Origin of the sequence: Pseudomonas sp. 9.2(2024) (assembly GCF_039695385.1) — a bacterium.
Taxonomy (GTDB): domain Bacteria; phylum Pseudomonadota; class Gammaproteobacteria; order Pseudomonadales; family Pseudomonadaceae; genus Aquipseudomonas; species Aquipseudomonas paraglycinae.
Genome location: NZ_CP155585.1, coordinates 3,668,081 through 3,725,751, shown reverse-complemented (window position 1 = coordinate 3,725,751; position 57,671 = coordinate 3,668,081). Strand labels below are relative to the sequence as shown.

General features: G+C 62.7%; 46 protein-coding genes and 1 pseudogene (2 of these 47 running past the window's edge). 25 read left to right on the top strand and 22 right to left on the bottom strand.

The features are described 5' to 3' along the window. Window positions 1–11,202, top strand: the 3' portion of a protein-coding gene (locus ABFB52_RS16575; protein WP_129973945.1) for a filamentous haemagglutinin family protein. The gene continues 1,311 nt to the left of window position 1, outside the view; only the last 11,202 of its 12,513 coding nucleotides appear in the window; its start codon lies off the left edge, out of view; it ends in the stop codon at window positions 11,200–11,202. Window positions 11,203–11,250: 48 nt separating this feature from the next. Here ABFB52_RS16575 and ABFB52_RS16570 read toward each other — a convergent pair whose 3' ends face one another. From ABFB52_RS16570 to ABFB52_RS16560, 3 genes are all read right to left on the bottom strand, one after another. Continuing rightward, window positions 11,251–11,592 carry a type II toxin-antitoxin system RelE/ParE family toxin gene (locus tag ABFB52_RS16570; protein ID WP_129973961.1) on the bottom strand — a complete coding sequence of 114 codons (342 nt, stop codon included), beginning with the start codon at window positions 11,590–11,592 and terminating at the stop codon, window positions 11,251–11,253. Continuing rightward, window positions 11,525–11,719 carry a stability determinant gene (locus ABFB52_RS16565; protein ID WP_129973944.1) on the bottom strand — a complete coding sequence of 65 codons (195 nt, stop codon included), beginning with the start codon at window positions 11,717–11,719 and terminating at the stop codon, window positions 11,525–11,527. Before ABFB52_RS16565 ends, ABFB52_RS16570 begins: the two co-directional genes overlap by 68 nt. A 254-nt stretch (window positions 11,720–11,973) precedes the next feature. Continuing rightward, entirely contained in the window at window positions 11,974–12,921 is a 948-nt protein-coding gene (locus ABFB52_RS16560) for a transporter (RefSeq protein ID WP_129973943.1), read from the bottom strand. A 211-nt stretch (window positions 12,922–13,132) separates the two neighbouring features. Between ABFB52_RS16560 and ABFB52_RS16555 the strand changes: the two genes are divergently transcribed. The 7 genes from ABFB52_RS16555 to ABFB52_RS16525 all read left to right on the top strand — a co-directional run bounded on the left by ABFB52_RS16555 (window position 13,133) and on the right by ABFB52_RS16525 (window position 20,664). Continuing rightward, complete coding sequence (locus ABFB52_RS16555; protein WP_085745444.1) at window positions 13,133–14,170, top strand: AraC family transcriptional regulator; 1,038 nt, start codon at window positions 13,133–13,135, stop codon at window positions 14,168–14,170. A 268-nt stretch (window positions 14,171–14,438) separates the two neighbouring features. Further along, window positions 14,439–15,326 (top strand): Dyp-type peroxidase, encoded by an 888-nt coding sequence (locus tag ABFB52_RS16550; protein WP_129973942.1) that lies wholly within the window; start codon window positions 14,439–14,441, stop codon window positions 15,324–15,326. A 9-nt stretch (window positions 15,327–15,335) separates the two neighbouring features. Further along, the gene (locus tag ABFB52_RS16545) at window positions 15,336–16,304 is read left to right on the top strand and encodes a Gfo/Idh/MocA family oxidoreductase (protein WP_085745446.1); all 969 of its coding nucleotides are present in this window, start codon (window positions 15,336–15,338) and stop codon (window positions 16,302–16,304) included. A gap of 95 nt (window positions 16,305–16,399) precedes the next feature. Next, a complete protein-coding gene (locus ABFB52_RS16540) occupies window positions 16,400–17,146 on the top strand; it encodes a GntR family transcriptional regulator (RefSeq protein WP_129973941.1) in 747 nt (248 codons plus the stop codon). 2 nt (window positions 17,147–17,148) lie between these two features. Next, entirely contained in the window at window positions 17,149–18,879 is a 1,731-nt protein-coding gene (locus ABFB52_RS16535; RefSeq protein WP_129973940.1) for a fumarate reductase/succinate dehydrogenase flavoprotein subunit, read from the top strand. Between the two features lie 25 nt (window positions 18,880–18,904). Next, the gene (locus ABFB52_RS16530) at window positions 18,905–19,150 is read left to right on the top strand and encodes a ferredoxin family protein (protein WP_007959413.1); all 246 of its coding nucleotides are present in this window, start codon (window positions 18,905–18,907) and stop codon (window positions 19,148–19,150) included. Between the two features lie 110 nt (window positions 19,151–19,260). Next, window positions 19,261–20,664, top strand: coding sequence for an ABC transporter substrate-binding protein (locus ABFB52_RS16525; protein WP_129973939.1), 1,404 nt, complete (start codon window positions 19,261–19,263; stop codon window positions 20,662–20,664). A 7-nt stretch (window positions 20,665–20,671) separates the two neighbouring features. On the opposite strand, the gene ABFB52_RS16520 is transcribed toward ABFB52_RS16525, so the two are convergent. Further along, complete coding sequence (locus tag ABFB52_RS16520) at window positions 20,672–20,917, bottom strand: hypothetical protein (protein WP_134022420.1); 246 nt, start codon at window positions 20,915–20,917, stop codon at window positions 20,672–20,674. 18 nt (window positions 20,918–20,935) lie between these two features. On the opposite strand from ABFB52_RS16520, the gene ABFB52_RS16515 reads away from it, so the two are divergent. The 4 genes and pseudogenes from ABFB52_RS16515 to ABFB52_RS16500 form a co-directional block, all read left to right on the top strand. Further along, window positions 20,936–21,718, top strand: coding sequence for an ABC transporter permease (locus ABFB52_RS16515; RefSeq protein WP_129974323.1), 783 nt, complete (start codon window positions 20,936–20,938; stop codon window positions 21,716–21,718). Further along, complete coding sequence (locus tag ABFB52_RS16510; protein WP_085745450.1) at window positions 21,718–22,566, top strand: ABC transporter ATP-binding protein; 849 nt, start codon at window positions 21,718–21,720, stop codon at window positions 22,564–22,566. The genes ABFB52_RS16515 and ABFB52_RS16510 overlap by 1 nt, the downstream gene beginning before the upstream one ends. Further along, window positions 22,563–23,525: a HEAT repeat domain-containing protein gene (locus ABFB52_RS16505; protein WP_129974324.1), complete on the top strand. Its 963-nt coding sequence runs from the start codon at window positions 22,563–22,565 to the stop codon at window positions 23,523–23,525. Before ABFB52_RS16510 ends, ABFB52_RS16505 begins: the two co-directional genes overlap by 4 nt. Continuing rightward, a pseudogene (locus ABFB52_RS16500) lies at window positions 23,522–23,785 on the top strand (DUF971 domain-containing protein); the annotation flags it as partial. The gene ABFB52_RS16505 and the pseudogene ABFB52_RS16500, both read left to right, overlap by 4 nt. 13 nt (window positions 23,786–23,798) lie before the next feature. Here ABFB52_RS16500 and ABFB52_RS16495 read toward each other — a convergent pair. From ABFB52_RS16495 to ABFB52_RS16485, 3 genes are all read right to left on the bottom strand, one after another. Next, window positions 23,799–25,457 (bottom strand): phosphoethanolamine--lipid A transferase, encoded by a 1,659-nt coding sequence (locus ABFB52_RS16495; protein WP_129974325.1) that lies wholly within the window; start codon window positions 25,455–25,457, stop codon window positions 23,799–23,801. 163 nt (window positions 25,458–25,620) lie between these two features. After that, window positions 25,621–26,358 carry a TorF family putative porin gene (locus ABFB52_RS16490; RefSeq protein WP_129974326.1) on the bottom strand — a complete coding sequence of 246 codons (738 nt, stop codon included), beginning with the start codon at window positions 26,356–26,358 and terminating at the stop codon, window positions 25,621–25,623. 102 nt (window positions 26,359–26,460) lie between these two features. Next, window positions 26,461–28,215: an amidohydrolase gene (locus ABFB52_RS16485; RefSeq protein ID WP_129974327.1), complete on the bottom strand. Its 1,755-nt coding sequence runs from the start codon at window positions 28,213–28,215 to the stop codon at window positions 26,461–26,463. A 103-nt stretch (window positions 28,216–28,318) separates the two neighbouring features. Between ABFB52_RS16485 and ABFB52_RS16480 the strand changes: the two genes are divergently transcribed. From ABFB52_RS16480 to ABFB52_RS16445, 8 genes are all read left to right on the top strand, one after another. Next, on the top strand, window positions 28,319–29,236 hold the full coding sequence (locus ABFB52_RS16480) for a LysR family transcriptional regulator (protein ID WP_102687594.1): 918 nt from the start codon (window positions 28,319–28,321) through the stop codon (window positions 29,234–29,236). Window positions 29,237–29,274: 38 nt separating this feature from the next. Next, window positions 29,275–29,892, top strand: a complete 618-nt coding sequence (gene lexA / locus ABFB52_RS16475) for a transcriptional repressor LexA (RefSeq protein WP_039768874.1) — start codon at window positions 29,275–29,277, stop codon at window positions 29,890–29,892. Continuing rightward, window positions 29,892–30,509, top strand: a complete 618-nt coding sequence (gene imuA / locus ABFB52_RS16470; RefSeq protein WP_007959433.1) for a translesion DNA synthesis-associated protein ImuA — start codon at window positions 29,892–29,894, stop codon at window positions 30,507–30,509. Before lexA ends, imuA begins: the two co-directional genes overlap by 1 nt. Window positions 30,510–30,516: 7 nt before the next feature. After that, window positions 30,517–31,932: a DNA polymerase Y family protein gene (locus ABFB52_RS16465; RefSeq protein WP_346836084.1), complete on the top strand. Its 1,416-nt coding sequence runs from the start codon at window positions 30,517–30,519 to the stop codon at window positions 31,930–31,932. Beyond that, a complete protein-coding gene (locus tag ABFB52_RS16460) occupies window positions 31,908–35,006 on the top strand; it encodes an error-prone DNA polymerase (RefSeq protein ID WP_218569165.1) in 3,099 nt (1,032 codons plus the stop codon). Before ABFB52_RS16465 ends, ABFB52_RS16460 begins: the two co-directional genes overlap by 25 nt. A gap of 217 nt (window positions 35,007–35,223) precedes the next feature. Then, entirely contained in the window at window positions 35,224–35,910 is a 687-nt protein-coding gene (locus tag ABFB52_RS16455; RefSeq protein WP_165369554.1) for a CsgG/HfaB family protein, read from the top strand. Between the two features lie 29 nt (window positions 35,911–35,939). Beyond that, the gene (locus ABFB52_RS16450) at window positions 35,940–36,302 is read left to right on the top strand and encodes a DUF4810 domain-containing protein (protein ID WP_129973530.1); all 363 of its coding nucleotides are present in this window, start codon (window positions 35,940–35,942) and stop codon (window positions 36,300–36,302) included. Beyond that, window positions 36,299–36,958 carry a DUF799 domain-containing protein gene (locus ABFB52_RS16445; protein ID WP_085745459.1) on the top strand — a complete coding sequence of 220 codons (660 nt, stop codon included), beginning with the start codon at window positions 36,299–36,301 and terminating at the stop codon, window positions 36,956–36,958. Before ABFB52_RS16450 ends, ABFB52_RS16445 begins: the two co-directional genes overlap by 4 nt. Window positions 36,959–37,107: 149 nt before the next feature. On the opposite strand, the gene ABFB52_RS16440 is transcribed toward ABFB52_RS16445, so the two are convergent. From ABFB52_RS16440 to ABFB52_RS16410, 7 genes are all read right to left on the bottom strand, one after another. Next, window positions 37,108–37,767: a flavin reductase family protein gene (locus tag ABFB52_RS16440; RefSeq protein ID WP_085745460.1), complete on the bottom strand. Its 660-nt coding sequence runs from the start codon at window positions 37,765–37,767 to the stop codon at window positions 37,108–37,110. An 11-nt stretch (window positions 37,768–37,778) separates the two neighbouring features. Next, a complete protein-coding gene (locus ABFB52_RS16435) occupies window positions 37,779–39,266 on the bottom strand; it encodes an amidohydrolase family protein (RefSeq protein ID WP_129973529.1) in 1,488 nt (495 codons plus the stop codon). Continuing rightward, window positions 39,263–40,459: an amidohydrolase family protein gene (locus ABFB52_RS16430; protein ID WP_129973528.1), complete on the bottom strand. Its 1,197-nt coding sequence runs from the start codon at window positions 40,457–40,459 to the stop codon at window positions 39,263–39,265. Before ABFB52_RS16430 ends, ABFB52_RS16435 begins: the two co-directional genes overlap by 4 nt. Before the next feature lie 258 nt (window positions 40,460–40,717). Continuing rightward, window positions 40,718–41,770, bottom strand: coding sequence for an extracellular solute-binding protein (locus tag ABFB52_RS16425; protein WP_007959451.1), 1,053 nt, complete (start codon window positions 41,768–41,770; stop codon window positions 40,718–40,720). An 18-nt stretch (window positions 41,771–41,788) separates the two neighbouring features. Beyond that, window positions 41,789–42,577 carry an ABC transporter permease gene (locus ABFB52_RS16420; protein WP_007959453.1) on the bottom strand — a complete coding sequence of 263 codons (789 nt, stop codon included), beginning with the start codon at window positions 42,575–42,577 and terminating at the stop codon, window positions 41,789–41,791. Next, complete coding sequence (locus tag ABFB52_RS16415; RefSeq protein ID WP_129973527.1) at window positions 42,574–43,491, bottom strand: ABC transporter permease; 918 nt, start codon at window positions 43,489–43,491, stop codon at window positions 42,574–42,576. The genes ABFB52_RS16420 and ABFB52_RS16415 overlap by 4 nt, the downstream gene beginning before the upstream one ends. A 1-nt stretch (window position 43,492) precedes the next feature. Further along, window positions 43,493–44,578, bottom strand: coding sequence for an ABC transporter ATP-binding protein (locus ABFB52_RS16410; protein ID WP_129973526.1), 1,086 nt, complete (start codon window positions 44,576–44,578; stop codon window positions 43,493–43,495). Window positions 44,579–44,718: 140 nt separating this feature from the next. On the opposite strand from ABFB52_RS16410, the gene ABFB52_RS16405 reads away from it, so the two are divergent. The 3 genes from ABFB52_RS16405 (at window position 44,719) to ABFB52_RS16395 (ending at window position 50,314) form a co-directional block, all read left to right on the top strand. Further along, window positions 44,719–45,408: a GntR family transcriptional regulator gene (locus tag ABFB52_RS16405; RefSeq protein WP_102687600.1), complete on the top strand. Its 690-nt coding sequence runs from the start codon at window positions 44,719–44,721 to the stop codon at window positions 45,406–45,408. Between the two features lie 132 nt (window positions 45,409–45,540). Next, window positions 45,541–47,652, top strand: coding sequence for an ATP-binding protein (locus ABFB52_RS16400; RefSeq protein ID WP_129973525.1), 2,112 nt, complete (start codon window positions 45,541–45,543; stop codon window positions 47,650–47,652). Between the two features lie 28 nt (window positions 47,653–47,680). After that, complete coding sequence (locus ABFB52_RS16395) at window positions 47,681–50,314, top strand: excinuclease ABC subunit UvrA (protein ID WP_129973524.1); 2,634 nt, start codon at window positions 47,681–47,683, stop codon at window positions 50,312–50,314. 51 nt (window positions 50,315–50,365) lie between these two features. Here ABFB52_RS16395 and ABFB52_RS16390 read toward each other — a convergent pair whose 3' ends face one another. From ABFB52_RS16390 to ABFB52_RS16360, 7 genes are all read right to left on the bottom strand, one after another. Then, complete coding sequence (locus ABFB52_RS16390) at window positions 50,366–52,309, bottom strand: response regulator (RefSeq protein ID WP_129973523.1); 1,944 nt, start codon at window positions 52,307–52,309, stop codon at window positions 50,366–50,368. Beyond that, the gene (locus ABFB52_RS16385) at window positions 52,299–53,174 is read right to left on the bottom strand and encodes an ATP-binding protein (RefSeq protein WP_085745470.1); all 876 of its coding nucleotides are present in this window, start codon (window positions 53,172–53,174) and stop codon (window positions 52,299–52,301) included. Before ABFB52_RS16385 ends, ABFB52_RS16390 begins: the two co-directional genes overlap by 11 nt. After that, window positions 53,167–54,177: an ATP-binding protein gene (locus ABFB52_RS16380; protein ID WP_085745850.1), complete on the bottom strand. Its 1,011-nt coding sequence runs from the start codon at window positions 54,175–54,177 to the stop codon at window positions 53,167–53,169. The genes ABFB52_RS16385 and ABFB52_RS16380 overlap by 8 nt, the downstream gene beginning before the upstream one ends. Beyond that, window positions 54,174–54,578 (bottom strand): anti-sigma regulatory factor, encoded by a 405-nt coding sequence (locus ABFB52_RS16375; protein ID WP_085603201.1) that lies wholly within the window; start codon window positions 54,576–54,578, stop codon window positions 54,174–54,176. The genes ABFB52_RS16380 and ABFB52_RS16375 overlap by 4 nt, the downstream gene beginning before the upstream one ends. Further along, the gene (locus ABFB52_RS16370; RefSeq protein WP_011334518.1) at window positions 54,575–54,937 is read right to left on the bottom strand and encodes an STAS domain-containing protein; all 363 of its coding nucleotides are present in this window, start codon (window positions 54,935–54,937) and stop codon (window positions 54,575–54,577) included. Before ABFB52_RS16370 ends, ABFB52_RS16375 begins: the two co-directional genes overlap by 4 nt. 3 nt (window positions 54,938–54,940) lie before the next feature. Further along, on the bottom strand, window positions 54,941–55,792 hold the full coding sequence (locus ABFB52_RS16365; protein WP_085745471.1) for an STAS domain-containing protein: 852 nt from the start codon (window positions 55,790–55,792) through the stop codon (window positions 54,941–54,943). Window positions 55,793–56,032: 240 nt separating this feature from the next. Beyond that, on the bottom strand, window positions 56,033–56,554 hold the full coding sequence (locus tag ABFB52_RS16360) for a DUF4142 domain-containing protein (RefSeq protein ID WP_129973522.1): 522 nt from the start codon (window positions 56,552–56,554) through the stop codon (window positions 56,033–56,035). 205 nt (window positions 56,555–56,759) lie between these two features. Between ABFB52_RS16360 and ABFB52_RS16355 the strand changes: the two genes are divergently transcribed. Next, complete coding sequence (locus ABFB52_RS16355; protein ID WP_007959466.1) at window positions 56,760–57,002, top strand: DUF465 domain-containing protein; 243 nt, start codon at window positions 56,760–56,762, stop codon at window positions 57,000–57,002. Window positions 57,003–57,111: 109 nt separating this feature from the next. Continuing rightward, the gene (locus tag ABFB52_RS16350) at window positions 57,112–57,282 is read left to right on the top strand and encodes a hypothetical protein (protein ID WP_007959467.1); all 171 of its coding nucleotides are present in this window, start codon (window positions 57,112–57,114) and stop codon (window positions 57,280–57,282) included. A gap of 15 nt (window positions 57,283–57,297) precedes the next feature. Here the strand turns inward: ABFB52_RS16350 and ABFB52_RS16345 are convergent, their stop codons facing one another. Further along, a protein-coding gene (locus ABFB52_RS16345; protein WP_129973521.1) for an SMP-30/gluconolactonase/LRE family protein crosses the window boundary here: on the bottom strand, window positions 57,298–57,671 show its end. 703 nt of this gene lie beyond the right edge of the window; only the last 374 of its 1,077 coding nucleotides appear in the window; the start codon falls outside the window, past its right edge; the stop codon is at window positions 57,298–57,300.

Genomic DNA, 57,671 nt, shown 5'->3' with positions numbered 1-57,671 from the left:
GCGCTGACCGGCGTTACACCGAACAACCGGATTCGCAGCGATCAGTCGCGCATTGATATCCAGAGCGGCGGCAGCGTCGAGTTCCAGAACGGTTCGATCACCCTGGCCACGGGCGGCCAGGTTGCAGTGGCGGCGCAGCGTCGCAGTCTGGTGCGTGACGGCGCATTGATCGATGTCTCCGGTGCCATCGGCGTGAAAGTCGCGATGGAATCCAACAGCATCAAGATCAACGTCCAGGGCAACGAGCAGCGCGATGCTTCGGTCAATCGCGACAAGGGTGCGCTCAACAGCAATGACATCTGGGTCGATGTGCGCGAACTGGTTTACGTCCCGGCCGGCACCAACGGCTACGCCACGGATCGCTGGTACACCGCTGGTGGTCTGCTGGAGGTCGGCGGTTACCTCGGCACCCAGGGCCACAGCATCGGCGAGTGGATGGCTCAGGGCGGCATGGTCAGTTTTGCCGGCAATGACGTGGTGACCGAGAAGGGCTCGCTGATCAACCTGTCCGGCGGCACGCTGGATGTACAAAGCGGCGAGATTCGCCAGAGCTGGCTGCGCGGGGCCGACGGGCGCCTGTATGAGGTCTCAAAGGCACCGGGCGATCTGCTCTACACCGGGCTGTACAAAGGCTTTGAAGACAGCAGTGAACGCTGGGGTCAGACGAGTTATTACTACAACCCGTTGATTGCACCGTCCAGTCGTCAGGAGTCGGGTTACACCGTGGGTCGTGATGCCGGGCAACTGGTGATCGGCACCCGCAACGCTGTGCTCGAAGGGCAAATGCTTGGCGAGGTTTATCAGGGCGAGCGCCAGATCCAGGCACCGCGTGCCGTACTCGATGGCTATGCGCAGAGTCAGACGGCGCTGGCGCGGCGCGGGCAGTTGATTGTCGGCAGTTATGACCCGGCGTACGTGGCGGCTTCCGGTGGTTTGCTCTACGGCCTTAACCCTTTGCTCGAACAGGCGCAGATCGGCGGTGAGCGCCCGGTCGCCGGCAATGATCGGGATCTGACCGGCGCCGTATCCGATGCGCGCAACGGCAAGCTGTTCCTCGATGCCGGGCAACTCAGTGACTGGCAACTGGGCACGCTGAAAGTGGCGGCCAAGGAACGGATCAACGTCCAAGGTGCCGTCACCGTCGACAATGGCGGCGACATCACTCTTTACGGGCCGGACGTGCAGGTCAACGCAAACCTGACCGCGCGTGGCGGCAGCCTGCATCTGGGCAATGTGCTCAATCAGCTCAACACCGATCGCCTTACCGACACCCGACTCGTCGCGCCGACCGGCAAGGCTACCCGCGTGAGCGTGGCTGAAGGGGCACAACTGGACACTCGCGGTCTGTGGAGCAACCTGCGCACCAACCCGGACGATACCGCCAGCCTGGCGTATCTCGATGGTGGCGTGGTGTCGATCCGCAGCAGCGGCGACATCGAGGTCGGTGCCGGCAGCCTGCTGGACGTGTCTTCCGGCGGGGCGATTCTGGCCAATGGCAAGACCCTCGGAGGCAAGGGCGGTGACGTGACGCTGGAGGCCGGCGCCTTGACCGCGTCGGGTGACAGTCATCTGACTCTGGACGGCCAGCTGCGGGGTTACGGTGTGTCTGGCGGCGGCCGTTTGTTTCTGCAGACCGGCGATGTGCTGATCGGCCAGACCGACAAGCCGCAGGCCGATTCCGTGTTGCAGCTGACGCCGACGCTGTTTGAAAAAGGCTTCTCGACCTACAACCTGATTGGCCTGAACCGGATGGAAGTGACGGATAACACCGTCATTGATGTGTCGATGCCGGTCTATCGCTTCAGCGAGGCGGCCGCCAATCAGGTCAGCGGTGCCGCGCCGCAGCGGGCACTGGAGCTGTGGACGCCGCCGCTCTATCAGGAAAATCCGACCAAGGCCCAACTGACGCAGCGTGCCGGTGCCAGCCTGACGCTGCAGGCCGGTAGCAGCGAAGTCAGGTTGCTCGATCCTGCGCACACGACCCTGAGCCTCGGCCAGGGCTCGCGCATCAGCGTCGACCCCGGGCAGAGCATCAACTTGCGCGGCGCGGGACAGATCACCCTCAATGGCGAACTGAATGCCTGGGGTGGCACCCTCGACATTCGCCAGCAACAGTTCGGTTTGAACGACGTCGCCGACAACTCACAACTGGCTGACAACGCAGCGCACAACCGCTCGATCTGGATCGGCGAACACGCGGTGCTGGATGTGGCTGGCCGCGCGGCCACGGCGGTGGATGCGCTGGGTCGTACTTACGGGCTGGTGGGCAAGGGCGGCACGATCATCGTCGGCGGTGAAATCGATGCGAAAAAAACCACGGCAACGTCGGCCGACGCCTATGTGATCGTGCGTGAGGGCGCACGACTGGACGCGTCCGGTGCTCAAGCCACGCTGGATATCGCCGGGCAGGGCCCAACGCCGATAGCCACCGATGGTGGACGAATCAGCCTCAGCTCCTATAACGGACTGTTCATCGATGGCAGCCTGCGTGCAGTCGCCGGTGGTGCGGGCGCAGCCGGCGGGCGTCTGGACATTGCACTGGAAACGCCGCTCTACGACCTCAACCTCGCCGCCAATGAAGTGCGTACCGCCAGGGAAATCATCCTTGGACAGGACGCAGGCAAGTCCCTGCTGCCGCAGGATCTGCAACCCGGTGCCGCTGCTTCAGCCTTGCAATACGGTCGTGCCCGCCTGGGCGCCAATCAGTTGATGGCCGGCGGTTTCGACAACCTCAGCCTGCTGAGCAATGGTTTGCTGTCGTTCGACGGCGATGTCGATCTGCACAGCCGCCAGAGCCTGAGCCTGTATGCCGGCGCGTTGGCGTTGGCCGACGGCGCCAGAGAGACTGCGCGGATCAATCTGTCAGCGCCGTATCTGCGGTTGTCGGGGACCGGCAAATACTTCGACGCGCCGGGTTATCTGCGCCCGCGAGTCATGAACACTCCGACGACCCATGTGGCACCCGCCACGTTCAACGCCACGGCGGACCTGCTGGATCTGGGCAACAGCCTGTCGTTCGGCACGGCGGGGAAGATTGCGTCACTCAACGGTGCGGCAATCGAGGTCAGTCGGCGCGGCTTTGATCAGGTGACCTTGCACAGCCGGGGGGATCTGCGCTTTCTGGCTCCGACCGGGTACACCACTAAAACGGAGTTGTGGACGCCTGGGGACCTGAACCTGCAGGCCGCGCAAATCTATCCGGCCAGTGATGTCACTGCCGAGGTGCGGGTCGGTTATCAGAGCGTGCACCCGGGCGCCGACCCGGCGCGCACCTTGCGCATCACCCGCGCCGGGAGCGCCCCAGCCGCCGTGCCTTACTCGGTGTTTGGCGACCTGACGCTGGCTGCCGGGCACATCGAGCAGGGCGGCGTTATTCGTGCGCCGCTGGGCATGATCCGCCTGGGCGACGAGACCGTGGTCAACACCCATGACCTGCATTTGTTGCCGGGCAGTGTGACGTCGGTCAGCGCGGACGGACTGGTCATGCCCTATGGCGGCACCACCGACGGCATCGACTATCGATACGCTGGCAAATCGGTTGTGCTCAAGGGGATTACCGCAGAAACCGCCGGTGTAACGCTGACCTCGCGGTACGTCGATGTGCAGCAGGGAGCATTGATCGATTTGTCTGGCGGCGGCGACCTGCGAGGGGCCGGGTTTGTGTCCGGGCGGGGCGGCTCTACCGATGCACGCTTCAATCCGCTGGTGCGCAATGCCACCGACGGTTCGTTCAGCTTGCCAGGCCTGGCCAGCAATCCGGTGTACGCCATCGTGCCCGGCAATCAGAGCACCTACGCGCCGATGCTCGCCGAAGCGGGAGCGGTTGATCCGCGCATCGGCCAGCAAATCACCCTCGGCGCCGGCGTGCCGGGGCTGGCGGCAGGCACCTATACGCTGCTGCCCTCGACGTTCGCCTTGTTACCGGGGGCGTTCCGGGTCGAGGTCAACGGCCAGGCCGCAGCGGGTGTCACGCCTGGCGCGTTGCCTTTGCGCAATGGTTCATGGACCAGCTCGGGGTTGATGTCGATCGCCAACACCGGGCTGCGTGACAACCTGGCCAGCCAGGTCATCCTGACCTCGGCCGATGTCGTGCGCCGTTATTCGCAGTACAACGAAACCGGTTTTACTCAATTCGTCCGCAGTGACGCTGCACGGCGTGGCGTGCCACGGGCGTTGGCGCCGATGGATGGCAAGTCGCTGAATCTGTACTTGATGTCGGGCGCCGAGCAGGGTATTGCGCTGGATTTCGCCGGACAGGTGTTGTTCAAACCGGCCACTGGCGGCGTGGTCGGGACGGCGGTGGTGAGGGGCGCGCGGGATGTGGAACTGCTCGGCGACGGGCATCGGCGTACCGAGGGTTTCAGCGGCGTGTCGCTGTATGCCGACAGCCTCAACAGATTGGGTGCAGGCCGTCTGACCATCGGCGCGCAACCGGCGATCGATTACAACACGGCGGGCAATATCGTTTCGTTCATCGGTGATACATCGAATATCACCCTGCGTGAGGGCGCCATGCTGTCTGCGCCTGAAGTGCTGCTGCGTACCACCAGTACCCGTGGCAGCATCACGCTCGAAGCCGGTTCGGGGATCAACACTCTGGGGCGCGGCGACGCACCGTACGATTCATCCGCAGGCTTTATCTATGCTCCGGGCACGGCAGGTCTGCTGGTGGTCTCGAACGGTTGGACCAACGTGCTCGCGCCATCGTTGTCGACCCCTACCTCCGGCGCGGGGGATATTCGCATCGGCAACTGCCCGACGAACGCCTGCACCAACCCGACGCTGCTTTACTCCAATGGCAGCATCACGGCCGCCACAGACAAACAGTTCGAGCTCGACGAAACGGTACGCTTCGGTACTCGCCATCTGGCGCTGGCGGTGGGGACGATCAATGCCGGCAGTGCCGAGGCCTTGAGTGCCGCCGGCAGTCGTGTGCCGACCGGCCTGACCCTGAACCAGAACGTGCTCGACCGGCTGTTGCACGGTGATACGCAGTTTGGCGCTCCGGCCCTGGAGACCTTGAGCCTGACCAGTCGCGATGCCTTGAATTTCTATGGCAGTGTCAGCCTCGACACGCTGGATCGGCAGACCGGCGTCAGCAAACTGCAGAATCTGATACTCAGCACACCGGCCATTTATGGCTTGGGCCAAGCCGCAGACGTTGCGAGCATCCGCACTGCGAATCTGGTCTGGAACGGCGCCACGCAAGCGCCCGCTGCTGTCATCTCTGGCGGCGCCGGCACTGGTCAGGGCACACTCGACATTCAGGCCCAGCGTATCGAATTCGGCTACGGCCCCAACCCGCAGGCCAGTGGACTGGAGCAGAACGATCGCCTGGTGCTGGGCTTTGCCAACGTCAATCTGACCGCCAGCGACCACATCACCGCCAACCACAAAGGCAGCCTTGCGGTGTATCAGGCGCAAGGCGCTTTCGACCCGGTCGGGGGCTATGCCTACAGCGGCGGCAACCTCAACCTGCGCACCCCGTTGCTGACGGGGGAGGCGGCCTCGGTGAACCTGCTCAAGGCCGGTAACAACCTGACTCTCACGGGCGCCGGTACCCCAGCGGCGGCCAATGTCCTGGGCGCGGAACTGACGCTCGATGCGCGTAATGTCACGCTCGACAGTCGCATTGCTCTGGCCAGCGGCAAACTGGTGATCAAATCGGCAGAAGACCTGACCCTGAACAGTGGCGCTTACCTGGATATGGCCGGGCGTACGCTGGCGTTCAACGATGTGAACAAGTACAGCTGGGGCGGTGATGTGGCGCTGTACAGTAGCCACGGCAATATCCGTCAGCTCGCGGGCTCAATCATCGACCTGTCGGCGCAGAACAATCAGGCCGGCAATCTCAGCGCCATCGCCTTGGCCAGCGATGCCGGGATGGTCGATCTGCAGGGCCTGATTCTCGGCGCCAGCAGCGGCAGTTATGACGCGGGTGGCACATGGGTGCCGTACAAGGCCGGTGGCGTGGACATCCGCGCGCAACACTTGAATGGCGATCCGAGCCAGCAATTTGCGGCCCTTAACCAGCGCTTGAACGCAGGGCAGGTTTTTGGCAGCCGCAGCCTGCAACTCAAGCAGGGCGATCTGTTGATCGGCGACGGGCTCAAGGCCGGTGAGGTCAATGTCTCGGTGGACAACGGTAGCCTGACCGTCGCGGGGCTTGTCGACGCGAGTGGTTCAAGGGTTGGTTCGATTCGTCTGTCGGCGAAGAACGGCCTGACGGTGACTGGCAGCGCCGTGCTCGACGCCCATGGCCGTGTGCTGCGGGTCGACAGCTACGGAAAAATCATCGATGCACCGAACCGGGCGATGGTCGAGCTCAACTCCGGCGCCGGAACGCTGACGCTGGGCTCCGGCGCACGGATCGATCTGCGCCACGGCACCGACGCTGCACCGGGGCCATTGCCCGGGCAGTCCGATGGATTGCCGCGCGGTACGCTGGAGTTGAACGCACCACGTCTGGCCGGCGGCGACATCGCCATCGATGCCAGCGGCGCACTGAACATTCAGGGCGCCCGTTCGATCGGGCTCAATGCCACGCGCCGTTACAGCGATGCCAGCGACGGTGCAGACCCGGCGGCCAGCGGACGTCCGTATCAGGTGATCGATCAGGCCTACCTTGACCGCATCCATGGCGACAACACGGCGTTCATCGATGCCGCGTTGCTCAACAGCAACCTGCTGCAGAACAAACTGGCCGGCCTGAACAATGCGTCCTATGCCGATGCCTTCCATCTGCGACCGGGTGTCGAGATCGTCAGCAAAACCGCCGACGGCGATCTGGTGGTGCAGGGCGATGTGGATCTGTCCGGTTACCGCTATGCCAGTCTCAATCCGCATACGCAGAAAACCGCAGCCTATGGCTCTGGCGAGTCTGGCAGCCTGGTGATTCGCGCCGGCGGCAATCTCGATATCCACGGCAGCCTCAACGACGGTTTTGCACCGCCACCCGAGACGGTCGACGATGCGGGCTGGAAACTGTTGCCGGGGATTCAGCCGTTCGGCGGTGATCTGGTGGTGCCGGGTGCAGGCGTCACACTGGCGGAGGGCACGCTGTTCCCGGCGGGCGTCACGCTGAACTACGACGTGCCGCTGCAAGCGACGACCCTGGCCGCTGGCACGTTGTTGCCAACCGAAGCGACCTTGGCCGCGCCGTACACGCTGGGCGCCGGTACGGTACTGGCAGGCGCGGTTCACGATGCCTCGGGCCAGTTGATTTTTGCCGCTGGAACGCTGCTGACCGACAACGTCACATTGCCGGCCGGCAGCCGCCTTGGCGCGGGCATTCGCTTGAATGACGTCACGTCTGTCAAAGCGATTCGCTGGCCTAAAGGCGTGCCGTTGCCGGGGAGCGTCGAAGCCGGTACCAACGCGATCAAAGGCGTGCGCTTGAGTGGATCGCTGGCATTGCTGCGCGGTTCTTTGATTCCGTCGATGACCGATGTGGTGCTGGCCGATGGGACGGCCTTTATCGAGTTGCGGCCATTGAACGGCAACCAGCAGGGGCGCAACTGGGCCGTTGCCAGCCTGTTACCGGCCGGCAGCGCGTCCTGGTCGATGCGGGTGGTGGCGGGGGCCGATTTGGGTGCCGCTGATACGCGTGCGATCAAGCCGGTTTCCAGCGACGGCAATCTGCGTCTGGCCGACACTCATTACGGGCTCAAAGTCACTGAAAAGGCACCAACCCTGGTCTGGGGTGAAGGCAACCTGGGTGGCTTCACTCCGGGCGAACCAGTGCCTGACGAACTCAAGGAATGGTGCGACTGGGCACCGAACTCCTGCGTTTCTGCACCGCGATGGACGTGGGCACCGGACAACTGGATGGGCATGCCCCCGGGGTCACCGATAAGCGATGACGACGTGCTTGCCTGGTGTGGGTCTTTCCCTGAGCTGTGCGTGGAAAACAAACCGGGCATCACCGTCAGGACCCGCACACAGATGTTCAGCGTACTGCGTACCGGTACCGGGGATCTGGACGTGCTCGCCGCCGGTGATCTGAGCATGGACTCACCGTTCGGCGTCTACACCGCCGGCACCCAATCCGAAGAGATCGATCCGCGCTTCAACCAGCCGCGCGGACGTCTGTCGGACAACGGTTCGGTGCTGGGCAGTGCCGGCAGCGATTACGAGCGGTGGGTCACAGGCAACGACAGTCTGTATCAGGCCTGGTACCCGCAAATGGGCGGCAACCTGACCGTCAACGCCGGTGGTTCGATTTCGGGGGATGTGCTGGGTCGGCGTGGCCCTTCGGCAACCCTGGAAACACCTGAGCAAGTGCCCAGTGTGGCGGTGGGCAACTGGCTCTGGCGTCAGGGGACCGGCAACAGCGATGTGCCGACGGCGTGGTGGATCAACTTCGGCAGTTATGCGACTCAGCCGTTGCCGGATCAAGGCGTGGATACCGGGCCGTTCCTGGTTGGCTTCACCGGTTTCGGCACGTTGGGTGGCGGCAACATCAGCCTGCGCGCAGGTGCCGATGGGGGCATGGTCAAGGCGTTGGACGAAAACTCCAACACCAATCTTTACCCCCGTGGCCAAGGCTTGATCGTGGCGGTCGGGAGTACCGGGCGCGTCGGCGACGATGGACGGCTGCAATTGACCGGTGGCGGTGACATGGACATCCGCATCGGCGGTTCGCTCAATCCGTCGTTGCAGGCCCGGGCCGGCAACAGTGGCGTGGGAGTCCCCCGACACGACCTGCAAGGCGCTCTGATCAACCTGCGCGGCGCGGCCCGACTGACTGGCGGGGCGCTGGGTGGAATCAATCTGCAGTACGGCGCAGCCTCCTATGTGCAGGACCCACGCGAAGTCCGACCGTTTGACCCGTTCACATCCACCGCTGGCAGTGCCTCCGGCGGCCTGGTCTTGATCCCTGGCGACTCGGGCATGAGCCTCAATACCCGCGGCGACCTGGTGCTGGGTGGCGCGGCGGACCCGGGCCGGGTTCGGTTGCAGAACTCGACGCCGTTCACCACCGCTGACGGTGTTGTGCATGACGGGGGCGGATTGAGTGGTTTCTCGCTATGGACCGATCACACGGCTATCGATCTGTTTTCGGCTGGAGGCAACCTGACGCCAAGTACACAGCTGGGCGAGGTTGACGGGCAGGGGCCCATGATCGGGCGAAACACATCTCCCACCGATGGGCGCTTCGTATATCCGTCGATCCTGCGTGCGGTGGCGGCCCAGGGCTCGATTTATGCCGGGCCGTCGGCGACCTACATGCAAGGCAGCGGATTTTTGCCGGCCACAGCGTACTCCTTGTTGCTGGCGCCCTCGAAGGCAGGGCAACTGGAGCTCCTGGCGCAGGATTCGATCTATGCCGGTGGCTACGCAATCAACCAGTCAGGCGCCAGTCCGTCGGCCATCGCTACGCCATTCACGCCGGCCTTCAATGGCTACGGTAACAACACATCGAAAACGCCGATCATGACCAACCGTGGCAGTGATGGGGTTTCACCCGATAAAAACTTGCGATATCCGCTGTTTGCTTTCGGTGCCAACAGTTACTCGGGTTTGAGTGAGGTGCAGGCGCCCGCACGGTTCTATGCTTTGACCGGTGATCTGGTGGGGGTGCGCAGTGGTGAAACACTGACGTTCAGCCTCTCCAAACGTACCTGGTACGAGGCGGCCAGCCCTGTCTGGATGCTGGCAGGGCGCGACGTCGTGGCTTCCGGTACCTTTCTCGGGCAACCGACCACGGCGCCCAACGGCGAGATGGGGTTACCGAATACAGAGGGTGTCGCCTCGACCGGCAATCTGTTCGTGCACAACAATTCACGGGATATTTCCCGGGTCTCGGCAGGGCGCGACATCCTCTACAGCAGCTTCGACATCGCCGGCCCGGGTGTGCTGGACATCAAGGCAGGGCGCAACATCCTGATGGAGGACCGTGCCAGCATTACCAGCATCGGACCGATTCTGGCGGGGGACAACCGCCCCGGCGCCAGCCTGGTGATGCAGGCCGGTACGGGCGCACAGGGGGCGGACTATTCGCGGTTCATCGCCCGTTACCTGAACCCGCAGAACCTTGCCGACCCGAGCGTTTCCCTCAACGGGCAACCGGGCAAAGTGGTCAAGACTTACCTCGATGAACTGCAGAGCTGGCTGACCCTTGGCTATGGCTTCAGCGGCAACGCCGAACAGGCGCAAGCCTTCTTCGCTGCACTGCCGAGTACCGAGCAGGCGATCTTCGCCCGTCAGGTGTATTTCGCCGAGCTGCGTGCTGGTGGCCTGGAATACAACGATGTCGACGGCCCGCGCAAAGGCAGTTATCTGCGTGGTCGCAACGCCATTGCTTCACTGTTCCCGACCGTCGATGTGGCCGGCAATCCGATCCGCTATGACGGCGATATCACGATGTACGGCGGCGCAGGGGTCAAGACGCTGTTCGGTGGTGACATCCAGATGCTCACCCCGGGCGGTGGTCAGGTGTTCGGCATCGAGGGCGCGGCGCCGCCATCCACGGCGGGCATCATCACCCAGGGCTCGGGCAACATTCAGCTCTATTCCCAGGGCAGCATTCTGCTGGGACAGAGCCGGATCATGACCACGTTCGGCGGCTCGATCCTTGGCTGGTCAGCCGAGGGCGACATCAACGCCGGTCGCGGTTCGAAAACCACCGTGGTCTACACCCCGCCCAAACGCGTGTACGACACCTGGGGCAACGTGACCCTGTCGCCATCGGTGCCAAGCACCGGTGCCGGTATCGCCACGCTCAACCCGATTGCCGAGGTGGCACCGGGGGACATCGACCTGATCGCGCCGCTGGGCACCATCGATGCGGGCGAGGCGGGGATTCGCGTGTCGGGCAACGTCAACATCGCCGCGCTGACGGTGGTCAACGCCGCCAACATCTCGGTGCAGGGCAAGGCGACCGGCGTGCCGGTGGTCTCGGCGGTCAACACCGGGGCGATCACCTCGGCCAGTTCCGCCGCGTCGTCGGCAACCCAGGCGGCGGAAGACGTCGCCCGTCAGCAGCAAGCCGCGTCGCGCCAGAACCAGGCTTCGGTGTTCACCGTGCAGGTACTGAGCTTCGGCAACGAACAACTGGCCCCGACCCGCGACGGCGCCAGCCGCGCCCCGACACCGGGCTACAACCCCAACAGCCCGGTGCAGGTGCTGGGCGCCGGAGCGCTGGATGAACAGGCGAAACAGCAGCTGACCGAAGAGGAGCGGGGACAGCTGACGTTGTAAAGGACTCTCGTGCAGTACGCTTCGGGCGGCCGTTTGGCCGCCCTTTTTTTATGTTGCTGAAGTTGAGGGGTATTTTTGACGGGCGTGAAGCACCCTCAGTATTTTGATGTGTCCATTCACTCGATAGACCAGCAGATAGTTCGGATGAATCACCATTTCGCGAGTGCCAGGCACTCGGCCAGGTCGGAAACCATAAGGTATTGATGAAAGTCGCTGTGCTGCTGCACCCACCTTGTTTCTTAGCGAAATTGAAGCGTTGGTATTGTGTTGCTCGATGTATTTGAAGATGTCAGCCAGTTGACGCGAGGACTTGCTGCTCCATTCAAGCTGCAGCGAGGCGCTTCCTGCGTATCTCTTCCAGCATCTGGTCGAGCATTGCCATAACTTCATCATGGGGAATGCCAGGACTTGGATCATCCAGTGCATCCTGTATCTCTGCACGAAACCAGCGATCGTAGCTCTCTGCCTCTTCTTCGGATTCGAAGTCAGAGTAATACGGGGAAAGTAATAAGCTCATAGTGATCTCCGTGATCAATCTCGGCAGTTTAAGGGGGAATGGCCCATTGTCGTCACTGGCAGACGATGCACCCCATGAGCCCTTAAGGAACCATGAGGTAGCGGGACCCAGTATCTGCAAGTCCCCCTTTCAAATCTGCCGGACGTTTCCCATCGTTGTCCGGCAATCTCGACCGCCGCTGTAGGCCTATTCCTCCCCTCTGTTTTTCAGGTTTCCAGCCTACAAATCCGTGCGCGCCTTCCTACAAAATGCACTCAGAACGCATACGGAATGCTCACCTTCGCCCACAACATTTCCCCCTCTGGCCGGTTCTCCACGTCGAATTCCTTGGCCCAGCGGATCTCGGCGCTGGCGTACTTGAGGAAGGTGAAGTGCAGCGCCGGGCCGATGGCGAAGACCTTGCCGCGTACGCCGTCGTTCACGTCTTCGCCGGCGAATTGCACGGTGTGGCCGAACTGTTTGTCGTCGGTGGTCTGCTTGAGGTAGTAACCGTTGATACCGAGCATCAGGTCGTCGGTGATCTTGTAGCTGGCCGAGTAATCGAAGTGGAAGATCTGCCCGGACTTGTAGTCGGTGTCCTTGTTCTTCTCGTTAAAGCTGTAGGTGGTCTTCATCGACACCTCGGTGCGCTCGGTCGGCAACCAGGTGAAGGAGAACAGCGGTTTGTAGGTGTAGAAATTGTTGCTGGTGTTGGCCAGCCGATCCACGCTGTATTCGCCGGTGGGCACGGTGATTTCCACGGCGGCGCCGAGGGTCAGGTCCTTGCCCATGTCCCACAGGATGATCGGTGCGATGGTGGTATCGCCCATGCCTTCGCGGGTGTCGCTCAGGCCGAACACCGAGACTTCCTGTTTGAGCCACGGCTGGGCGATGTAACCGGCCAGACGTCCGCCTAAAATCCGCACCGGGCTCAGGTAATCGAGACGCGGGATGACGGCGGTGGATTCGATCTCGACATTCGGCACCTTGCCGCCGAGCGAACTGATGTTGAGCTTTCGTGACTTGTAGTGGTTGTAGTAGAGGTTGAAGGCGACCATGTTCTCCGGAAGGCTGTCGACTTCCAACGGCAGCATGAAAAAGCCGTCGGTGCCGGGGCCGATGTTGTCGACGCCGGCTTCGGTGGCCAGTGCTGGCAGGGTCGCGGCGCAGCCGAGCAGGCTCAGCGCCAGTCGCACAGGGAATGTCGCGCGGTTCGGGGTCATGTCCGTCCTCATTATTATTGTGTTTGGGCGCAACGCCGGCACGCAGGACGCCCGGCCACTATAGAAATAAGCCCTTGGCGCACGACAGGGCAGGGTATTGGCGGACACGTAAGGGGACTTCTGCGGACAGCCCGCCAACCCTGTGCTAACTTCCTTCGACATAACCGGTTACAAAAATAACAATTCAGCGTGATCCGGAATGTCAGCCTCCATGAACGTAAAAGTCCAAGACCCGACCTTCGAACTGGCGCTGGTGTCGCCATTTCTCCTGCAAACCCTGGCCGAAGTCGCCGCCAACAAGGGCATCGAGCCGCAGAGTCTGTGCCGTGGCCTGGGTTTTGATTTCGAGGATTTGCAGGATCCGGCGCAGAGGATTTCCTATCGCCAGGCCGTGGCCATGATCCAGCGTGCGCTTAAAGCGTTGCCCAATCAGGGGCTGGGCCTGTGGGTCGGTGCGCAGAATGTGCTCGGTACGCTGGGGCTGCTGGGGCACGTGCTGTCGCTGTGCAAGACCTTGCGCGATGCGTTCGAAATCGGGGTCCGGCATCAGCACACCTCCGGTGGGATCGTGGTTTCCAGCGTCGATGTGGTGGGCGATCAGGTGTACGTCGACGTTGAATGCCGGTTGCCGTTTGCCGAGGTGCAGGTGTTTGCGGTGGAAGAGTTTTTCGCCAGCCTGCTGGTCTATGGGCGGGCGCTGGTGGGCGAGACGTTCAAGCCGATTGCCGTGGAGTTCATGCACGCCGCGCCGGATTACCTGGATGAGTACCGGCGGCTGCTGGGGCCGGAGGTGCGCTTCGGGTGCCTGCACAACCGCATGCTGATCGACGTGCAATGGCTGGATGTGAACCTGCCCAACCACCATTCGCTGGCGCTGCGTCAGGCGGTCAAGTTGCTGGAACTGGAGGCGGCGCAGGTTCATCAGAAGCTTGATCTGATCCAGGCGGTGGAGCGGGCGATTGCGCGGGATCTGAGCCGGGGCAGTCACATTGAAAAGATTGCTGGTGACTTGAACATGAGCAGTCGTACTTTGCGTCGGCGGCTGACTGAACATTCGTTGACGTTCGAGGCGTTGCTGGAGCAAGTGCGCCAGGCGCGAACCATGAGTTTGCTGGCCAATCCTGAGATGCCGATTGAGCGGATTACCGAGGAAGTCGGCTACAGCGACGTGCGCAGTTTTCGCCGGGCGTTCAAGCGCTGGACGGGGAAGAGTCCGAGTGCGTGGCGCATGGAAAGTTCTGTGATTTGACTTGAGACCGATACCCCTCACCCCAGCCCTCTCCCCGAGGGAGAGGGAGCCGACCGAGGTGTCTGGCGTGATACATCGACCTGAACGATTTGTGTCGATTATGGATTCACCATCGTTCGTTCAGGTCGGCGTACCTCCTCAATTTTCCCCAATCAGTTCCCTCTCCCTCCGGGAGAGGGCTAGGGTGAGGGGGCGCTTTTGAGGCCATTCAACTCCACACAAATCCTCCGGCTACAGTTAAACTCCGCGCTCTTTCCAAGGAGTCGACATGAGTTACTACCAGCCGGGCATTCTCGCCACCCCAGTTCCGCCGCAAGCACGTCATCTGTTTTTCGCCCTCGAGTCGGTTGAAGCGCTGCCGCAGGCGATCGACAACCTGCTGAACCTGGTGGACGGCAAGTCGGCGGTGGTCGGTTTCGGTGAATCCCTGGCCAAGGCCCTGAATGTGAACATCGCCGGCCTGCGCAGCTTCCCGGCGCTGACCGGCGTTGGCGTGGAAAACCCGTCGACCCAGCACGCCCTGTGGGTCTGGCTGCACGGTGTCGACCGTGGCGATCTGCTCAATCGCAGCACCGCACTTGAGGCCGCACTGGCCCCGGCGCTGCGTCTGGTGCAGATGCAGGAAGCCTTCCGCCACAAGGACGGTCATGACCTCACCGGTTATGAAGACGGCACCGAAAACCCGCATGACGAAGCCGCCATCGCCGCCGCACTGCAAAGTGAAGGCGCCGAGGGTCTGGTCGGTGGCAGCTTTGCCGCGATCCAGCAATGGCAGCACGACCTCAAGGGTTTCCATGCGCTGTCCGCCGAGGACAAGGACAACATCATGGGCCGTCGCCTGAGCGACAACGAAGAGATCGACGACGCCCCGGTGTCCGCCCACGTCAAGCGCACCGCCCAGGAAAGCTTTGCCCCGGAAGCCTTCGTAGTGCGTCGTTCGATGCCGTGGATCGAAGGTGACCGCGCCGGCCTGATGTTCCTGGCGTTCGGCTTCTCCCTCGATGCCTTCGAAGCACAACTGCGCCGCATGAGCGGTCTGGAAGACGGCATCACCGACGGTCTGTACCGCATCAGCCGGCCGATTACCGGCGGCTACTACTGGTGCCCGCCGCTGCAAAACGGCCACCTCGATCTGCGCGCACTGCGCATCGGCTGAGGCACAAGAATGAACGTGGTGCGTTGGGGCATGATCGGTTGCGGCAGCGTCGCTGAACGCAAGAGCGGACCGGCCTTCTACAAGGCGCCCGGTTCGGCGTTGGTCGCAGTGATGGGGCGCCGCCTCGAAGCCGTGACCGATTACGCCGCGCGCCACGGCATCGATCGGACTTACACCGACGTCGATGCCTTGATCAACGACCCCGAGGTGGACGCGGTGTACATCGCCACGCCACCCGACAGCCACCACGCCTACAGCCTGAAAGTCGCCGCCGCCGGCAAGCATTGCTGCGTGGAAAAACCCATGGCCCTCAACGCCGGGCAAAGCCGCGAGATGCAGCAGGTGTTTGCCGATGCCGGCCTGCACCTGTTCGTTTCCTATTACCGTCGTTCACTGCCGCGTTTCCAGCAGGTTCGGCAATGGCTGGAGCAGGGGCGCATCGGCGAGGTGCGGCATCTGAGCTGGACGCTGACCAAGGCGCCATCGCCCAAGGATCTGGACGGTAGCGCAAACTGGCGCACCGATCCGGCGGTGGCCGGTGGCGGGTACTTCGCGGATCTGGCCAGCCACGGTTTTGACCTGTTCCAGTACCTGCTCGGCGACATCGTTGAGGTCGCCGGCTTCACCGCACGTCAGGCCGGGCTTTATGCGGCGGAAGATGCGGTCAGCGCCAGTTGGCGATTCGCCTCGGGTGCGTTGGGCATGGGCTGCTGGAGCTTTGTTGCGGACCGGCGCGAGGATCGGGTCGAGATCATCGGCAGCCAAGGGCGGATCGGGTTTTCGGTGTTCGACGAGCATCCGGTCGAGCTGCACGCCGATGAACACATCAGCCTGGAAATCCCTCACCACGAACACATCCAGTGGCACCACGTACTGGGCATGAATGCGCAGATTCGCGGTGAGTCGCAGCACCCCGCAGTCGCCGCCGAAGCCCTCAAGACCGATTGGGTCATGGATCAGATTCTCAAGCGCCACTGAAGGCGCGTCTAAGGTTATGCCCAAACAATATTTCTCAAGCTTGTCATAACGTCTCCAAGATCATGTCATAACTCGTTATAACAAGTGATCCCGTGATGACCGATAACGTTCTCTCTCTTGGCAGTGTCCCGCTGCACACCCAACTGCGCGACGTGCTGCGCGCCCGGATTCTCGACGGCGAATACCCGCAAGACAGCCAGATGCCGTCCGAAAGCGAGCTTGGCACGCTGTTCAAGGTCAGCCGCATCACCGTGCGCCAGGCCCTGGGCGATCTGCAGAAAGAAGGGCTGATCTTCAAGATCCACGGCAAAGGCACCTTCGTTGCCAAACCCAAGACCTTTCAAAACGTCAGCACCCTGCAAGGCCTCGCCGAATCCATGACCGGCCGTGGCTACGAGGTGATCAACCGCCTGCGCAGCTTCAAATTCATCGCCGCCGACAAACTGGTCGCCGAGCGTTTGCAGGTCGCCGAAGGCGAAATCGTCGCCCAGATCAAACGCGTACGCCTGATCAACCGCGAGCCGATTTCGCTGGAAATCACCTACCTGCCCAAAGCCGTCGGCGAGCGGCTGGAGAAGGCCGATCTGGTCACCCGCGACATCTTCCTGATCCTCGAAAACGACTGCGGCATCGCCCTCGGCCACGCCGATCTGGCCATCGACGCGGTGCTGGCCGACAGCGACCTGACCCAGGCGCTGAACGTCGAGGCCGGCTCGCCGATCATGCGCATCGAACGGCTGACCCATGACGCCAACGGCCGGCCGCTGGACTTCGAACACCTTTACTACCGTGGCGATGCGTTCCAGTACCGCCTGCGGATCGACCGGCAAAAAGGGGCCTGAACATGACCCGCAATACTCTCGAACAGGAATACGACATCGTCGTGATCGGCGGCGGCACTGCCGGCCCGATGGCCGCGATCAAGGCCAAGGAAAAGAACAAGGAACTGCGCGTGCTGCTGGTCGACAAGGCCAACGTCAAGCGCAGCGGCGCGATCAGCATGGGCATGGACGGCCTGAACAACGCGATCATCCCCGGCCATTCGACGCCCGAGCAGTACACCAAGGAAATCACCATCGCCAACGACGGCATCGTCAATCAGGCGGCGGTGTATGCCTACGCCACCCACAGCTTTGAAACCATCGAGCAGCTCGACCGCTGGGGCGTGAAGTTCGAGAAGGACGAGACCGGCGATTACGCGGTGAAGAAAGTCCACCACATGGGCGCCTACGTGCTGCCGATGCCCGAAGGGCACGACATCAAGAAAGTCCTGTATCGCCAGTTGAAGCGGGCGCGGGTGAGCATCACCAATCGACTGGTCTGCACCCGTTTGCTGACCGACGAGGAGGGCGCCGTCAACGGTGTGATGGGGTTTGACTGCCGCACCGCCGACTTCCATGTGATCAAGGCCAAGGCTGTGATTCTTGCTTGCGGCGCTGCCGGGCGCCTCGGTCTGCCGTCCTCGGGTTACCTGATGGGCACTTACGAAAACCCGACCAATGCCGGCGACGGTTACGCCATGGCGTATCACGCCGGGGCTGAACTGGCGAACCTCGAGTGCTTCCAGATCAACCCGTTGATCAAGGATTACAACGGCCCGGCCTGCGCCTACGTCACCGGCCCGCTCGGTGGCTACACCGCCAACAACAAGGGCGAACGCTTCATCGAGTGCGACTACTGGAGCGGGCAGATGATGTGGGAGTTCCACCAGGAACTGGAAAGCGGCAACGGCCCGGTGTTCCTCAAGCTCGATCACCTGGCCGAGGAAACCATTCAGAACATCGAGGAAATCCTCCACAGCAACGAACGTCCAAGCCGCGGCCAGTTCCACGCCAATCGCGGCACCGACTACCGCACGCAGATGGTCGAGATGCACATCTCGGAAATCGGTTTTTGCAGCGGCCACTCGGCGTCCGGCGTGTGGGTCAACGAGCGGGCCGAAACGTCGGTGAAAGGTTTGTACTCGGCCGGTGACATGGCCGCCGTGCCGCACAACTACATGCTGGGTGCGTTCACCTATGGCTGGTTCGCGGGCAACAACGCGGCGGAGTTTGTCGCCGGGCGCGAGTTCTCCGTGCTGGATGCCGAGCAGATCGAAAAGGAAAAGGCCCGGGTCTACGCACCGCTGGATCGCGAGCATGGTCTGCCGCCGGCGCAGGTCGAGTACAAGCTGCGGCGCTTCGTCAACGACTACCTGCAACCGCCGAAAGTGACCAAGAAGATGGAAATCGGCCTGCAACGCTTCAGCGACATCGAACGCGATCTCGACGAGATGAAGGCCAACAACGCCCACGAACTGATGCGCGCCATGGAAACGAGCGTGATTCGCGACTGCGCCGAAATGGCCGCCCGCGCTTCGCTGTTCCGCGCCGAAAGCCGCTGGGGCCTGTACCACTACCGCGTCGATCACCCGCAACGGGACGACCGCGAATGGTTCTGCCACTGCCACCTGAAAAAGGGCGAGGACGGGCGCATGACCAGTTTCAAGAAAGCCGTCGAGCCTTACATCATCCCGCTCGACGCCGAGGAAATGCAGGCTTACGATCGCCTTCGGGTCGGCGCTTTCGCCGCTTGATGCACCATTAGAGAGAGTCCGAACCATGGCCTATCAAGCCCAGGAAATCTTCTTCCGCTCCAACGCCCCCGTCACCGTGGACGAGGACAAATGCATCGCCGAAAAGGGCTGCACCGTGTGCGTCGACGTCTGCCCGATGGACCTGCTGGCGATCAACCCGGCCACGCAAAAGGCCTACATGGCCTTCGATGAATGCTGGTACTGCATGCCGTGCGAAAAGGACTGCCCGACCGGTGCGGTGAAAGTCGAAATCCCGTATCTGCTTCGCTAAAACGCTATCCGGCAACACCGGACGCCTGATTCAACACACCCCTCGTTTCCCACCGCGCCCTGATCGCGGCGGAGACGAACATCCTATAAATGATTCGAGGGGATTCAACCATGTTGCGTGCAGCAATCGCCGGTCTGGTACTGGCTTCGTTCACCCTGTCGGCCTCGGCCGAAACCATCCGCATTGCCATCGGCACCCAGGACACCACCATCAACTGCGCCGCCGGCGGTTTGTTGATTCGCGAGCTGGGCCTGCTCGACAAATACCTGCCTCACGACGGCGCCTACAAAGACGCCAAGTACGACGTGCAGTGGAAGAACTTCACCAGCGGCGCACCGCTGACCAATGAGATGGTCGCCGGCAAACTCGACTTCGGCGCCATGGCCGATTTCCCCGGTGCGTTCAACGGCGTGGCGTTTGAAACCGCCGGCAAACACAGCCTGTTCATCAGCGTGTTGTCGGGCAGCATCAAGGGCAGCGGCAACGGCATCGTGGTGCCGAGCGCGTCCGGCGTGCAGTCGCTGAGTGAGCTCAAGGGCAAGACCATTTCCGTGCCGTTCGCCTCCACCGCCCACGGCATGTTGCTGCGCGCCGTGGCGGAGCAGGGCTGGGATCCGCTCAAGGACGTGAACATCATTGCCCAGCCGCCAGAGGTTGCGGGCTCCGCGTTGCAGGCCGGCAAGATCGACGCCCACGCCGACTTCGTGCCGTTCGCCGAACTGTTCCCGAGCCGTGGCTTCGCCCGCAAGATCTACGACGGCGCCCAGGCCAATGCGCCGACCTTCCACGGTGCGCTGGTCGATCAGGCCTACGCGAAAAAGTACCCGGAAATCGTCGTCGCCTACCTGCGTGCGAGCATCGAGGCCAATCAACTGCTGGCCGCCGAACCGGAGAAATACAGCGAACTGATCGCCAAGGTCACTGGCGTCGATGCTGAGGTCAACTATCTGTTCCACGGTCCGCTGGGCGTGCAGACCCGTGACCTGAGCTGGAAACCGGAATATCGCCAGGCTGTGGGCACCGCGATTGACACGTTGAAGCTGCTGAAGAAGGCCGATCGCGGGCTCGATCTGAATACCTTTATCGACGATCAGTACATTCGTGCGGCGTTCAAGGCTTCGAATCTGGATTACACGGCGCAACTGGCCAACTACGCGCAGACGCCGTTGAAGTCGGTCGATGCGGCGACCGGGAAAGCAATTTCGGATTTCAGTCATGTTGCGGAAATCTGGGTGCGGGGGGAGGACAAGGTACGGCGGTATGCCTCGGCTGAAGAGGCGTTTACCGCACTGGCCGGCCTGAAGTCGGAAGGCAAGAACATCCGGGCGGTGTATGCCCAGGCCAGTGACAGCGGGATCAAGTTGCTGGCGGAGCAGGCGTGGTTTGCCAGTGATGCGAAGGGTCGCCTCAGCGCGTTTTTGCTCAAGGGGCAGGCGCAGCAATTTGCTTCGGCGCAGGGCGGGAAGGTGTTTGACTTCACCGATGCCACGACCCAGGCCGTGGCTGCACGTTAACAGCAGATCAAAAGCTCCCCCTCACCCTAACCCTCTCCCGGAGGGAGAGGGGACTGACGGTGTTGTTCTGAAGAGTTACGCCGACCTGAGATATCGAGCCGAACTCAGGTTTGAAAATCATGAACATCTGCTCGTTCTCGAGTCGGGTACAGGTTTTGAAAGGCTTGAAGATCTGCCCCCTTTCCCCCTCGCCCCCTTGGGGGCGGTCCGACGTTTCGGGAGGGCTGGGGTGAGGGGGTTCGATCTCAGTCATCACACGGAATTCCGATCCATGAAAATCCCGAAAGCCCGCTGGACCACCAGAGCAACCTCCATAGCGTTCTGCCTGCTCTTCTGGCAACTCGCCGCCAGCCACCACTGGAACCTCGGCCTCGTCACCTTCGCCAACGTGCCAACCCCGCTGGCCGTAATCGAAGCCGCACTCGGCCTCGGCGACTCCGGCAAACTCATCCAGCACCTGACCGCCAGCCTCGGACGGGTCTTCGCCGGCTACCTCGCCGCACTGGTGATCGGCATCGCCCTGGGCCTGGCCATCGGCCGTTCAAAGTGGGCCGAAGACCTGCTGCTGCCACCGCTGGAAGTGCTGCGCCCAATCCCCGCCGTCGCCTGGATTCCACTGGCCATCCTGATGTTCCCATCCTCCGAACTGTCGATGGTCTTCATCACCTTCACCGGCGCGCTGTTCCCGATCCTGCTCAACACCGTGCACGGCGTCGAAGGCGTCGACCCGCGTCTGATCGCCTCGGCCAAAAGCCTCGGGGCCGGGCGTCGGGCGATTCTGCTGGAAGTGATCCTGCCAGGCGCCGCGCCGAGCATCATCACCGGCCTCGCGATCGGCATGGGCACGTCGTGGTTCTGTCTGGTGACCGCCGAAATGATCTCCGGCCAGTTCGGCATCGGTTACTACACCTGGGAGTCCTACACCATCCAGAACTACGCCGACATCGTGGTCGGCATGTTGCTGATCGGCGTGTTGGGCATGGGCAGCAGCCTGCTGATCAAACGCTTGGGCGGGCTGTTCACGCCCTGGCATCGACCACGAGGAAAAGCCTGATGAGCGTGATGCAAACCCCGGAAGGGCGGATCGACATCCGTCAGCTATCCATCGTCCTTGGCGAAGGCCGGCAAGCCTTTGAAGCGGTGCAGGGGCTGGATTGCCAGATCGAACCCGGCCAGTTCGTGTGCATTCTCGGCCCGTCCGGTTGCGGCAAATCGACCTTGCTCGGTGCGCTGGCCGGGCATCTGCAACCCCATGGCGGACAGTTGAAAGTCGATGGCGCCGAAGTGTCCGGCCCGTCACCGCAGCGCGGCATGGTGTTTCAGCATCACACCTTGTTCCCGTGGCGCACGGTGCGCGACAACGTCGCGTTCGGCCTGAAAATGCGCGGCATCGGCAAGGCCGAGCGCCATCGCGCCGCCGATGAAATCCTCGAACTGGTCGGCCTCGAAGGCTTCGCCGAACGCTGGCCCGATCAACTGTCCGGCGGCATGCAGCAACGGGTGGAGATCGCCCGGGTACTGGTCAATCGCCCCCGGCTGTTGCTGATGGACGAGCCCTTCGGCGCACTGGACGCGCTGACCCGCCTGAACATGCAGGAACTGCTGCTGGACATCTGGACGCGGATTCGCACCACCGTGGTGTTCGTCACCCATGACATCGACGAAGCGCTGTTCCTCGCTGATCGCTTGCTGGTGATGAGCGCACGGCCGGGGCGAATCATCGAAGACCTGCGTCTGGATTTCCCCCGGCCACGCACCACCGAACTGGTGACCAGCCACGAATTCTCGCGCCTCAAGCGCCACTGCCTCGACCTGCTGCGCCACGACAACGACCGACCGCTGCCGCGCCTCAACCCGCTCGGCCTGCCTCCCGAAAACGCCTTGCCGAGATTTGCCCTGTGACTTCATTTTTTGCTGTGACCGATAACGACGACATTCTCGCCCTGCAACCACGCCTGACCGCTGATGACGCCGGTGTACGGCGGATTGCCCTGATCGATCTGGCCGACCTCGAAGAGCCGGACGGTCTGCTCTGGCTGGTCGAGCGCCTGGCCGAAGACCCGGCCGAAGAAGTGCGTGCCGAAGCGGCGCGTTTGCTGGAGGCCTGGGAAGACGAGCCGGTGGTTGAAGCGCTGTGCCAGGCGCTGACGGATCCGTCGCCAGCGGTGCAAGCCGCTGCGGCGCAGAGCCTGAGCCTGCTCAAGACCGAAGCGGCGGGCAGGGTGATTCTGCCGTGGACCGCCCATGCCGAAACCGGCGTGCGGATTGCCGCGTTCCGGGCCTTGCGCGAGTTGCGTTTCCCCGGCGCTGCACCGGCCGCGATTCAGGCGCTGAACGATGCCGACGCCAGCGTGCGGCGCGAAGCCGTCGGCGTGCTCGGCTGGCTCAAGCAACTCGACGCGTTGCCAGCCCTGGCCCGCCTGGCGAGTGATGACCCGGACACCGAAGTGCGCCGCGCCGCCACCGGCGCCCTGGGTCTGGCAAGTGACGCCGAAGTACTGCCCGCATTGCGTCAGGCCTTGCAGGACCAGGCCTGGCAAGTGCGCGAAGAAGCCGCGACCACCCTCGGCAAGGTCGGCCACACCGACGCCGGGCCGGCGCTGATCGAAGCCTTGGCCGACGACTACTGGCAGGTGCGCCTGCGCGCCACCCGCAGCCTCGGGCGCCTCAAGTACGTCGCTGCCCTCGACGCCCTGATCGACACCCTCGGTCATCGCATCAGTAACCTGCGCAAGGAAGCCGCGCTGGCCCTCGGCGAATTGAACGATCGTGGGGCGGTGGCGGCGTTGCAGGCCGCGCAGGACGACGGCGACCCGGAAGTGCGCAAAGCCGTGCGGATTGCCTTGAGTCAGCTGCAATGAATCCGCTGTCGGTCGGCAATTCCCAAAGTGAACACCGGTTACGGCTGAGCTGGCCGGATGGCCGCGAGCAGTTGCTCGACCATGCCGAACTGCGCCGCCAGTGCCCGTGCTCGCAATGCCGGGCATTTCGCCTGCGGGGCTCGCCGCCCATGGTTGACCCGCGTGTGCGGGTCATCGAATTGAACGCTCAGGGCTACGGCCTGCAACTGGTGTTCAGCGATGGCCATCAGCGCGGGATTTACCCGTGGGCCTATCTGGCGCAGCTGGAGGGGATCACTGTCCCGCCGTCATCGCCGGCCGGCAGCCATGGAAAATATCCAGCCCCGGCTGATACAGCGACGTCCTGACTTCGAACAACCCGAGCACCGAATGGAACAGGTTGTCGTGGCTCAGATCCGGCTGGCTGCTTTTGCCTTGCAGGCAGGCTCGGTCGATGCCCAGTTGCGCCAGGGTGTTGTTGCCGAACCACATCACCATCGGCACATGGGTCTGGGCTTCCGGCGCCAGCGCATAGGGCGCGGCGTGCAGGTAGAGGCCGTTCTCGCCCAGTGATTCGCCATGGTCGGACACGTACAGCATCGATGTATCGAGGTGGTCCTGATTGCGTTTGAGCAGCTCGATTACCTTGGCCAGGAAATGGTCGGTGTAGAGGATCGTGTTGTCGTAGACGTTGACCAGTTCGTCACGGCTGCAACTGCCCAGCTGGTTGGTGTGGCAGATCGGTTTGAAACGCTCCATGTCCTTCGGATAGCGCTCGTAGTATTCCGGGCCGTGGCTGCCGTCGGCGTGCAGGACGATGATCGCGTTGCCCTTGAGGCTGTCGATGTAGCCTTGCAGGTCGGCCAGCAGCGCCTCGTCGAGGCAGTTGTTGCCGTCGCAGAACGGCCCCGGCTGGTTCTTCGCGATGTCGCGGTTCGGCACCCGCAGGCAGGTGCCCTTGCAGTCGCTGTTGTTGTCCAGCCACAGCACCTGCACACCGGCCCGTTGCAGGATGTCCAGCAGGCCTTCGTAGGTTTTGCCTTTCTTGTCGCTGTAATCCTCGCGCGGGAACATCGAGAACATGCACGGCACCGACACCGCTGTCGAGGTGCCGCAGGAATGCACGTTGGTGAAATTGAGGATGTCGAGTTTGCTCAGCTCGGGATTGGTCTCGCGCTCATAGCCGTTGAGCGAGAAATGGTCGGCCCGGGCGGTTTCGCCGACCACGAACACCATCAGCGATTTCTTCTCGCGGGAGGCCGCCTTGGCGCTCATCACCGCGTCTTCGCCGATGGCCTGCACCACAAAATGCTTTTTGATCCCCAGCCGTTGCTTGGTGTATTTGCTGATCGCGTAGATGTAGTTGGTCGGGTTGATGAAGTGGGTGAGTTTGTCTTCCTCGCGAAAGATCGGCGCGTAGGTCGAATAGAACGCGCCCACCGAAGCGCCGATCACCAGCACGCAGGCCACAATCACTAGCACCTTGTTCAGCAAGCCCCGAAAGAACGGCCGATACACCACCGGCCAGCGCCAGATCAGCATGGTCGGCAACACGCCGAGCAACAGCACGTAAGCCAACAGTTTGCCGCTAAACAGCGCGGTGGCTTCCCCGGGGTTGGTTTCGAACACGTTCTGGATCATCACCGTGTCGATGGTGATTCCGTATTCGTTCATGAAATACGCCGCGCAGGCCGAGAGCAGGGCCACCAGCGTCAGCGCCGGTTTCAGCGTCCAGCGAAACGAGATCAGTGTCAGCAGCAGCGTGATCGCCGCCCAGAGAAACAGTCCGAAGGACGCGAAGAACGCCAGTTTGTGCGCGCCTTGCAAGGTAATCAGCGTTCCCAGCGCCTTCCAGGTCGCCAGGTTGTACAGCGCCACCAGTGCCAGCGAAAACAGCAGCACCAGGCGGGTCGGAGTGATGGACGGTAAACGCAGTCCTTTGCCCAAAGCCATTTCGATACTTTCCTCTACGTCAGTCGAAAACCCATGCGGTTACGCGCGTAACTGTAGAAGAGCATTGGTAAAAATTCCGTAAACATCCGGTAACAAAATCACGATAAGTGCAAAAAAAACGTGGGCGCCAGCAGGCCGGCTCCCACGGGAGATTTGCAGCAGGTCAGAAGGATTTGCTGACGCTGGCGACAACCGTCGCCGTGCACACGTCCTTGAAGCCCCAACTGCTCAGGCACTGGCTCTGCGAGAGGTCGGTGTCGATGTAGCTCAGGCCCAGCACCATGCCGGCCAGATTGTGGGTCAGTTTGACTTCCCACTCCCGGTAAGACTCTTCGCTGTGACCGGACGCCGAAAACATATGCGGGTCCTTGAAGTCCATGTTGCCGTAGCGCAGCTTCAGCCCGGAATCCAACGGCAATTCGGTTTCATAGCCGATGTAGCTATAGAGCGAACTCTGTTTGCTGTCGATGCCCGACGCATCACTGGAGTAATAGGCCGCGAGTTTCACGCCGTAAGCGCTGAGAATCGAGTACACCTCGCTCTGGTTGAACTGGCTCTCCTTGGGATACGCGTATTTGATGTAGCCCAGATCCAGGCTCACAGCCTCGGTGGCCTGCCACAGCCAGCCGGCGTAGTAATCGACTTCCTGACGGGTTTTCAGGTCGCCACCGAAATCGACGTTCGAGCTCCACGCGCCGAGATACAAGCCGTTGCTGTGGGCCAGGGTCAGACCGGCCTGTACGGCCGGATCGTTCTGGGTCTGGGAGATGCCGCGGGTGCGGTAGTCGCTGGCCAGGGTCAGGTCGACCAGCACCGCGAAATCATCGTTCAGGGGGATTGCGTGGCTGCTCAAGGGCAGCAGGCTCAAGGAAGTGAGGGCGAGCAGGGGCAAGGCTTTCATGTGAAGTCCCGTTGTTGTGGTTGTTATGGGCAGGAAGCGGGCAAGGCTGCGCCGGACCCCGGCGACGGGCGCGGGGTCGGGCAGCGGGTACGGCGATTGTTATTAGAGGGTAGGGGCGTAGACCTGACGGCCGGCGAACCAGGTTTGCAGGACCTGAGTGTCATGCAGGGCCTTGTCGTCGACGCTGAACACGTCGCGATCGAGCACGATGAAATCGGCCTGTTTGCCGGGGCTCAGCGAGCCGATCTGCTTTTCCAGGCCGATGGTTCGCGCGGCGTTGGCGGTGTAGGCGTAGAACATGGTTTCGCGGTCCAGGCGTTCGTCGGCGTTGAGCACGCCCAGCGGCCCGGTGCGGGTGATGGCCTGGGCCATGGCGTTCCACGGGTTCGGCGAGGACACCGGCCAGTCGCTGGCGCCGGCAATCGTCGCGCCTTGCTTGAGCAGCGAATGCGCCGGGTATTGATAGCGGAAAGCGAGGGCGCTGACGTAAGGCTTGATCATGTCGGTGGTGTAGTCGTCGGCGCTGGCCCACAGCAGTTGCATCGAGGCAATCACGTTCAACGGCTTGAAGCGGGCGAACTCCTTCGGGTTGACCATTTGCAGGTGCGTGATCGAGTGCGTTACGCCGCTCTGCCGGTCCTTGCGCGCCTGGGCGATGCCGTTCAGGGATTCGCGCACCGCGCGGTCGCCGATGGCGTGGATGTGCACCAGCCAGCCGCGCTGGTCGATGGCGCTGACCAGTTCGCCGAAGTGCTGCGGATCGATCAGCAGTTCGCCCTGTTTGTGCGAGTTGCTGTAGGGATCGATCATCGCCGCGCTCTGGGCCGGGTATTCGATCACGCCGTCAGCGAAGATCTTGATCCCCGGCAGCGTCAGGTTGGGGATGCCCTGAAACTGCCGGCGCACTTTGTCGAGGGTGTCGAGGTCGGCCGGGACGCTTTTCGGGTTGGCCACCAGCAGCGCGGCAACGTGGGCGGTCATGCCGCCGCTGTCCGACAGGGCTTTATAGGCCGGCAGCACGCCGACGGTTTTCTCGGTGGGCTTGAGGGCGAACACCGGCTCGCCCGGCGCGGCGTTGGCGGCGGGGTCCATCCACGCGGTGATGCCGAGGCTGTTGTTGAAGCGCACCGCCGATTGCGCGGCCTTGAGCATGTCGGCGGGGCTCGGCACCGGCATTTTCGAGGCGACCCGATCCCAGCCGGCGTCGACCACAAAGCCGTTCGGTTCACCGTTGGGCAGTTTGCCGATGGTGTCTTTTTCTGCGTCCGGCAGGTTTTTCAGCAGCGCGGCGTCGATGCCCGCACGCTTGAGCATGACGTTGTTGGCCCATGCGGTGTGGTGATCGCTGCCGGTGAACACCACTGGCACGTCGGCCCATTCGCCGTTATTGAAGATTTTGCCCAATGCCTCAGCCTTGGCCCAATACGCCGAGCTCATGCCGGCCACGCTCAACACATCGCCATGCCGGGCCTTGCCGTCGTCACGCCAGCCGCGCAGGCGTTTTTCCAGTTCATCCAGACCGACCACGTCGTCTTCCATGTTGGCCGAGACCATTTCCAGTCCGCCGAAAATCGCGTGGGAATGGCTGTCGATCAGGCCGGGCATCAGCGCCTGGCCTTTCAGGTCGATCACCTGGGTGCCGGGCTCGATCAAGGCCTTGATCTGCGCATCCGTGCCGACTTTCAGCACCTTGCCGTTCTCCACGGCCAGTGCCTGAACCTTCGGTTGAGCGCGGTCGGCGGTGAAAATCTTGCCATTGAGCAGCACCAGATCGGTGGCGGCCATGGCTTCCATCGAGGCAAAACTCACAGCGGCGATCAGCAGATTTTTTGTGAAATGCGGGATGAATCTTTTCATTGAACATTTCCTTGTTATTGCGTCTGATGGCCAGATTAGTGGCTGCCAACGCCCGACAGAACGCCTTCCTCACGAAAAACGTTTTTGCCTGAATGGAAAAAGCATGGACAAGCTGGGTGCACTGAAAATGTTCGTGGTCACCGCGCAGCTCGGCAGTTTCAGCCGCGCTGCCGAGCAACTGGGCAAGACCCCGTCGGCCCTGACCAAGGCGGTCAATCACCTGGAATCCGAACTCGGCGCGCGGCTGTTCGAGCGCAGCACGCGGCGGATCCTGCTGACTGAAATCGGTCGTCTCTATCTGGAAACCGCACGCCAGGTATTGCAACGGCTGGACGAGGCCAGCGAGGAAATCGAGCAGTTGCAGCACGGTCTGCGTGGCAGCCTGAAAATCACCGCACCGCTGGCTTACGGCCGGGCGTTTCTCGATCAGGTGTGTGACGGCTTTTTGCAGCAATACCCGCAGATCAGCCTGCAAGTGGATTTGTGCGACGAATTCGTCAATCTGCTGGAAAGCGGCTACGACCTGGCGTTGCGCGAGGGGCATGACGACTTGCCGGGGCTGATCGCCCGGGTGGTCGGCAGCAATCGCCTGGCGCTGTGCGGCAGCCCCGAATACCTGGCGCGCAAGGGCTTGCCGGTGACGCCGCAAACCCTCGATCAGCATGAATGGCTGCTGTATCGGCATCCGTTGCTCAGCCGCGAATTCTGGTGGGCCGAACGCGACGGCCAGCGCCTGAGCCTGGCGCAACCGGCGGCGCCGCTGTTGCGCAGTGACAATTACGATTTGCTGCTGGCCAGCGCCCTGGCCGGGCGCGGCTTGCTGCACACGCCATTGTGGAGCGCTGCGCCGTACATCGCCGCCGGGCGACTGGTGCGGGTCATGGCGGATTACGACATCGATCCGGACAGTTTTGGCCCGCACATTCTGGCGGTGTACCCGAGCCATCGGCGGGCGACGGCCAAGGTTGTGGCGTTTATCGACTACATCGCGGGGTTTCTGGCGGAGCGCGGTTTGAGCTGACTGGCGGTGCTTGTCAGGAAAATCCCACAGGAGTACAAATGTACTCCATGACGACTCTGACTCCCCGCCGTACCGCCATCCTGACCTTTATCCGCGAACGTATCGCCGAACACGGTCAGCCCCCAAGCCTCGCTGAAATCAGCGAGGCTTTTGGTTTTGCCTCCCGCAGCGTGGCGCGCAAGCATGTGCTGGCGCTCACCGAAGCCGGGTTTATCGAGGTCAATCCGCATCAGGCCCGGGGCATTCGCCTGCTCGGACAACCGGCGCGGCCCGAACTGCTCGAAGTCCCGGTGCTCGGCCGGGTGGCCGCCGGTGCGCCCATCGGCGCCGATGCTGACCTGCACAATCGGCTGATGCTCGACCCGGCGCTGTTCTCCCGCACGCCCGACTACATGCTGCGGGTGCAGGGCGATTCGATGATCGAGGACGGGATTCTCGACGGCGATCTGGTCGGCGTGCGGCGCAACCCCGAGGCGCTCAACGGCCAGATCGTGGTGGCGCGACTCGACGGTGAAGTCACCATCAAGCGCTTCGAGCGGATTGGCGATGAGGTTCGCCTGTTGCCGCGCAACCCGGCGTATCAGCCGATTGTGGTGCGGGCCGATCAGGATCTGGCCATCGAAGGGGTGTTCTGCGGTCTGGTGAGGCAAGGCTGATGGGTGCCGTCGTTGCGCTGGATACGCTGTTCAACGGCGGCCAGGTCTGGAAGGGCCGGCCTGCGCCACCCGCCGCCAGCCCGCAACCCACCGGGCACGCCGCGCTGGACGCAGCCTTGCCCAGTGGCGGCTGGCCGGAAGCGGCGCTGAGCGAAATCCTGCTGGCCGGGCCCGGTGTCGGTGAGTTGCAACTGGTGTGGCCGACATTGGCGCGGCTGTCGGCGGCGGGCGAGCGCATCGTGCTGGTGGCGCCGCCGTTCGTGCCATACCCGCAGGCCTGGGCCAATGCCGGGGTCGATCTGCGCCAGTTGTCGGTGATCCAGGCCAGCGAACGCGATGCCTTGTGGGCGGCGGAGCAATGCCTGCGCTCGGGCAGTTGCGGCGCGGTGCTGTGCTGGCCGCACAAGGCCGATGACCGCGCCTTGCGCCGTTTGCAGGTGGCGGCGGAAACCGGCCAGACCCTGGCGTTTGCATGGCGGCCATTGAGCGAGGCGGTCAACCCGTCGCCGGCCGCGTTGCGCATTGCCATCGATGCCCGCCCGGCGCAATTGCGCGTGCTCAAGTGCCGGGGTGGTCTGGCGCGCAGCGCACCGATTGCCTTCGCCGTGGGGCATTGAGGTCGCCATGCGCTGGGTTTGCATTCTGTTCCCGCAATTGGCCCTCGACGCCGTGCTGCGTCAGCGCCCCGATCCCGAGCAACCGTTGGCGCTGCTCAGCGGCCCGGCCCAGCGTCGGGTGCTGCAAGCGGTCAACCCGGCGGCGCGTGCACTGGGCTTGCGTCCGGGGCAGTCGATGACCGCCGCGCAGGCCATGAGCAAAGGATTCGCCACCGTCGATTACGATTCGGCCGAGGTCGAGCACTGGCAGCAGTTTCTCGCCGCCTGGGCCTATCGTTTCAGCGCCCAGGTCAGCGTGCACTACCCGCGCACCGTGGTGTTCGAGATCGAATCGAGCCTTGGGCTGTTCGGTTCCTGGGCGCAGTTCGAGGCGCGGTTGCGTACCGAGCTGACAGAGCTGGGCTTTCGTCACCGCATCGTCGCCGCGCCCAATCCGGTGGCAGCGCGGGTGTTGGCCAACGCCTACGACGGATTGGTGGTGCCCGACGGTGAAGCCCTGCGCCACCACCTCGGGCAATTGCCGGTCGACCGCATCGGCCTTGAACCGAGCGTGGCCACGGCGCTGTCGCGCATGGGCCTGCGTAACCTCCATCAGGTGCAGAACCTGCCGCGTCAGGCCCTGGCCCGGCGTTTCGAGGCGCCGATGCTCAAGCACCTGGACACGCTGTTCGGCGCACGACCGCTGGCGCTGGCGTTCTACCTGCCGCCGGATCGTTTCGACGTGCGCATCGAACTCAATTTCGACGTGCAGTCCCATCAGGCGCTGCTGTTTCCCTTGCGCCGCCTGACGTCCGATCTGGCGTCGTTTTTGTGCGGACGCGACAGCGGCGTGCAGCGCTTCGATCTGCACCTTGAACACGCGGGGTTGCCGGACACGCTGATCAAGGTCGGCCTGCTCAGCGCCGAGCGCGATCCGGCGATGCTCTTTGAACTGGCCCGTGGCCGACTGGAGCAGGTGCAGGTCGAAGCCCCGGTGCGCGGTTTTCGTCTGCGCGCCGAGGACTTGCCGAGTTTCGTGCCGCAGTTTCAGGAACTGTTCGACGACCGCCCGCAGCAGACCTTGCCCTGGGAGCAATTGCGCGAACGCTTGCGTGCGCGGCTGGGGGATGAGGCGGTGCAAGGCCTGCGTTTTCAGGCCGATCATCGACCGGAGTGCGCATGGCAGAACGCCGACGACAAACAGCGCTGCCCTGCATTGCCGGGCGTGCAGCGTCCGGGCTGGTTGTTGGGCGAACCGCAGTCCGTGCCCGAAGGTTCGGCGCGCATCCTCATGGGCCCGGAACGCATCGAGTCCGGCTGGTGGGACGGCGACGACGTGCGCCGCGACTATTACCTGATCCAGAACCGCGCCGGCCAGCAAGGCTGGGCGTACCGGGCTGTGGGTGAGGGCGGTCCGTTGTGGCTGCAGGGCTGGTTCGCGTGAATCAGGGTTACGCCGAACTGCACTGCCTGTCGAATTTCAGTTTCCAGCGCGGCGCGTCCAGTGCGCTGGAGCTGTTTCAGCGGGCGAAAAAACACGGCTATCAGGCGCTGGCGATCACCGATGAATGCACCCTCGCCGGGATCGTTCGTGCCTGGCAAGCGGCCAAATCCGTGGAGCTGCCGCTGATTATCGGCAGCGAAGTTCGCATCGAGAACGGCCCGAAACTGGTGTTGCTGGTGGAGAACATCGAGGGTTATCAGGCCCTGTGCGGTTTGATTACCCAGGCCCGACGGCGTACCCAAAAAGGCCAGTATCAAGTGCTGCGCGAGGATTTCAGCGAACTGTTGCCGGGATTGCTGGTGCTGTGGGTGCCGGATGCGGTCGATGAGGTGGAAGAGGGCCGCTGGCTGAAGCAGACCTTCGGTGAACGGCTGTGGCTGGCGGTGCAGTTGCATCGCGGGCAGAACGATCAGCAACGGCTGGCCGCACTGCTGAGTCTGGCGGATGAACTGCAGATTCCAGCCGTGGCCAGCGGCGATGTGCACATGCACGCCCGTGGCCGGCGAGCCTTGCAGGACACCATGACCGCGATCCGCCATCACGTTCCGGTGGCCGAGGCCGGGTTGCGCCTGCACCCCAATGGCGAGCGGCATTTGCGCAGCCTTGATGTGTTGCGCGAGTTGTATCCGCAGGCCTTGCTGGACGAGTCGGTGAAACTGGCTCGCCGCTGCACCTTCGACCTGAGCGAGTTGCGCTATCAATACCCCAAAGAGCTGGTGCCCGAGGAACACAGTGCCAGTTCCTGGCTGCGCCACCTGACCGAAGAGGGCATCGCCTGGCGCTGGCCGCAAGGCGCACAGCCCAAGGTGCTCAAGCAGATCGACGATGAGCTGAAGCTGATCGCCGAGCTCGGCTACGAAAGCTACTTCCTCACCGTGCACGACGTGGTGCGCTTCGCCCGGGAGCAGAAGATCCTCTGCCAGGGCCGGGGTTCGGCGGCCAACTCGGCGGTGTGTTTTGCCCTGGGCATCACCGAGATCGATCCGGACCGCACCACGCTGCTGTTCGAGCGTTTCATGTCGAGGGAGCGCAACGAACCGCCGGACATCGACGTGGATTTCGAGCACGAACGCCGCGAAGAAGTCCTGCAATACGTGTTCCGTCGTTATGGCCGCCGTCGTGCGGCGCTGACGGCGGTGGTCAGCACCTATCACGCGGCCGGCGCGATTCGCGACGTGGCCAAGGCGCTAGGCTTGCCGCCGGACCAGATCAATGCGCTGGCCGACTGCTGCGGTCACTGGAGCGATCAAACCCCGCCCGTGGAGCGCCTGCGCGAAGGCGGTTTCGACTCCGAAAGCCCGCTGCTGCACCGGGTGTTGAGCCTGACCGGGCAACTGATCGGCTTCCCCCGGCACCTGTCGCAGCACCCCGGTGGTTTCGTGATATCCGAACAACCGCTGGACACGCTGGTGCCGGTGGAAAACGCCGCCATGGCCGACCGCACCATCATCCAGTGGGACAAGGACGATCTCGATGCCGTCGGGTTGCTCAAGGTGGATATCCTCGCCCTCGGCATGCTCAGCGCGATCCGCCGCTGTTTCGATCTGCTGCGCCGTCATCGCCATCAGGACCTGAGCCTGGCGACCATCCCGCCTGAGGATCGCCCGACCTACGACATGATCAGCCGCGCCGACACCATCGGCGTGTTCCAGATCGAATCCCGGGCGCAGATGTCGATGCTGCCGCGCCTGCGCCCGCAAACTTTCTACGACCTGGTGATCGAGGTGGCCATCGTCCGGCCGGGGCCGATCCAGGGCGGGATGGTCCATCCGTACCTGCGCCGGCGGAACAAGGAAGAAGAGGAAACCTACCCGTCCCCGGAGCTGGAAGTGGTGCTCAAGCGCACCCTCGGCGTGCCGCTGTTTCAGGAACAGGTGATGCAGATCGCGATTGTCGCCGCCGATTACAGCCCCGGCGAGGCCGACCAGTTGCGCCGTTCCATGGCCGCGTGGAAACGCCACGGCGGGCTGGAGCCGCACAAGGAACGGCTGGCCGCTGGCATGAAGAAAAACGGCTACAGCCCGGAATTCGCCGCGCAGATTTTCGAGCAGATCAAGGGCTTCGGCAGCTACGGTTTCCCTGAATCCCACGCCGCCAGTTTTGCCTTGCTGACCTATGCCAGTTGCTGGCTCAAGTGCCACGAACCGGCGGCGTTCGCCTGTGCGCTGATCAACAGCTGGCCGATGGGTTTCTACAGCCCGGATCAGATTCTCCAGGATGCGCGCCGCCATCATTTGCAGATCCGTCCAGTGGACGTGCGCGCCAGTGACTGGGATTGCAGCCTGGAGCCGATTGCCGGCGAGCAGCCGGCCATTCGCATGGGCCTGCGGATGATCAAGGGCTTTCGCGAGGAAGATGCGCGGAGCATTGAAAACGCTCGGGCGAGGGGGGCGTTTGCCGACGTCGCGGATCTGGGCGAACGCGCCGGGCTCGACAGTCGCGCTCAGGCGCTGTTGGCGGACTCGGGAGCGCTACGCGGCCTGGCCGGTCACCGCCATCGGGCACGCTGGGAAGTGGCCGGGGTGCAGAAACAGCTTGGGTTGTTTGCCGGGTTGCCGAGTCAGGAAGAGCCGGATGTGCTGCTGCCAACGCCGAGTGTCAGCGAAGACCTGTTCACCGATTACGCCACGCTGGGCACTACGCTGGGGCCGCACCCGCTGACGTTGTTGCGCAACGAATTGCGGGCACGGCGCTGCCGCAGTTCCCGGGAGTTGCTGGAGGTCGAGCACGGCCGGCCGGTCAGCGTGGCGGGGCTGGTGACCGGACGCCAGCGACCGGGTACCGCCAGTGGTGTGACGTTCGTGACCCTGGAAGACGAGTTCGGCAACGTCAACGTGGTGGTCTGGCGCGATCTGGCCGAGCGTCAGCGTCAGGTGCTGGTGGGCTCGCAATTGCTCAAGGTCGATGGCCGCTGGGAGCGTGAAGGCGAGGTGCGGCATCTGATCGCCGGACGCTTGAGTGACCTCAGCCCGCTGCTCAACGGAATTCGGGTGCAAAGCCGCGATTTCCACTGACACGCCGTAGTGATCGTTCCCACGTCGAGGCGTCGAACCGTCCGCGTGGGAACGATCGGCAGAGGACGGCTGCTAACCGATTTGCAAGCCAATTCACTGACGTCAAAAAAACCTGTCCTCACTGATGGCACTTTGGCATAATGCCGCCCCTTTCCCGATCCCCCACAACATCACCGTGCGGGGACACATCGAATTTCAGAAGGAATGCACAGTGAGAATGATCTCCCGGATGTTGGTCTCGGGCGTTGCGATTGCCGTTCTCGGCACCCTGGCCGGCTCGCTTTCCGGTTGCGCCACCGAAAGCTCCCGCGCATTGCCGGTGGCCAAGGTGGAAAGCGCCTCCCAGGCCTGGTCCGGTGTGCGTATCCCGATGGCCGTGGGCAAGTTCGACAACCGTTCGAGCTACATGCGCGGGATCTTCTCCGATGGCGTCGACCGTCTCGGCGGCCAGGCCAAGACCATCCTGATCACTCACTTGCAGCAGACCAACCGTTTCTCGGTGCTGGATCGCGACAACATGGGCGAAATCCAGCAGGAAGCGGTGATCAAGGGCCAGGCCCAGCGTCTGAAAGGCGCCGATTACGTGGTCACCGGTGACGTCACCGAGTTCGGCCGCAAAGAGACCGGCGATCATCAACTGTTCGGCATTCTCGGCCGTGGCAAGACTCAGGTCGCCTACGCCAAGGTCAACCTGAACATCGTCAACATCAGCACCTCCGAAGTGGTGTATTCGACCCAGGGCGCCGGCGAGTACGCCTTGTCCAACCGCGAAATCATCGGCTTCGGCGGCACCGCTGCCTACGACTCCACCCTCAACGGCAAAGTCCTCGATCTGGCCATGCGCGAGGCGATCAATCGCCTGGTTGATGGCATGAACGCCGGTGCCTGGAAACCGGGCAACTGATAGACGCCCATCGCAAGGAGCAACACACCATGAATCTGTCCCTGTCCCGGTCGCTGATGGCCCTGACTGCTGGCGCCTTGCTGGCCGGTTGCAGCAGCCCGCAAACCCTGTATCAGTGGGAAGGCTACCAGCCACAAGTCTACGAATACTTCAAAAGCGAAACGCCGAAAGAAGCCCAGGCCGAAGCGCTGGAAGCCGATCTGCAAAAGATCCGCGCCAGCGGCAAGCCGGTACCGCCGGGTTACCACGCTCATCTCGGTCTGCTGTACCTGAGCATGGGCAAGGACGATCAGATGGTGCAGCAATTGCGCACCGAGAAAACCCTGTTCCCCGAGTCCGGCACCTACATGGATTTTCTGCTTAAAAACGCCAAGACCGGAGACACCCAATGATCTCCCGTGCCTTGAAACTGCTGGCCGCAGGCCTGGCGCTGACCGTTCTCGGTGGCTGCGTTGCACCGAAGACCGTGGACTATTCGGCGTACAAGCAAGCGCGGCCGAAATCCATTCTGGTGCTGCCGCCGCTGAACACCTCGCCGGACGTCAAGGCGTCCTACAGCCTTTTGTCGCAAGTGACGTTCCCGCTGGCCGAAGCCGGTTACTACGTTTTGCCGATCACGTTGGTCGACGAAACGTTCCGCCAGAACGGCCTGACCACGCCGGATGACATCCATGCGGCGCCGGCCAGCAAGCTGCAGGAAATCTTCGGTGCCGACGCGGCGCTGTACATCACCGTCAGCGAATACGGCACGCGCTACATGGTGATCAGCAGCGAAACTGCCGTCACCGCGAGCGCCAAGCTGGTCGACCTGAAAACCGGCGTCACCCTGTGGACCGGTGCAGCCCGGGCGTCGAGCGAGGAGGGTAACAACAGCAACGCCGGTGGCCTGATCGGCATGCTGATCACCGCGGCGGTGAAGCAGATCATCAACAGCTCCACCGATGCCGGCTACCCGATTGCCGGTGTGGCCAGCAATCGACTGCTGTCGGCCGGTCATCCGGCGGGCTTGCTGTACGGGCCTCGGTCGCCGAAGTACGGCACTGACTGAAACCCAGGCTGCTGATCGTTTCCACGCTCTGCGTGGGAATGCCGCCATGGACGCTCCGCGTCCACTGTGACGCAGAGCGTCACGGTATGCATTCCCACGCGGAGCGTGGGAACGATCAGCACGGCGGCCCACCTCGGTGGGCCGTTTTTTTATTTGGCGGGCCAGAACCGCTCGCCACCCCCCGGCGCTTCCGTCCACGCTTGCAACGAGCGGGTCGGCAAATCGAAGTAATCCCGGGTCCGCGCATAACCATGCCCGCCCATGCGCCCGATCGCATCCAGCCCCAATTGATCGATGTACAGGGTTTTCGGATCGATCAACTCGTCGCGCACATGCGCCATCAACACCTCGCCAAAAATGATCTCCCGCGACTGACCGATGTTCAGCGCCATCATCCGCCGACATTCCAGCGCCACGGGTGCTTCGCCGATTCGCGGGCATTTGACCGAGGTGCCGGGGATCGCTGTCAGGCCCGCTGCGGTCAACTCATCGAAGCCCGGCGCGAACGGCACGGCGCAGACATTCATGGCTTCCACCAATGCATCGCTGACGATGTTGACGGTGAATTCCTGATTCATCTGGATATTGCGCGTGGTGTCCTTCGGGCTCTGATCGCCGTAGTTCTCGACGCCGAGCGCGAGAATGGGCGGGTCCGCCGACAGCGCATTGAAAAAGCTGAACGGCGCGGCATTGACCCGGCCTTCGGCATCGATGGTGGTGACCAGTGCAATCGGGCGCGGCACCACGCTGCCGATCAGAATCTTGTACTTTTCCCGTGGGCTCAGTTGGCTGAAATCGAAGCTGTGCATGGCAGTGTTCTCTAAAGAAGTGGATCGATGGCGCTCAATGGCGCCTCGGCGCTGTAGTCGTCGGCGAACGGAATGGCCGGCTGGAACAGGGTTTTCCAGTCCGGTCGGCCAAAGGCCCGGTCGCTGTGGCTGCGCATCAGTTTTTCGTATTGGCGCTGGGCCTGGCGTTGCAGAGTGGGGTAGTCGACGCCGTTGACCTGACCGTCGTGCATCACGCAGCGACCATCGATGTAACTGGCGATGCAGTCGTCGCCGCGCCCGGCCAGCAGCAGGTTTTTCAGTGGATCGAATAGCGGCCCCAGGTGCAGGCCGCGCAGGTTGAACACGGTGATATCAGCCTTGGCGCCGGGGGCCAGGCGACCGAGGTCGTCGCGGCCCAATGCCTTGGCGCCGCCGAGGGTCGCGGCGTTGTACAGATCGAGGCTGCTGGTCAGTGCCGAGCCGCCTTCCATCAAGCGGGCGATGTTCAGACCGTGGCGCATGTTGGCCAGCAAGTCCGCCGGCCAGGTGTCGGTGCCGAGGGCGAAATTGATGCCTTTGGCGCGATAACTGCCGAATGAGTTCAGGGCTTCGCCGTCACGGGCGAACACCAGTGGGCAGTGCACCAGACTGGCGCCGCCGTCGATGACCCGTTGCAGATCGTCATCGCCCGAGGTGTAGATGCCGTGGGGCAACAGGCTGCGCGGGTTGAGCAAGTCCAGCTGCTGCAACCAGCCCAGCGGCGTGGTGCCGCGCAACTGTTCGACCATCGCCACCTCACCCAGCGCCTGACAGCAATGCAGACGCATCGGCGCGTTCAGCTCGCGGCTCAAGGCGGACGTGCGCTGAAGCAGCGCCGGGGTGCAGGTCTGGATGCGATCCGGCAGCAGCGCACCGCGAATCAGCCCGGCATGCGTACCATCGAAATCCTTGAAAAACCGTTCGGCCGCATCCAGTCCCGCCAGGCCCCGTGCCTCATCCCAGTGATGGGCGAGAGTGCCGTCGGCGCGCCAGTAACTCATGCCGCTCATGTAGCAGGGGCCGAGATAGGTGCGCAGGCCCAGTTCGCCCGCCACATCGGCGACCGCCGCGAACTCGTCGTAGGTCTCCGCCCATTCGCGGTAGTACATCGAGGTGATCGGCATCGCCGTGGTGATGCCGTTGCGGATCAACTGGGTGAAGGCGTAGCGGTACTTGAAGACTTCTTCTTCGGGGCTGAACGACTCACGCGGGCCGGCCGCCAGATACTCCGCCGACCACATCCGGCCCATCGCGCGCTCGTCGCCGTTGTCCAGGGTCAGTACCGTGGAGTCGAGATCGCCGAGGGCGTCGAGGTCGATGAAACCGGGTCCGATCAGCGCATTGCCGTAGTCGATCCACTGATCCACCGGCCCTTGATAACCGCGCCCGACAAATTCGATACGCGATCCGCTGAATACCACTTCACCGTCACGCCACAGCACATGCTGCGTGCCGTCGAAGCCGACCACGCAACCGGCCTTCAGGCCGATCCGTTTCACAGACGGCTGCCCAGCAGACGACCGCCGCTGGCGATCAGTTCGCCGCCGCGATAGACCTGGCGCACAGGGCGCGAAACCACGGCTTCACCGAGGGTTTCGACCGGCATCAGCAGAAAATCCGCAGGCTTGCCGATGGCGAAGCCGTAATCCTCGATCCCCAATGCGCGCGCACCGTTCACAGTCGCGGCGTCGAACGCCGCCGCCAGTTCTTCGTCCTTGCCCAGGTCGAAACGGAACGCCAGCAGCATCGCCCGTTCCAGCATGTCGCCGTTGCCCATCGGCGACCACGCATCACGAATGCCGTCGGAGCCCAGACAAACGTTGACCTCGGCCTCACGCAACGCCATAAACGGCGGAACCGCGCAATCGGCCGGTGCCGAACTCATCAGCGAAATCCCCAGCGCCGCGAGGCGTTCGGCAACAGGTTTGACCTGGCTCCACGGCAGCATGCCGAGGCAATAGGCGTGGCTGATCATCACCCGGTTCTGCAGGTTGAAACGCTCGGTGTAATCGGCGATCCGGGCGATCTGCCACAGGCCCAGTTCTCCTTTGTCGTGCAGGTGAATGTCGACGCCACGCTGGAATTCGCTTGCCAGTTTGAACACGAAATCCAGCTGCGCGATCGGGTCGTTGTCGATGCCGCACGGGTCGAGCCCGCCGACGTTTTCCACGCCCAGGGCCATGGCTTCGCGCATCAGTTCGGCGGTGCCGGGGCGGCTGATCAGGCCGGTTTGCGGGAACACCACCAGTTGCAGGTCGATCAGGTCGTTGTAGGTTTCGCGCAGTTGTTGCATGGCCTCGACGTGGCGCAGGCCGAATTCCGGGTCAATGTCGACGTGGCAACGCATGGTCAGCGAACCCCGGGCGATGCAGTTTTCCAGCAGCGCGCCGGCGCGTTCGGCGATCGGCGCTTTGACTTCGCGCAGCACGCGGCGCTCGTTGCTGATGTAGTCCTTGAGCGTCGGGCCGGCGCTGTTCGGGCGCCAAGGCTGGCCGTACAGGGTCTTGTCGAGGTGGACGTGGCTTTCCACCAGCGGTGCGGTCAGGAGCTGGTTCTGGCCGTCGATGTCGGTGGCGGCCAGCGGGGTGCTGGAGGCCGGGCGGCGTCGGGTGAACTTGCCGTTTTCGATCAGCAGGTCTTCGGCGGGGGCGCCGTAGGGGCGGATGTTTCTGAGCCAGCGGGGGTGGGACATGGGAACCTCGGTGTTCTTTGAAATTTTTTCCCTCACCCTAGCCCTCTCCCTGAGGGAGAGGGGACCGAATGAAGGATATTGAAGAGCTACGCCGACCTGAATGAACGGCTCTGAATCCATAATCGACCAGGTCTTTCAGGTCGGCGGACAGCGCAAGACAACTCGGTCAGTCCCCTCTCCCTCCGGGAGAGGGCTAGGGTGAGGGGGCTTCCAGGCCGATCCGGGAGTTGGGCGTTCAGATAAACCAGCGATCCATGATCAACCCTTAAGCTTCGACCAGATCCGATCCTGCAGCTCTCGCGCCTTGTTGCTGCATTCCTTCTCCGGCCGCAGCCGCGAGGCGTATTCCTCGGGCATGTTGATCGCGTCCATGACCTTCCATTTCGCATCCAGCAACTGATCGCTCTGAATCCCGTTGGCATAGGCAATCGCGTTGGACACGGCCGCCGCGTTCTCCGGTTTCATCATCCAGTCGATAAAGATCTTGGCGTTGCCCGGATGCGGCGCGCTTTTCGGTACGGCGAAGTTGTCCTGGAACATTGCCAGGCCTTCTTTCGGGTACACGTATTTGATGGTGCTCTTCTGCAACGTGGCGCGGGCTGTCGAGCCGTTCCAGTTTTGCATCATGATCACTTCGCCCGAGGCCATGCGGTCGACGGTGTTGTCGGAGCTGTACATCTTCAAAAACGGTTTCTGCTTTTGCAGCAGTTCGAGGATGCGTTTGGCGTCCTGCGGGTTTTCCGTGCATTCGTCGACGTTCAGGTAATGGCTGGCGGCGTTGATCACGCTGCTGGAAGTGTCGAGGGCGGCGAGCTGGCCTTGCAGTTCCTTGCGCGGTTCGAAGAATTCTTTCCACGAATCATCGAGCTTGCCGCCCGGCACCCGGGCGCTGTCATAGGAAAACCCGGTGGTGCCCCACAGATACGGCGCCGAAAACTTGCGGCCCGGGTCGAAGCTCGGATCGCGGAACGGGCCTTTGACGTACTGGAAGTTGTTCAGGCTCGGGGCGTCGATTTCCAGCAGCAGATCCTGCTTGATCAGCGTCTGCATGATCGACTGCGACGGCACGATCACGTCATACGCCGCGCCGCCGGCCTGTAACTTGGCGAGCAGGGTTTCGTTGCTGTCGTAGCCGTCCATGGTGACCTTGATCCCGGTTTCCTTTTCGAACTTGGCCAGCAGGTCCACCGGGTAGTAATCGGTCCAGTTGTAGAAGAACAATTGCTTGGGTTCGGCGGCGTGGGCGCTGAACGCGGTGAAACAACTCAGGGCCAGACCGGAAATAGCCAAACGCATGCTTTTGGTTTTCATGAACAGAGCGCTCCAGGTTTATTGTTGTTTGCCGCGTTGGCCAAGCCAGAAGGCCAGCACCACGAGCACGATGGAAATCACCAGCATCAGGGTCGAAATCGCATTGATTTCCGGCGTCACACCAGCCTTGATCGCCGAGAAGATGTACACCGGCAACGTGGTCGAGCCGGGCCCGGCGACGAAGAAGGTCATGATGAAATCGTCGAGGCTGACCACGAACGCCAGCACCGAACCGGACAACACCGCCGGCCACAGCAGCGGCAAGGTCACGCGGCGGAACACCTGCCACGGGTTGGCGTACAGATCGTTGGCGGCCTCCAGCAGGCTCTTGTCCAGATCGTTGAGCCGTGCGCGGATCGGCAGGTAGGCGAACGGAATGCAGAAGCCGATGTGCGCGACGATCACCGTCATCAGCCCGAGCTTGATCCCCAGCGCCATGAACAGCAGCAGGGTGGCGACGGCGGTGACGATCTCCGGCAGGATCAGCGGCAGGTTGATCCCGCCCTCGACCATTTTCTGCCCGTAGAACGGCCGGTAAGTCGCCAGCGCCGCCAGCAGTGCAATGGTCGTGGCGCACACCGTGGCGATGGTCGCGACGATGATCGAGTTCAGCGCCGCCGTCTGGATCGACGGGTTGGCCAGGATCCGTCCGTACCAGGCGAACGAGAACTCGGTCCACACCGTCGCCGAGCGGTTGGCGTTGAAGCTGTAGGCGATCAACACCAGGATCGGAACGTACAGGTAGGCGAGAATCAGCAGGCTGATTTCCCGGGTCGCCGGGAGTTTTTTCAGGTGCAGAGAGATCATGCTTTCGCTCCCCGGTTCAGGGTTTTCGCCGCGCTGCGGCTGTAGAGGGCGTAGAGCACCAGCGACAACAGCAGAATCCCCAGCAACAGGAACGACAGCGAACTGCCCAGCGGCCAGTTGCGCGCGGTGCCGAATTGCTGCTGGATCAGGTTGCCGATCATCAGGGTCTTGCCGCCGCCAAGGATCGCCGGGGTGATGAAGGCGCCGAGGCTCGGCACGAACACCAGCAACGCGCCGGCAATCACCCCGGGCATTGACAGCGGCAGGATGATCCGGCGCAGCGCATGCCAGCGGTTGGCGCCCAGGTCATAGGCGGCTTCCACCAGACGCCAGTCGAGTTTTTCCAGGGTCGAGTAGATCGGCAGGATCATGAACGGCAGAAAGCTGCAGACCAGACCGACGCTGACCGCGAAGTCGTTGTAGAGCAGGGTGATGCCACCGGCGCTCGGAAACAGCGCGTTGAGGCTCTGGGCGACCCAGCCCTGTTCGCGCAGGATGATCAGCCACGCGTAGTTGCGGATCAGCAGGTTGGTCCAGAACGGAATGGTGATGAGCAACACCATCAGATTGCGTCGGCGCGGAGTCAGGCTCGACATCCACAGCGCCACCGGAAATCCGAACAGAAAGCACAGCACCGTGGTGCCGCCGGCCTGGAACACCGAGCGCAACAGCGCCTGGGCGTAGACCCAGTTCAGCTCCAGTTCGCCGTCGAAACCTTCCTGGAAAAACAGCTGCACGTAACTCTGCAGTTGCCATTGGGCCTGCCAGTCAACGCCGCCGTAGGTGTTGCGCGGCAGCAGGCTGATGTAACCCATGATCCCCAGCGGAATGGCGATCAGGGCGAGCAGGGTCAACACCACCGGGCTGAGCAACAGCGCGCGGTTGAGGGAGGGGGAAGTGCTGCTGACGCTCATCTCAGGCCTCCATCAACAGGCAGGCCTGGGGCGGTAAATGCACCGCCACGCGCTCGCCGACTGCACGACCACGGTTCAGCCCTTCGTTGTTTTCCCGCAACATGACTTTGATGTCGTTGTTCAAACGGCACTGGTACAGCGTCGCGGTGCCGACATACAGCACGGCCTCGATCACGCCGCGCAGATGATGGGGCTGATCCGCCGCGACCAGTTGCGAGCGCTCGGGCCGAAATGCCAGTTGCACGCTGTTGCCATTCACGCCCTGTGGCGGGCAGGGGATTTCCACCGGCATGCCGTTCGGCACGAAGATGTTTTCGTTGTGCTCGCCACGCTTGAGCTGACCGGGGAGAAAATTGATGTCGCCGATGAACTGGGCGACGAAGCGGTGCTGCGGGCGTTCGTAGATGTCGGTCGGGGTGCCGATCTGCAGGATCTTGCCGGCGGACATCACCGCAATCCGGTCGGACAGGGTCAGGGCCTCTTCCTGATCGTGGGTGACGAAGATGAAGGTGATTCCGGCTTCCTGCTGCACGCGCTTGAGTTCGACCTGCATTTCCTTGCGCAGCTTCAGGTCCAGCGCCGACAGCGGCTCGTCGAGCAACAGCACTTTCGGCTTCGGCGCCAGGGCCCGGGCCAGAGCCACGCGTTGCTGCTGGCCGCCGGATAATTCCGCCGGTTTGCGCCCGGCCAGGTGCTCCATCTGCACCAGCGCGAGCATTTCGTCGACCCGTCCCGGAATCGTCTTGCGATCAAGACCCTGCATCTCGAGGCCGAAGGCGATATTCTGCGCGACACTCATGTGCGGAAACAGCGCGTAACTCTGGAACACCGTGTTGACCCGACGCTTGAACGGCGGCAGGTGATTGACCGTTTCGCCCGCCAGACGGATCTCGCCGTCGCTGACGTGTTCGAAACCGGCAATGGTGCGCAGCAGGGTGGTCTTGCCGCAGCCCGAGGGGCCGAGGAGGGTGAAGAACTCGTTGTCGGCGATGTTCACCGATACGTTATCGAGGGCTGGCGCCAGGCCAGGATCATCAGAATACCGCTTGGATACATTACGCACTTCAATGGCTATTGGCTGACCCATAATGGTGCAATCCTCTAATTATTGTATGCAATATCTGAATGCAATTTAGAAATACCCGGATTAATCTGCTTGCGCAACCCCCCATTTCCCTGACTGAGTCGTTCGTCGGGCAGCGTTGCCAGCATTGAAGGAGTTTTTGAATGACCGAGAAAAAAACGGAAACCACGGTCGACCGCGTCTACCAAGGGGTTTACGAGGCGATCAGCAAGCGTTCGCTGCGTCCGGGTATGAAGCTGGGCGAGGCGTCGCTGGCGGAGTTGTTCAATGTCAGCCGCACGTCGGTTCGTGCCGCGCTCAAGCAACTGGAGGCCGACGGACTGGTCACCACCGAGCCCAATAAAGGTGCGTCGGTATCGTTGCCCAGCGATGAAGAGATCCGTTCGCTGTTCGAAACCCGGCGCCTGATCGAGATCGGCATCGTCACTGAGTTGTGCCGGCGAAAGGACTCTGCGGTGATGCAGGACCTGCGCGATCACTTGCTGCTGGAAGACGAGGCCCACGAAGCCGGCGATCACGAGCGGCTGATTCACCTGCTCGGCGAGTTCCACATCAAACTGGCCCGCAGTCTGAACAACCCGGTGTTGCTCGACTGGTTCCAGAAGCTGATTTCCCGCGCCTCGCTGTACGCCGCCGCGCTGGATGACGACAGCCACGAAGCTTGCCGCGACGACGAGCACCTGCGGCTGATCGAGTACATCGAGGCCGGCAACCAAAGCGCGGCGATCGAGCTGACCTGCATGCACCTGGACGGCATCCAGAAGGCGATTCTCGACGTCGCTGCGAAGATGAAGAGCGGCTACCATCCGCTCAAGCACCTGATCGAGGTCTGAGCATCAAGCCCAGGTGAAATCGGCTATACCTCTAATGAAACCATCGCTGCCCGACACGCTCGAAACAGACGGGCGTGGCGTTTGAACGCGCGGCGATAGAACCGGACCCACTACAAGGCGTTGAAGCAGCTGATGCAGTTTTTATCCGATAGCCATGGGTGTGACGGCTGGCAAGGCGAGATGGCCGGGCGCATTCGTGCGTTTGACTGGAGCAGGACTGATCTGGGCCCGCTCGAAACCTGGCCGGCCAGCCTGTGCAGCACGGTCCAGCTGATGCTGGCTTCGCCGCTGCCGATGGTCATGCTCTGGGGCCATGCCGGTTACATGATCTACAACGATGCCTATTCCCGATTTGCCGGTGGCCGGCATCCGTATCTGCTGGGGGTGCCGGTAGAACTGGGCTGGCCGGAGGTCGCTGACTTCAATCGCCATGTGGTCGACACCTGTCTGGCCGGCGGCACCCTGGAATATCGCAATAAGGTCCTGGTGTTGCTGCGCGATGGCGTACCCGAGGATGTCTGGCTCGATTTGTATTACAGCCCGGTGGCCAACGATGCCGGTGTGCCTTCGGGCGTCATGGCGATGGTGGTGGAAACCACTGAACTGGTGCTGTCCGAACGCTTGCGTCAGGCTGCCGAAGATGCCTACCGCGCCGACAACGAACGGGTGCGCCTGGCGCTCAATGCCGGGGCACTGCTTGGCTCGTTTGTCTGGGACGTCAGAAACAATGTGCTGTCGGCCGATGAGCGATTTGCCCGCACATTTTCCTTTCCGCCGGATCAGGACCTGACCAACCTGCCGCAGCACGTTACCGAGGCGCACATTCATCCCGACGACCGCAGTTGGGTGCAGGAATGCGTCGAGAATGCGGTGCGCACCGGCGAGCCGTACAACGCCGAATACCGCGTGATACGCGCTGATGGCAGTTTCCTCTGGGTGCTGGCCAGCGGTTGCTGCGAGTTCGACGAGCAGGGACAGCCGTTCCGTTTTCCCGGCGTGCTGATCGACATCCACGAGCGCAAGATCGCCGAAGAGTCCCTGCTCAAATTCACCCGCAATCTCGAACAACGGGTGGCTGATGAAGTCGGCGCGCGTCTCTCCGCCGAAGAGCAACTGCGCCAGTCGCAGAAACTCGAATCCATCGGCGGCCTCACCGGCGGCGTGGCTCACGACTTCAACAACCTGCTGCAAGTGATCGCCGGCAACCTGCACCTGCTGGCGCGACATGAACCGAACAACGCCAACGTCCAGCGCCGGGTCAGCGCCTCGCTGGCGGCGGTGGAACGTGGCGCCAAGCTGTCTTCGCAACTGCTCGCGTTTGCCCGGCGTCAGCCGCTGTCGCCGGCGGTGTGCAATCCCCGGCAGATCTTCGAAGGCGTCGGCGAGTTGCTGCAACGAGCCCTGGGCGAAACCATTCAGATCGACGTGCAGCTGCCGGAAGATCCGTGGCACATCAACGTCGACCGCAATCAACTGGAAAACGCCATTCTCAACCTGGCGATCAATGCCCGGGACGCCATGAAGGGCGAGGGCACCATTGTGCTCGGTGCCTCGAATCTCTCACTGGATCGGGCGTTCTGCTCGGGCAAGGGCATCGTGCCGGGGGATTTCGTCCGGGTTTCGGTCAGTGACAGCGGCGTCGGCATTGCCCCGCACATACTCGAGCAGGTGTTCGAACCGTTCTTCACCACCAAGGCCGACGGCCAGGGCACGGGCCTCGGCTTGAGCATGGTGTTCGGCTTCGTCAAACAGAGCGGCGGGCATGTCGAGATCGACAGCCAGGTGGGCCAGGGCACGCGAGTGCAGTTGTATTTCCCGCGCAGCCTGCGCCCCGTGCTCGATGACTCGCCGAGCGTCAATCATCAGCAAGCGGGTGGTCACGAGACGATCCTGGTGGTCGAGGACAACGAAGCGGTGCGCACCTCGGCCGTCGAGTTGCTGCGCGAAGAGGGCTACCGTGTGCTGATTGCCGGCAACGGCGATGCGGCCATGCAAATGTTGATGGAAGGCGCCCGGGTCGACCTGATCTTCACCGACGTGGTCATGCCCGGTCTTATCAAGAGCTCCGATCTGGCGGCGTGGGCCAAGGTGCAAGTGCCGCCGGTGGCCGTGCTGTTCACCTCGGGGCACACCCGCGACATCATCTCGCGCAACCACCAGCTCAGCCCCGACACCCATTTGCTCGGCAAACCCTATGGCCCCGAAGCACTGCTGCAGATGATCCGTTCCGTGCTCAGCACCTGAGCTCCAATCCCCTGACCAAGGCTGGCCCATGACTTCCAGACGCAATTCCAGTTCTGCCGCCGGCATGGTTCGCGTGCGCGGTGCCCGTGAACACAATCTGAAGAACGTGGACGTCGACATTCCTCGCGATGCACTGGTGGTGTTCACCGGGGTGTCGGGTTCGGGCAAGTCGTCGCTGGCGTTTTCGACGCTGTATGCCGAAGCCCAGCGGCGCTATTTCGAATCGGTGGCGCCCTATGCGCGGCGGCTGATCGATCAGGTCGGCGTGCCGGACGTCGATTCCATCGAAGGCCTGCCACCGGCCGTGGCCCTGCAGCAACAGCGCGGCACGCCGAGCACGCGCTCGTCGGTGGGCAGCGTGACCACGCTGTCGAGCCTGATCCGCATGCTGTACTCGCGCGCCGGCAGCTATCCGCCGGGGCAGCCGATGCTCTACGCCGAGGACTTTTCACCGAATACGCCGCAAGGCGCCTGCCCGCAGTGCCATGGATTGGGGCGGGTGTACGAAGTCACCGAAGCGCTGATGGTGCCCGATCCGAATCTGACCATCCGCCAGCGTGCTGTGGCGTCCTGGCCGCTGGCCTGGCAGGGGCAGAACCTGCGCGACATCCTGGTGACCATGGGCATCGACGTCGATATTCCCTGGCGCAAACTGCCGAAAAAGCAGCGCGACTGGATCCTCTTCACCGAGGAAACACCGACGGTTCCGGTGTACGCCGGGCTGACGCCGGAAGAGACCCGCGTCGCCCTCAAGCGCAACATGGAGCCGAGTTATCAAGGCACCTTCACCGGCGCCCGGCGCTACATCCTGCACACCTTCACCCATTCGCAAAGTGCGCTGATGAAGAAGCGCGTGTCGCAATTCATGCTCGGCAGCCTGTGCCCGTTGTGCGATGGCAAGCGCCTCAAGCGCGAGGCGTTGTCGGTAACGTTTGCCGGGCATGACATCGGCGAGTTGTCGCGCATGCCGTTGCTGCAAGTCGCCGAAGTCTTGAAACCGGTGGCGGACCCGAGCTGGCTGGAACACGCCGATGAAGCCGGCGAAACCCTGTCCCACAGCCAGACCCGCGAAGCCCGCCAGCAGCGCGTGGCCCATGGCGCCAGCGGCCACGCCAACGCGCCGGACGTGCGCCATACGCCGAACCTGTCGCTGGAAAAACGCCTGGCCGCGCAGCGCATTGCCGAGGACTTGCTGGACCGGGTCAGCACCCTGACCGATCTCGGGCTCGGATATCTGGCGCTGGAGCGCAGCACGCCGACCCTGTCGTCCGGCGAGTTGCAGCGACTGCGGCTGGCCACCCAACTGGGCTCGCAATTGTTCGGTGTGATCTACGTGCTCGACGAACCTTCCGCCGGCCTGCACCCGGCCGACGGCGAGGCCCTGTTCGAAGCGTTGCAGCGTCTGAAGGCCGACGGCAACAGCGTGTTTGTGGTCGAGCACGATCTGGACACCATGCGCCGCGCCGACTGGCTGATCGACGTCGGCCCGGCGGCCGGTGAAAAGGGCGGGCAGATTCTCTACAGCGGCCCGCCGCCGGGGCTGGCCGCGATCGAGGACTCGCAGACCCGCGCCTATCTGTTCGCCGAACAGCAACGGCCAACCCGCGCCGCGCGCAAACCGTCCGGCTGGTTGAAGCTCGACGGCGTCACCCGCAACAACCTGAATAACCTCAGCGCCGAATTTCCGCTGGGCTGTTTCATCTCGGTCACCGGCGTCTCCGGTTCCGGCAAGTCGAGCCTGGTCAGCCAGGCGCTGCTGGAACTGGTCGGCGCGCAGCTCGGGCGCAGCGTCAGTGACGCCGAGCCGGAAGAGCTCAACCTGGAAGACGATACCCCGACTGCCAGTACCGGCCAGGTCAGCGCCGGGCTGGAGTCGATCAAGCGTCTGGTGCAGGTTGATCAGAAACCCATCGGCCGCACCCCGCGTTCGAATCTGGCGACCTACACCGGGCTGTTCGACAACGTGCGCAAGTTGTTCGCCGCGACCGACGAGGCGAAAGCGGCGGGTTACGACGCCGGGCAGTTTTCCTTCAACGTCGCCAAGGGTCGCTGCCCGACCTGCGAAGGCGAGGGGTTTGTCAGTGTCGAGTTGTTGTTCATGCCCAGCGTTTATGCGCCGTGCCCGACCTGCCATGGCGCGCGTTACAACCCGGAGACCTTGGCCATCCTTTGGCAGGGCTTGAGCATCGCGCAGGTGCTGCAGCTTACGGTGGACGAAGCAGTGATGGTGTTTGCCGAGCAACCGGCGATCCGCCGTTCGCTGGAGGTGCTGCGTGATATCGGACTCGGTTATCTGCGCCTCGGGCAACCGGCGACCGAACTGTCGGGCGGCGAAGCCCAACGGATCAAGCTGGCCACCGAGCTGCAACGCAGCCAGCGTGGCGCCACGTTGTATGTGCTGGATGAACCGACCACCGGGTTGCACCCGCGCGACGTTGACCGCTTGCTGGAGCAGCTGGATGCGCTGGTGACGGCGGGGCACACGGTGATCGTGGTCGAGCATGAAATGCGCGTGGTGGCGCAGAGTGACTGGGTGATCGACATCGGCCCGGGTGCGGGGGATCAGGGCGGCAAGATCGTCGTGGCCGGGACGCCGCAGAAAGTGGCGGCGAGCAAGAAGAGCCGGACTGCGCCGTTTCTTGCCCGTGCCTTGAACCGATAACTGAGTCGCCTGGGCGGGCCTCATCGCGGGCTTGCCCGCGATGGCGGTGTGTCAGGTGCCGTCGAGCGTGCGGCGTACCTTGTCCAGCAAATGACTGATCTGGAAAGGCTTGACCAGCATGTCCATGCCGGCCCCGAGGAACACCTGGCGATTGATCGCCGTTTCCGCGTAACCGGTCATGAACAGAATCGGCAACCCTTCTCGCCAGCCCCGGGCAACGTCGGCCAGTTCGCGGCCGGTCATGCGCGGCAGACCGACGTCGGTCAGCAGCAGGTTGATCGACGGGTCGTTCTGCAAGCGCTCCAGCGCGGTTTCGATGTCGCCGACCTGGGTGCAGCGGTAACCGGCGTCTTCCAGCACCTCGGTGACGAACAGCCGCACGGCCGGCATGTCTTCGACGATCAACACATGTTCGCCCGCGCCTAGCGGATCAATGACCACCGGGGCCACATCGACAGCGGTCGGATCACTGGTGGCCGGCAGCATGATCGTCACTTCGGTGCCGCGCCGCGCCACGCTGCGGATGTGCGCATCACCGCCGGACTGGCGGGCGAAACCGTAGATCGTCGACAGCCCCAGCCCGGTGCCCTGGCCCAGCGGTTTGGTGGTGAAGAACGGCTCGAACACCTTATCGATGACGCTGTGCTCGATGCCGGTACCGTCATCGCGCACCGATAGCGCCACATAGGAACCATCGGCGAGGTTCGGGTCGCCGTGGGAATACGCCGCGTACGTGCTGACCCAGATATTGCCGCCCCGTGGCAATGCGTCACGGGCATTGATCACCAGATTGAGCACTGCGCTTTCGAGCTGGATCGGATCGACCAGCGCGATGGCAGGTTTGGTGGTCATTTCGAGCTTGAGGGCGATGCGTTCGCCGATGGTGCGCACCAGCAAGTCTTCCAGCGAACGCACATGGTCGTTGATATCCACCGGGCGTGTGTCGAGCGGTTGCTGGCGGGCAAAAGCCAGCAGGCGATGGGTGAGCGAGGCCGCGCTCATCGCCGAACTCAGGGCCGCTTCGGCGTAGAACTGGACTTTGTCCGGGCGCGCATCGGCGACGCGTTTCTGGATCAGTTCGAGGCTGGTGATGATCCCGGTCAGCAAGTTGTTGAAGTCATGGGCAATGCCGCCGGTGAGTTTGCCCAGCGCATCCATTTTCTGCACTTGCAGCAGCTGCGACTCGGCGCGGACCCGGTCGGCGACTTCCTTGGCCAGTTGTGTGGTGGTGTCGTCCAGTCGCGCAAGGTGCGAGCGTTCACGATGGCGGTGTTCGGTGACGTCTTCGACGAACACCAGGCTGAGCTCTGGCGTGCGGTACGGTGATATCTGCCACTGGGTTTCGCGGATCTCGCCCTGCACACGCATGTTCAGTGTGCCTTTCCAGCGTTCGCCGTCCACCAGTCGCAAGCGTAGCTCGTCAAGGATCGCGCTCTGATCCTCGGCGAAGCATTCACTGAGGGTCTGCGGGTCGCGGTTGTCCTGGATCAGTTGCGAGAAGGCGTGGTTGCACTCGTGGACTTTCAGGTCGGCGTCGAGCACCGCGATGGGCGCGGAGATGTTGACGAAGATCTCCCGAAAGCGCGCCTCGCTTTCGCGCAAGGCATTCTCCGTGTCGCGCACCCGCAGCAGGGTGCGCAAAGTCGCCAGCAGCACATCGGGATCGACCGGGTGAATCAGATACGCATCGGCCCCGGCATCGAGGCCGGTGATGATGTCGCCGGTCTGGATCGACGCGGCCGACACGTGGATCACCGGAAGCAGCGCGGTGGCCGGGTCGGCGCGCAATTTACGGACGATATCAAACCCGCTCATGTCCGGCAGATTGACGTCGAGAATCAGCGCATCAAGCGACTGACTGGCAATCAGAGCCAGACCTTCACCGCCGGTGCCGGCCTCGAGCACTTCGTAACCGTGGCGCTCCAGGCGTCGGCGCAAGGCGTAGCGGGTGGCAACGTTGTCATCGACGATCAACAGACGGATGTCATGTTTCATCGACGTTCTCCTCAGCAATCGCCAACGGAATGATCACGAAAAAGCTTGAACCCACGCCCGGCGTACTTTCGACACCGACCTCGCCACCGAGCAATTCGGCGAAGCGCTTGCACAGCGACAAGCCCAGGCCGGTGCCGCGCAGGCGTTTTTGCAGCGGTGAGTCGACCTGAGAAAAGTCTTCGAACAAGGTGCCGTGCAACTCGGGGGCGATACCGATGCCGGTGTCGCTGACCGCAAATCGCACTTTGTCCTGACCTTCCAGGCGTGCCGAGACCCGGACTTCGCCACGGGTGGTGAATTTCAGCGAGTTGGAAATGAAGTTGCGCAGAATCTGCGCCAGCTTCTTGTCATCGGTGAAGAGGCGCGGCAAACCCACCGGTTCCTCGAAAATCAGGTCCACGGCCGTGGCGTCGACAATCGGCCGGAACATCCCCCGAAGTGCGGCGAACAGATCGAACATGTCGAACCACGCCGGAGAAATGCTGATGCGCCCGGCCTCGATCTTCGCCAGGTCGAGCAGGTCGTCGACCATATCGCTGAGTTCCCGGGCGGCGGTGCTGACGAAGGCCACCTGTTTGTGCTGCTCGGGGCTCAGCGGGCCGTCGAGTTCGTCGGCCAGCAGGCTGTTGATGCTCAGGATCGAGCCCAGCGGGGTGCGGAACTCGTGGCTCATGTACGATAGAAAGCGGCTTTTCAGGTCGGACGCCTGGCGCAGTTGTTCGGCCTGGGTGTCGAGTTCGGCGTACAGGGCGAGCACGCCCTGATTGGTTTCGTCGAGTTCTTCGCGCAGTGCCGCCGATTCGCTCTGCAACTGGGCGATCAACGCGGCCTGTTCGGCGTTGCTCAGTGTCGGGGACTCAGCCATGGGCGGCCTCCAGGGCAACGACCAGCACCGTTACATCGTCGCGCCCGCGACAGAAGTCACGGTGCAGGACGGTGGCTATCACGGCAGGATGCCGATGCACCAGACCGGGGTAGTCTTGAAGGTTCCAACGGGACTGCAAGCCATCGCTGTACATGATCAATAGATGTCCGTTCACGTGAGCATAGTCAAAGGGCTGGGCTTTTCGGTATTGGCCGCCGACGATTCCGGGATGCGAGGCCAGTCCGCGCGACTTGTCGGAGGCGATCAGGCTGGCACCGATGTTACCGACACCGGTGAACGACAGACTGGCACGCCCGGCGTGAAACTGCGCGAATGCCACTGCGCCACCCCGGCTCCCGATCATCTCGCGGTGCATGTCTTCCATCAGCAGCGTTGGCGCACCGAACGGGCTCAGGGCAAAGGCTTTTTCCCCGGCACGGGCCGCACGCTCGGCGTCTTCACCATGGCCCAGACCGTCGACGATCAGAGCACTGATGTCACTGCCGTGAATCGCCAGATGCCAGACGTCGCCACAGGCCGGATCGTTGTGCAGAGAGTGCTGGCTGACACCATACGGCAGATCCGCCTGACGGTCGCTGCGCGGGTACAGACGAGCCAGCAGCACCGCGCCGCGATGATCGGCAAAAACATCGAAGACATCCGCCTGGCGTGCCACGGCGCCCAGGCCGATGCCCTGAGTACCGCCGGTGGAAAAACCATCGGCCATGCACGCGTCCAGATCAAACCCCTGAGCACGGTCGACCGCAATCATCTCGATGCCGTCGTCACCCTGACGCGGCAACAGACGCAAGTGAAGTTCGCCGTGCCCGGCATGCTTGAGCACATTGCTCGCCAGCTCCGTGGCCACCAGCGCGACGCGGCCGGCATCGCTTTCGCCAAAACCGTGGTGTTCGGCCAGACGCTGGGCCGTACGCCGGGCATGGCCGATCTGGCTGCTGTCCTCGATCACCAACACTTGGGTCAATGTCCCGCTGATGTTCATGTCCATCGGGTGATCGTTATGCGAGTGCCTTTGCCGGGCTCGGTGTCCAGTTCGAATTCGTCCACCAGCCGCTTGGCCCCGGTCAGCCCCAGGCCCAGACCGCTGCCGGAGGTCCAGCCATCGGTCATCGCCAGTTTGATGTCGGGAATACCCGGGCCTTCATCGCGAAAGGTCAGGCGCAGGCCGACCTTGTGGTTGTCATCGAGGATCTCCCAGTCCATGTCGCCACCACCACCGTAGACCATGGTGTTGCGCGCCAGCTCGCTGACGGCGGTCACCAGTTTGGTCAGGTCGATCAGGCGCATGCCGCATTCGGTGGCCAGTTTGCGCGCCTGTTGCCGGGCCAGCACCACGTCCTGCTCGATGTTGATCGGTTGGGTACCGCTGCTGCGCACGGTCATTGCTGGCGTACTCGTTCCTGCAGCAGTTTCATGCCGCGCTCGACATTCAGCGCGGTGCTGACGCCCGGCAGGTAAAGACCGAGCTCGACCAGGGTAATGGCGACCGCCGGCTGCATGCCGACCAGCATGGTTTCAGCGTCCATGATTTTCGACAGGCCGGAAATGGTGCCGATCATCCGGCCGATGAACGAATCGACCATGTCCAGCGCCGAGATGTCGATCAACACCCCGCGCGCCGAGGTTTTGCTGATGCGCTCGGACAGATCGTCCTGCAGGGTGAGGGCGAGCTGGTCGTGCATGTCGACCTGGATGGTCACCAGCAGGAAGTCACCCATCTGAAGAATCGGGATACGTTCCATTGTTCAGACCGTCTTGGTGAGGGTGATGCCCAGACGGGTCAGGGCCAGCTTCAGTGCGTCGGCCAGATTGGCTTTGGTGACCACGCCCTGCAGATCCAGGCCCAGATGGACGATGGTCTGGGCAATCTGCGGACGCACGCCGCTGATGATGCAATCGGCGCCCATCAGGCGGATCGCGGTCACGGTCTTGAGCAGGTGTTGGGCGACCAGCGTGTCGACGGTCGGCACGCCAGTGATGTCGATGATGGCGATTTCCGAACCGGTGTCGACGATGCGTTGCAGCAGCGATTCCATTACCACTTGGGTGCGCTGTGAATCGAGTGTGCCGATCATCGGCAGGGCGAGCACGCCATCCCACAGTTTGACCACCGGGGTCGACAACTCCAGCAGTTCTTCCTGCTGGCGCTTGATCACTGCTTCACGGGATTTCTGGAACGTGCGAATGGTGTACAGGCCGAAAGCATCGAACAGTTCGGAGATTTCCCAAAGCTGTTCGGCGAGCAGGGCGGGCTGGTTCTGGTAATGGTTTTGCAGCAGGGCGAACAGCGGGCCCTTGAGCGAGAAGATGAAGCTGGCGGTCTGCTGCGAATCCTGACCGAGCTGGGCGCGGCTGTGGGAGAGTTTTTCGAGGAACTGGCGCATGCCTTCCCAGCCCGGCGCGGTGATGTTGGTGCCGCTGTCGTTTTCCAGGCCGCTGACCACCAGTTGCAGGAATTCGCTGGTTTGTTGCTGTATGTCGTGTTCTTTGATGTTGCGGGTAGCACCGCTGGCTTGCAGCCCGTTGATCCATTCGCCCAGCAGTTGTGCCTGTTTGTTTTTCATCGCATCGAGTGTGCTGTTCTGCAGTGCTGCCATGTGCCTGTTGCTCCATTGCGAATTGGGGGCCGGTTCTTCGGAAAATGACCGGCGCGAAGTGAATGACCCTGGCCGTTCGAAATAGTTGTTCGTTCCCGCGAGGATATTTTTGATCTGCCGCAAGCAATGCACCGGTAACTCTAGTCGGCGTGGCCGGAAATGCTGATCTTTTGCCTGCAACAAGGCCCCAACGCAAAGAGGCCGCGTCCAATGGAGGCGGCCTCTTTGAGTACCTGGCGGTTACTTGCTGGGGTGTTTGGCCTGTAGCTCTTTGGCGGCGGCCAGGTGTTTTTCCAGACCGGGCAGCATTTTCTGCGCAAAGGCTTTGAGTTCGGTGGCGCCTTTGACCTTGTCATCGGTCACGGTGTTGGCTTGTTTCTTGAACAGCTCGATGGTTTCTTCGTGGGCCTTCACCTGATTGTTGGCATAGGCGGCATCGAACGACTCATCGCGCATGTCGAGGATTTTTTCCTTGGCCTGTTTGACCAGCGTCGTGGTATCCGGCACTTCGATGTCGTTGGCCTTGGCAATCGTCGCCAGTTCATCGTTGGCTTTGCCGTGGTCGGTGATCATCATGTTGGCGAAGGCCCTGATGTCGGCCGACTGACTCTTCTCCAGCGCAAGGCGACTGGTTTCGATCTCGGCGATGCCGCCGGCAGCAGCGTTGTCGACGAAGTCGTTGTCGGTGGCAGCAAAGGCCGAGCCCATGCCGGTGCTCAACGCAACGGCCAGAAAAAGATGACGCAGTTTGAATCCGTCCATTGGTGCTTCTCCACGCAGGTTTTTGTGAGCGTTATTCAATGGAGGGAATTGGTCGACCAAAGGTTTTATCGCATTTGCGAAAGGGCGACGAACGGGCACCGCTGGTCTGACAGGTGGTCGACAGAACCGGTCAACCAAGGCCATTCTGATACCTGGCCAGCGCAATCGGTCGCGTTGGCTACCGATCAACTGACGGAGGTGTTCCATGCCGGTGACCCATGATTTGTTACAGGACTTGAAACTGACAAAGGAAGAGATCCAGCAACGACGCACCGCGGATCCACATCTGGATGCACTGATCAACAAGTATTCCCAGGCGGACGCCGAAGTCGTCAAGGCCGAGACGGCGACCTCGGATGCGCCGAGCGACGACACCCTGAAGAAACTCAAAGAGAAACGCCTGCAGGTCAAGGACAAGATCGTCGAGCAGTTGCAGGCTCGAACCTGACCGTCAGTCGCGCCACCGGCCCTCGCTGGTGAAACGACTGGAACGACAGCCCCGACCGGCACCTCGAATGTTCAGAGTCTTCACATTGCGACTCTCAACGAGGTGCCTTATGAAAGATCCAAAATTCCCCAGTGAAGAGCAGGGTGCATTCGACCCGGTACCCACCCATCCCGAGCCGAACAGTCCGGCGCACACCGTCCGTAATCCTGAAGAGGAACGCAAGAGCGAGGAAGTGCCGGAGGATGAGGATCCGGACAAGTTCGATCGATCCAGTAACTGACCGGCTGCCATCGCCTCACTTCAAGGCTGCCTCGAGAGGCATCCGCGCCATGTGCGTCGCCTTCAGCGAGCCGAAATACAACCACTCGCCATACTCGCGCACCGTGGTGATCGGCGAGTAATTGCCGGCGCTGGCATCCTGCAGATTGGCGATCACTTTGCCGTCCAGATCCAGGCCCAGCACGAACCCGCGCTTCTCCACCGGTTTGGGCAGTACAGTCATGGCCCGCACGATCATCTTGCGTACGAACGGGTGTTCAGCCGTGCGATCCAGCAGCGGATTGCGCGGTGTGTACAGCGCCACCCAGAAACGGTCCCGGCCGTTGAACGCGAGGTTGTCCGGTAGCCCCGGCAGGTTGTCGATGAACAGGTCATGGGTGCCGGCCTTGG

Excerpts from the sequence above, each read along its gene's own strand:
- ABFB52_RS16570 (WP_129973961.1), bottom strand. The coding sequence starts at position 11,592 with ATGAAGTTATGGCAATGCTCGACCAGATGCTGGAAGAGATACGCAGGA.
- ABFB52_RS16565 (WP_129973944.1), bottom strand. The coding sequence starts at position 11,719 with ATGAGCTTATTACTTTCCCCGTATTACTCTGACTTCGAATCCGAAGAA.
- ABFB52_RS16560 (WP_129973943.1), bottom strand. The coding sequence starts at position 12,921 with ATGACCCCGAACCGCGCGACATTCCCTGTGCGACTGGCGCTGAGCCTG.
- ABFB52_RS16555 (WP_085745444.1), top strand. The coding sequence starts at position 13,133 with ATGAACGTAAAAGTCCAAGACCCGACCTTCGAACTGGCGCTGGTGTCG.
- ABFB52_RS16550 (WP_129973942.1), top strand. The coding sequence starts at position 14,439 with ATGAGTTACTACCAGCCGGGCATTCTCGCCACCCCAGTTCCGCCGCAA.
- ABFB52_RS16545 (WP_085745446.1), top strand. The coding sequence starts at position 15,336 with ATGAACGTGGTGCGTTGGGGCATGATCGGTTGCGGCAGCGTCGCTGAA.
- ABFB52_RS16540 (WP_129973941.1), top strand. The coding sequence starts at position 16,400 with ATGACCGATAACGTTCTCTCTCTTGGCAGTGTCCCGCTGCACACCCAA.
- ABFB52_RS16535 (WP_129973940.1), top strand. The coding sequence starts at position 17,149 with ATGACCCGCAATACTCTCGAACAGGAATACGACATCGTCGTGATCGGC.
- ABFB52_RS16530 (WP_007959413.1), top strand. The coding sequence starts at position 18,905 with ATGGCCTATCAAGCCCAGGAAATCTTCTTCCGCTCCAACGCCCCCGTC.
- ABFB52_RS16525 (WP_129973939.1), top strand. The coding sequence starts at position 19,261 with ATGTTGCGTGCAGCAATCGCCGGTCTGGTACTGGCTTCGTTCACCCTG.
- ABFB52_RS16520 (WP_134022420.1), bottom strand. The coding sequence starts at position 20,917 with ATGACTGAGATCGAACCCCCTCACCCCAGCCCTCCCGAAACGTCGGAC.
- ABFB52_RS16515 (WP_129974323.1), top strand. The coding sequence starts at position 20,936 with ATGAAAATCCCGAAAGCCCGCTGGACCACCAGAGCAACCTCCATAGCG.
- ABFB52_RS16510 (WP_085745450.1), top strand. The coding sequence starts at position 21,718 with ATGAGCGTGATGCAAACCCCGGAAGGGCGGATCGACATCCGTCAGCTA.
- ABFB52_RS16495 (WP_129974325.1), bottom strand. The coding sequence starts at position 25,457 with ATGGCTTTGGGCAAAGGACTGCGTTTACCGTCCATCACTCCGACCCGC.
- ABFB52_RS16490 (WP_129974326.1), bottom strand. The coding sequence starts at position 26,358 with ATGAAAGCCTTGCCCCTGCTCGCCCTCACTTCCTTGAGCCTGCTGCCC.
- ABFB52_RS16485 (WP_129974327.1), bottom strand. The coding sequence starts at position 28,215 with ATGAAAAGATTCATCCCGCATTTCACAAAAAATCTGCTGATCGCCGCT.
- ABFB52_RS16480 (WP_102687594.1), top strand. The coding sequence starts at position 28,319 with ATGGACAAGCTGGGTGCACTGAAAATGTTCGTGGTCACCGCGCAGCTC.
- lexA (WP_039768874.1), top strand. The coding sequence starts at position 29,275 with ATGTACTCCATGACGACTCTGACTCCCCGCCGTACCGCCATCCTGACC.
- imuA (WP_007959433.1), top strand. The coding sequence starts at position 29,892 with ATGGGTGCCGTCGTTGCGCTGGATACGCTGTTCAACGGCGGCCAGGTC.
- ABFB52_RS16465 (WP_346836084.1), top strand. The coding sequence starts at position 30,517 with ATGCGCTGGGTTTGCATTCTGTTCCCGCAATTGGCCCTCGACGCCGTG.
- ABFB52_RS16455 (WP_165369554.1), top strand. The coding sequence starts at position 35,224 with ATGATCTCCCGGATGTTGGTCTCGGGCGTTGCGATTGCCGTTCTCGGC.
- ABFB52_RS16450 (WP_129973530.1), top strand. The coding sequence starts at position 35,940 with ATGAATCTGTCCCTGTCCCGGTCGCTGATGGCCCTGACTGCTGGCGCC.
- ABFB52_RS16445 (WP_085745459.1), top strand. The coding sequence starts at position 36,299 with ATGATCTCCCGTGCCTTGAAACTGCTGGCCGCAGGCCTGGCGCTGACC.
- ABFB52_RS16440 (WP_085745460.1), bottom strand. The coding sequence starts at position 37,767 with ATGCACAGCTTCGATTTCAGCCAACTGAGCCCACGGGAAAAGTACAAG.
- ABFB52_RS16430 (WP_129973528.1), bottom strand. The coding sequence starts at position 40,459 with ATGTCCCACCCCCGCTGGCTCAGAAACATCCGCCCCTACGGCGCCCCC.
- ABFB52_RS16425 (WP_007959451.1), bottom strand. The coding sequence starts at position 41,770 with ATGAAAACCAAAAGCATGCGTTTGGCTATTTCCGGTCTGGCCCTGAGT.
- ABFB52_RS16420 (WP_007959453.1), bottom strand. The coding sequence starts at position 42,577 with ATGATCTCTCTGCACCTGAAAAAACTCCCGGCGACCCGGGAAATCAGC.
- ABFB52_RS16415 (WP_129973527.1), bottom strand. The coding sequence starts at position 43,491 with ATGAGCGTCAGCAGCACTTCCCCCTCCCTCAACCGCGCGCTGTTGCTC.
- ABFB52_RS16410 (WP_129973526.1), bottom strand. The coding sequence starts at position 44,578 with ATGGGTCAGCCAATAGCCATTGAAGTGCGTAATGTATCCAAGCGGTAT.
- ABFB52_RS16405 (WP_102687600.1), top strand. The coding sequence starts at position 44,719 with ATGACCGAGAAAAAAACGGAAACCACGGTCGACCGCGTCTACCAAGGG.
- ABFB52_RS16400 (WP_129973525.1), top strand. The coding sequence starts at position 45,541 with ATGCAGTTTTTATCCGATAGCCATGGGTGTGACGGCTGGCAAGGCGAG.
- ABFB52_RS16395 (WP_129973524.1), top strand. The coding sequence starts at position 47,681 with ATGACTTCCAGACGCAATTCCAGTTCTGCCGCCGGCATGGTTCGCGTG.
- ABFB52_RS16390 (WP_129973523.1), bottom strand. The coding sequence starts at position 52,309 with ATGAAACATGACATCCGTCTGTTGATCGTCGATGACAACGTTGCCACC.
- ABFB52_RS16385 (WP_085745470.1), bottom strand. The coding sequence starts at position 53,174 with ATGGCTGAGTCCCCGACACTGAGCAACGCCGAACAGGCCGCGTTGATC.
- ABFB52_RS16380 (WP_085745850.1), bottom strand. The coding sequence starts at position 54,177 with ATGAACATCAGCGGGACATTGACCCAAGTGTTGGTGATCGAGGACAGC.
- ABFB52_RS16375 (WP_085603201.1), bottom strand. The coding sequence starts at position 54,578 with ATGACCGTGCGCAGCAGCGGTACCCAACCGATCAACATCGAGCAGGAC.
- ABFB52_RS16370 (WP_011334518.1), bottom strand. The coding sequence starts at position 54,937 with ATGGAACGTATCCCGATTCTTCAGATGGGTGACTTCCTGCTGGTGACC.
- ABFB52_RS16365 (WP_085745471.1), bottom strand. The coding sequence starts at position 55,792 with ATGGCAGCACTGCAGAACAGCACACTCGATGCGATGAAAAACAAACAG.
- ABFB52_RS16360 (WP_129973522.1), bottom strand. The coding sequence starts at position 56,554 with ATGGACGGATTCAAACTGCGTCATCTTTTTCTGGCCGTTGCGTTGAGC.
- ABFB52_RS16355 (WP_007959466.1), top strand. The coding sequence starts at position 56,760 with ATGCCGGTGACCCATGATTTGTTACAGGACTTGAAACTGACAAAGGAA.
- ABFB52_RS16350 (WP_007959467.1), top strand. The coding sequence starts at position 57,112 with ATGAAAGATCCAAAATTCCCCAGTGAAGAGCAGGGTGCATTCGACCCG.